This window comes from Sulfitobacter sp. D7 (assembly GCF_003611275.1).
Taxonomy (GTDB): domain Bacteria; phylum Pseudomonadota; class Alphaproteobacteria; order Rhodobacterales; family Rhodobacteraceae; genus Sulfitobacter; species Sulfitobacter profundi.
This window is the reverse complement of sequence record NZ_CP020694.1, coordinates 1,072,566-1,129,273: the sequence shown is the minus strand read 5'-3', so window position 1 is coordinate 1,129,273 and position 56,708 is coordinate 1,072,566. Positions and strand designations below refer to the sequence as shown.

General features: G+C 59.1%; 54 protein-coding genes and 2 tRNA genes (2 of these 56 cut by a window edge). 30 read left to right on the top strand and 26 right to left on the bottom strand.

From position 1 onward, the window contains the following. The 4 genes from B5M07_RS05410 to phnN all read left to right on the top strand — a co-directional run. On the top strand, positions 1–837 hold the 3' portion of the coding sequence (locus B5M07_RS05410; protein ID WP_120352157.1) for an alpha-D-ribose 1-methylphosphonate 5-phosphate C-P-lyase PhnJ. It extends 33 nt beyond the left edge of the window; only the last 837 of its 870 coding nucleotides appear in the window; its start codon lies beyond the left edge, outside the window; it ends in the stop codon at positions 835–837. Beyond that, a complete protein-coding gene (phnK, locus tag B5M07_RS05405; protein WP_007117460.1) occupies positions 834–1,604 on the top strand; it encodes a phosphonate C-P lyase system protein PhnK in 771 nt (256 codons plus the stop codon). Before B5M07_RS05410 ends, phnK begins: the two co-directional genes overlap by 4 nt. Before the next feature lie 71 nt (positions 1,605–1,675). Then, positions 1,676–2,359, top strand: a complete 684-nt coding sequence (phnL, locus tag B5M07_RS05400; protein WP_120350541.1) for a phosphonate C-P lyase system protein PhnL — start codon at positions 1,676–1,678, stop codon at positions 2,357–2,359. Then, on the top strand, positions 2,356–2,904 hold the full coding sequence (gene phnN, locus B5M07_RS05395) for a phosphonate metabolism protein/1,5-bisphosphokinase (PRPP-forming) PhnN (RefSeq protein ID WP_120350540.1): 549 nt from the start codon (positions 2,356–2,358) through the stop codon (positions 2,902–2,904). Before phnL ends, phnN begins: the two co-directional genes overlap by 4 nt. Here the strand turns inward: phnN and B5M07_RS05390 are convergent. Further along, a complete protein-coding gene (locus tag B5M07_RS05390) occupies positions 2,880–3,557 on the bottom strand; it encodes a DUF1045 domain-containing protein (RefSeq protein ID WP_120350539.1) in 678 nt (225 codons plus the stop codon). The genes phnN and B5M07_RS05390 overlap by 25 nt on opposite strands. A gap of 47 nt (positions 3,558–3,604) precedes the next feature. On the opposite strand from B5M07_RS05390, the gene B5M07_RS05385 reads away from it, so the two are divergent. The 5 genes from B5M07_RS05385 (at position 3,605) to B5M07_RS05365 (ending at position 9,490) form a co-directional block, all read left to right on the top strand. Then, on the top strand, positions 3,605–4,753 hold the full coding sequence (locus B5M07_RS05385) for an alpha-D-ribose 1-methylphosphonate 5-triphosphate diphosphatase (protein WP_120350538.1): 1,149 nt from the start codon (positions 3,605–3,607) through the stop codon (positions 4,751–4,753). A 209-nt stretch (positions 4,754–4,962) separates the two neighbouring features. Beyond that, positions 4,963–7,362 (top strand): PAS domain S-box protein, encoded by a 2,400-nt coding sequence (locus tag B5M07_RS05380; protein WP_254693961.1) that lies wholly within the window; start codon positions 4,963–4,965, stop codon positions 7,360–7,362. 61 nt (positions 7,363–7,423) lie between these two features. Next, positions 7,424–7,711, top strand: a complete 288-nt coding sequence (locus B5M07_RS05375; RefSeq protein ID WP_120350536.1) for an SH3 domain-containing protein — start codon at positions 7,424–7,426, stop codon at positions 7,709–7,711. A 240-nt stretch (positions 7,712–7,951) separates the two neighbouring features. Further along, positions 7,952–8,887, top strand: a complete 936-nt coding sequence (locus B5M07_RS05370) for a class II glutamine amidotransferase (RefSeq protein WP_120350535.1) — start codon at positions 7,952–7,954, stop codon at positions 8,885–8,887. Positions 8,888–8,923: 36 nt separating this feature from the next. Then, a complete protein-coding gene (locus tag B5M07_RS05365; protein WP_120350534.1) occupies positions 8,924–9,490 on the top strand; it encodes a poly-gamma-glutamate hydrolase family protein in 567 nt (188 codons plus the stop codon). 37 nt (positions 9,491–9,527) lie between these two features. Here B5M07_RS05365 and B5M07_RS05360 read toward each other — a convergent pair whose 3' ends face one another. The 7 genes from B5M07_RS05360 to B5M07_RS05330 all read right to left on the bottom strand — a co-directional run bounded on the left by B5M07_RS05360 (position 9,528) and on the right by B5M07_RS05330 (position 16,735). Then, positions 9,528–10,379 (bottom strand): ABC transporter permease, encoded by an 852-nt coding sequence (locus B5M07_RS05360; protein WP_120350533.1) that lies wholly within the window; start codon positions 10,377–10,379, stop codon positions 9,528–9,530. 4 nt (positions 10,380–10,383) lie between these two features. Then, on the bottom strand, positions 10,384–11,241 hold the full coding sequence (locus B5M07_RS05355; protein ID WP_067623229.1) for an ABC transporter permease: 858 nt from the start codon (positions 11,239–11,241) through the stop codon (positions 10,384–10,386). Further along, positions 11,241–12,326: an ABC transporter ATP-binding protein gene (locus B5M07_RS05350; RefSeq protein ID WP_120350532.1), complete on the bottom strand. Its 1,086-nt coding sequence runs from the start codon at positions 12,324–12,326 to the stop codon at positions 11,241–11,243. Before B5M07_RS05350 ends, B5M07_RS05355 begins: the two co-directional genes overlap by 1 nt. A 61-nt stretch (positions 12,327–12,387) precedes the next feature. Next, positions 12,388–13,449 (bottom strand): extracellular solute-binding protein, encoded by a 1,062-nt coding sequence (locus tag B5M07_RS05345; protein WP_120350531.1) that lies wholly within the window; start codon positions 13,447–13,449, stop codon positions 12,388–12,390. Positions 13,450–13,854: 405 nt separating this feature from the next. Continuing rightward, the gene (locus B5M07_RS05340; RefSeq protein ID WP_120350530.1) at positions 13,855–15,135 is read right to left on the bottom strand and encodes a TRAP transporter large permease; all 1,281 of its coding nucleotides are present in this window, start codon (positions 15,133–15,135) and stop codon (positions 13,855–13,857) included. Then, on the bottom strand, positions 15,132–15,695 hold the full coding sequence (locus B5M07_RS05335; RefSeq protein WP_120350529.1) for a TRAP transporter small permease: 564 nt from the start codon (positions 15,693–15,695) through the stop codon (positions 15,132–15,134). Before B5M07_RS05335 ends, B5M07_RS05340 begins: the two co-directional genes overlap by 4 nt. Positions 15,696–15,754: 59 nt before the next feature. Further along, positions 15,755–16,735: a TRAP transporter substrate-binding protein gene (locus B5M07_RS05330; protein ID WP_120350528.1), complete on the bottom strand. Its 981-nt coding sequence runs from the start codon at positions 16,733–16,735 to the stop codon at positions 15,755–15,757. Positions 16,736–16,978: 243 nt separating this feature from the next. On the opposite strand from B5M07_RS05330, the gene B5M07_RS05325 reads away from it, so the two are divergent. From B5M07_RS05325 to B5M07_RS05300, 6 genes are all read left to right on the top strand, one after another. Then, positions 16,979–18,154: an L-rhamnonate dehydratase gene (locus B5M07_RS05325; RefSeq protein WP_120350527.1), complete on the top strand. Its 1,176-nt coding sequence runs from the start codon at positions 16,979–16,981 to the stop codon at positions 18,152–18,154. Further along, the gene (locus B5M07_RS05320; protein ID WP_120350526.1) at positions 18,151–19,062 is read left to right on the top strand and encodes a dihydrodipicolinate synthase family protein; all 912 of its coding nucleotides are present in this window, start codon (positions 18,151–18,153) and stop codon (positions 19,060–19,062) included. Before B5M07_RS05325 ends, B5M07_RS05320 begins: the two co-directional genes overlap by 4 nt. 1 nt (position 19,063) lies before the next feature. Then, entirely contained in the window at positions 19,064–19,795 is a 732-nt protein-coding gene (locus tag B5M07_RS05315) for a GntR family transcriptional regulator (protein ID WP_120350525.1), read from the top strand. 2 nt (positions 19,796–19,797) lie between these two features. Continuing rightward, the gene (locus B5M07_RS05310) at positions 19,798–20,805 is read left to right on the top strand and encodes a 4-hydroxythreonine-4-phosphate dehydrogenase PdxA (RefSeq protein WP_120350524.1); all 1,008 of its coding nucleotides are present in this window, start codon (positions 19,798–19,800) and stop codon (positions 20,803–20,805) included. Continuing rightward, the gene (locus B5M07_RS05305) at positions 20,802–22,313 is read left to right on the top strand and encodes an aldehyde dehydrogenase (NADP(+)) (protein ID WP_120350523.1); all 1,512 of its coding nucleotides are present in this window, start codon (positions 20,802–20,804) and stop codon (positions 22,311–22,313) included. Before B5M07_RS05310 ends, B5M07_RS05305 begins: the two co-directional genes overlap by 4 nt. Before the next feature lie 868 nt (positions 22,314–23,181). Next, a complete protein-coding gene (locus tag B5M07_RS05300) occupies positions 23,182–24,081 on the top strand; it encodes a GIY-YIG nuclease family protein (protein ID WP_120350522.1) in 900 nt (299 codons plus the stop codon). A 162-nt stretch (positions 24,082–24,243) separates the two neighbouring features. Here the strand turns inward: B5M07_RS05300 and B5M07_RS05295 are convergent. The 5 genes from B5M07_RS05295 to B5M07_RS05275 form a co-directional block, all read right to left on the bottom strand. Then, a protein-coding gene (locus B5M07_RS05295) for an IS3 family transposase (protein ID WP_441351389.1) occupies positions 24,244–25,439 on the bottom strand; the annotation gives its coding sequence in 2 pieces (ribosomal slippage) (positions 24,244–25,187 and positions 25,187–25,439; 1,197 coding nt in all). Between the two features lie 741 nt (positions 25,440–26,180). Further along, a complete protein-coding gene (locus B5M07_RS05290; protein WP_162931816.1) occupies positions 26,181–26,750 on the bottom strand; it encodes a hypothetical protein in 570 nt (189 codons plus the stop codon). A gap of 68 nt (positions 26,751–26,818) precedes the next feature. Continuing rightward, a complete protein-coding gene (locus B5M07_RS05285) occupies positions 26,819–27,889 on the bottom strand; it encodes a tyrosine-type recombinase/integrase (RefSeq protein WP_162931815.1) in 1,071 nt (356 codons plus the stop codon). Further along, positions 27,882–28,046: a helix-turn-helix domain-containing protein gene (locus B5M07_RS19720; RefSeq protein ID WP_162931814.1), complete on the bottom strand. Its 165-nt coding sequence runs from the start codon at positions 28,044–28,046 to the stop codon at positions 27,882–27,884. Before B5M07_RS19720 ends, B5M07_RS05285 begins: the two co-directional genes overlap by 8 nt. Positions 28,047–28,807: 761 nt before the next feature. Beyond that, on the bottom strand, positions 28,808–32,203 hold the full coding sequence (locus B5M07_RS05275) for a hypothetical protein (RefSeq protein ID WP_120350518.1): 3,396 nt from the start codon (positions 32,201–32,203) through the stop codon (positions 28,808–28,810). A 439-nt stretch (positions 32,204–32,642) separates the two neighbouring features. Here B5M07_RS05275 and B5M07_RS05270 point away from each other — a divergent pair, with 439 nt between their 5' ends. After that, the gene (locus B5M07_RS05270; protein WP_162931813.1) at positions 32,643–34,799 is read left to right on the top strand and encodes a KAP family P-loop NTPase fold protein; all 2,157 of its coding nucleotides are present in this window, start codon (positions 32,643–32,645) and stop codon (positions 34,797–34,799) included. 118 nt (positions 34,800–34,917) lie between these two features. On the opposite strand, the gene B5M07_RS05265 is transcribed toward B5M07_RS05270, so the two are convergent. Continuing rightward, positions 34,918–34,992: transfer RNA gene (locus tag B5M07_RS05265), tRNA-Asn, on the bottom strand. A 275-nt stretch (positions 34,993–35,267) separates the two neighbouring features. Here B5M07_RS05265 and B5M07_RS05260 point away from each other — a divergent pair. Continuing rightward, a complete protein-coding gene (locus B5M07_RS05260; RefSeq protein WP_205570906.1) occupies positions 35,268–35,540 on the top strand; it encodes a hypothetical protein in 273 nt (90 codons plus the stop codon). Positions 35,541–35,638: 98 nt separating this feature from the next. On the opposite strand, the gene B5M07_RS05255 is transcribed toward B5M07_RS05260, so the two are convergent. Together B5M07_RS05255 and B5M07_RS05250 are read right to left on the bottom strand one after the other, a co-directional pair. After that, the gene (locus B5M07_RS05255; RefSeq protein ID WP_120350516.1) at positions 35,639–37,225 is read right to left on the bottom strand and encodes a gamma-glutamyltransferase family protein; all 1,587 of its coding nucleotides are present in this window, start codon (positions 37,223–37,225) and stop codon (positions 35,639–35,641) included. Positions 37,226–37,823: 598 nt separating this feature from the next. Then, positions 37,824–37,913 (bottom strand) — tRNA-Ser (locus B5M07_RS05250). Between the two features lie 434 nt (positions 37,914–38,347). On the opposite strand from B5M07_RS05250, the gene B5M07_RS05245 reads away from it, so the two are divergent. Further along, entirely contained in the window at positions 38,348–38,650 is a 303-nt protein-coding gene (locus B5M07_RS05245) for a hypothetical protein (protein ID WP_120350515.1), read from the top strand. Positions 38,651–38,734: 84 nt separating this feature from the next. On the opposite strand, the gene ychF is transcribed toward B5M07_RS05245, so the two are convergent. Both ychF and B5M07_RS05235 read right to left on the bottom strand, forming a co-directional pair. Further along, on the bottom strand, positions 38,735–39,832 hold the full coding sequence (ychF, locus tag B5M07_RS05240) for a redox-regulated ATPase YchF (RefSeq protein ID WP_067623025.1): 1,098 nt from the start codon (positions 39,830–39,832) through the stop codon (positions 38,735–38,737). 59 nt (positions 39,833–39,891) lie between these two features. Then, positions 39,892–40,083, bottom strand: coding sequence for a hypothetical protein (locus tag B5M07_RS05235; protein WP_067261693.1), 192 nt, complete (start codon positions 40,081–40,083; stop codon positions 39,892–39,894). 154 nt (positions 40,084–40,237) lie between these two features. On the opposite strand from B5M07_RS05235, the gene trpA reads away from it, so the two are divergent. From trpA to B5M07_RS05195, 8 genes are all read left to right on the top strand, one after another. Beyond that, complete coding sequence (trpA, locus tag B5M07_RS05230; protein ID WP_120350514.1) at positions 40,238–41,029, top strand: tryptophan synthase subunit alpha; 792 nt, start codon at positions 40,238–40,240, stop codon at positions 41,027–41,029. 138 nt (positions 41,030–41,167) lie between these two features. Further along, positions 41,168–42,358 (top strand): alpha-hydroxy acid oxidase, encoded by a 1,191-nt coding sequence (locus B5M07_RS05225; RefSeq protein WP_120350513.1) that lies wholly within the window; start codon positions 41,168–41,170, stop codon positions 42,356–42,358. Beyond that, on the top strand, positions 42,352–42,972 hold the full coding sequence (locus B5M07_RS05220; protein WP_120350512.1) for a hypothetical protein: 621 nt from the start codon (positions 42,352–42,354) through the stop codon (positions 42,970–42,972). The genes B5M07_RS05225 and B5M07_RS05220 overlap by 7 nt, the downstream gene beginning before the upstream one ends. A 112-nt stretch (positions 42,973–43,084) precedes the next feature. After that, positions 43,085–43,741 carry a 50S ribosomal protein L25/general stress protein Ctc gene (locus tag B5M07_RS05215; RefSeq protein ID WP_120350511.1) on the top strand — a complete coding sequence of 219 codons (657 nt, stop codon included), beginning with the start codon at positions 43,085–43,087 and terminating at the stop codon, positions 43,739–43,741. A 182-nt stretch (positions 43,742–43,923) separates the two neighbouring features. Beyond that, positions 43,924–44,637: an aminoacyl-tRNA hydrolase gene (gene pth / locus B5M07_RS05210; protein WP_120350510.1), complete on the top strand. Its 714-nt coding sequence runs from the start codon at positions 43,924–43,926 to the stop codon at positions 44,635–44,637. A 105-nt stretch (positions 44,638–44,742) separates the two neighbouring features. Then, a complete protein-coding gene (locus B5M07_RS05205) occupies positions 44,743–45,918 on the top strand; it encodes a serine hydrolase domain-containing protein (protein ID WP_120350509.1) in 1,176 nt (391 codons plus the stop codon). Positions 45,919–45,934: 16 nt separating this feature from the next. Continuing rightward, a complete protein-coding gene (locus tag B5M07_RS05200; protein WP_120350508.1) occupies positions 45,935–46,318 on the top strand; it encodes a DUF2237 family protein in 384 nt (127 codons plus the stop codon). A 2-nt stretch (positions 46,319–46,320) separates the two neighbouring features. Then, complete coding sequence (locus B5M07_RS05195; RefSeq protein WP_120350507.1) at positions 46,321–46,899, top strand: DUF4893 domain-containing protein; 579 nt, start codon at positions 46,321–46,323, stop codon at positions 46,897–46,899. Between the two features lie 15 nt (positions 46,900–46,914). Here the strand turns inward: B5M07_RS05195 and B5M07_RS05190 are convergent, their stop codons facing one another. The 6 genes from B5M07_RS05190 to B5M07_RS05165 all read right to left on the bottom strand — a co-directional run bounded on the left by B5M07_RS05190 (position 46,915) and on the right by B5M07_RS05165 (position 52,231). Continuing rightward, entirely contained in the window at positions 46,915–47,448 is a 534-nt protein-coding gene (locus B5M07_RS05190) for a helix-turn-helix transcriptional regulator (RefSeq protein WP_067625949.1), read from the bottom strand. Positions 47,449–47,651: 203 nt separating this feature from the next. Further along, positions 47,652–47,918 carry a hypothetical protein gene (locus B5M07_RS05185; RefSeq protein WP_067625952.1) on the bottom strand — a complete coding sequence of 89 codons (267 nt, stop codon included), beginning with the start codon at positions 47,916–47,918 and terminating at the stop codon, positions 47,652–47,654. A gap of 39 nt (positions 47,919–47,957) precedes the next feature. Then, positions 47,958–48,224 (bottom strand): tryptophan synthase subunit beta, encoded by a 267-nt coding sequence (locus tag B5M07_RS05180; RefSeq protein WP_120350506.1) that lies wholly within the window; start codon positions 48,222–48,224, stop codon positions 47,958–47,960. Positions 48,225–48,263: 39 nt separating this feature from the next. Then, a complete protein-coding gene (locus B5M07_RS05175) occupies positions 48,264–48,530 on the bottom strand; it encodes a tryptophan synthase subunit beta (RefSeq protein ID WP_120350505.1) in 267 nt (88 codons plus the stop codon). A 434-nt stretch (positions 48,531–48,964) separates the two neighbouring features. Continuing rightward, entirely contained in the window at positions 48,965–50,197 is a 1,233-nt protein-coding gene (gene trpB / locus B5M07_RS05170; protein WP_120350504.1) for a tryptophan synthase subunit beta, read from the bottom strand. A gap of 96 nt (positions 50,198–50,293) precedes the next feature. Next, entirely contained in the window at positions 50,294–52,231 is a 1,938-nt protein-coding gene (locus B5M07_RS05165; protein WP_120350503.1) for an AsmA family protein, read from the bottom strand. A 62-nt stretch (positions 52,232–52,293) separates the two neighbouring features. Between B5M07_RS05165 and rimO the strand changes: the two genes are divergently transcribed. Beyond that, on the top strand, positions 52,294–53,667 hold the full coding sequence (gene rimO / locus B5M07_RS05160) for a 30S ribosomal protein S12 methylthiotransferase RimO (RefSeq protein ID WP_120350502.1): 1,374 nt from the start codon (positions 52,294–52,296) through the stop codon (positions 53,665–53,667). A 16-nt stretch (positions 53,668–53,683) separates the two neighbouring features. Here the strand turns inward: rimO and B5M07_RS05155 are convergent, their stop codons facing one another. Next, positions 53,684–54,178 (bottom strand): lactoylglutathione lyase family protein, encoded by a 495-nt coding sequence (locus B5M07_RS05155; protein ID WP_067625967.1) that lies wholly within the window; start codon positions 54,176–54,178, stop codon positions 53,684–53,686. A gap of 95 nt (positions 54,179–54,273) precedes the next feature. On the opposite strand from B5M07_RS05155, the gene B5M07_RS05150 reads away from it, so the two are divergent. The 3 genes from B5M07_RS05150 (at position 54,274) to trhA (ending at position 56,378) form a co-directional block, all read left to right on the top strand. Next, positions 54,274–55,164, top strand: coding sequence for a LysR family transcriptional regulator (locus tag B5M07_RS05150; protein WP_120350501.1), 891 nt, complete (start codon positions 54,274–54,276; stop codon positions 55,162–55,164). A 140-nt stretch (positions 55,165–55,304) separates the two neighbouring features. Next, positions 55,305–55,688 carry a hypothetical protein gene (locus B5M07_RS05145; protein ID WP_120350500.1) on the top strand — a complete coding sequence of 128 codons (384 nt, stop codon included), beginning with the start codon at positions 55,305–55,307 and terminating at the stop codon, positions 55,686–55,688. 69 nt (positions 55,689–55,757) lie between these two features. Continuing rightward, positions 55,758–56,378, top strand: coding sequence for a PAQR family membrane homeostasis protein TrhA (gene trhA, locus B5M07_RS05140; protein WP_120352155.1), 621 nt, complete (start codon positions 55,758–55,760; stop codon positions 56,376–56,378). Here trhA and B5M07_RS05135 read toward each other — a convergent pair. Next, positions 56,375–56,708, bottom strand: the 3' portion of a protein-coding gene (locus B5M07_RS05135) for a YigZ family protein (protein WP_120350499.1). The gene runs 23 nt beyond the window's last position; the window shows 334 of its 357 coding nt (coding positions 24–357); the start codon falls outside the window, past its right edge; the stop codon is at positions 56,375–56,377. The two genes, trhA and B5M07_RS05135, sit on opposite strands and share 4 nt — an antisense overlap.

The window sequence follows — 56,708 nt, the reverse complement described above, 5'->3', positions numbered from 1 at the left end:
CAGACCAAACGGATGATCCGCCGCGCGATCCTGAAAGGGCTGGCGATCCCGGGCTATCAGGTGCCCTTTGCCAGCCGCGAAATGCCGATGCCCTACGGCTGGGGCACGGGCGGGGTGCAGGTGTCTGCCGCCGTGCTGACGCCCGAGGATACTTTCAAGGTGATCGACCAAGGCGCGGATGACACGACCAACGCCGTCTCGATCCGCCGCTTTTTCCAGAAGACCGCCGGGGTCGCGGTGACCGAAGCCACGACCGAGGCCAGCGTCATCCAGACCCGCCACCGCATTCCCGAAGCCGCGCTGCGCGAAGATCAGGTGCTGGTCTATCAGGTGCCGATCCCCGAACCGCTGCGCTTTCTTGAACCTTCGGAAGTCGAGACCCGCAAAATGCACGCGCTGGAGGAATACGGGCTGATGCATGTAAAACTTTACGAAGACATCGCCCAACACGGCGCGATTGCCACGGCCTATGCCTATCCGGTCAAGGTCGAGGGGCGCTATGTGATGGACCCCTCGCCGATCCCGAAATTCGACAATCCGAAACTGGAAATGGCCGCGATCCAACTCTTCGGCGCAGGGCGCGAGCAGCGGATCTATGCGCTGCCGCCCTATACGCAGGTCGTGTCGCTAGATTTTGAGGACTACCCCTTTGAGGCCAGCAAGGCAGACCACCCCTGCGGGCTTTGCGGGGCCGAGGACAGCTATCTGGATGAGTTGATCGTCGATGACGCAGGCGGGCGCTTGTTCATGTGCTCCGACACCGATTATTGCGCGGCCCGTCAGGCCGCCGGACATCGCGGCGCGGAAGCGGCCCCTGTGTTGGAGAGCGTGGCATGACCCCTTTATTGCAAGTTGAAAACATCGCGAAATTCTATGGTGCGCGGATCGGCTGCACCGATGTCAGCTTTGACCTCTACCCCGGTGAGGTGATGGGCATCGTCGGCGAAAGCGGCTCGGGCAAATCCACGCTGCTGAACACACTGGCGGGGCATCTGACACCGGATCGCGGGGCGGTGCGTTTCGACACCCGCGCCGATGGCCTGCGCGACACGGTGACGATGAGCGAGCCGGAGCGCCGCATGTTGTCGCGCACCGATTGGGCCTTTGTCCACCAGCACGCCCGCGACGGGCTGCGCATGAATGTGAGCGCGGGCGGCAATGTGGGCGAGCGGCTGATGGCCGTGGGCGCACGGCATTACGGCGACATCCGCGCCAGCGCCACCGATTGGCTGGGCCGAGTGGAGATCAACGAAGATCGGATCGATGACCGGCCTTCGGCCTTCTCGGGCGGGATGCAGCAGCGTTTGCAGATTGCCCGCAACCTCGTGACCGGGCCGCGGCTGGTCTTCATGGACGAACCCACCGGCGGGCTGGATGTGAGCGTGCAAGCACGGCTGCTCGACCTCCTGCGCGGCTTGGTGCGCGAGATGGGGCTGAGCGCAATCATCGTGACCCATGATCTGGCGGTGGTGCGGCTGCTGGCGGACCGGCTGATGGTGATGAAGGACGGCCATGTGGTGGAAACCGGGCTAACCGATCAGGTGTTGGACGACCCGCAGCATGGCTATACGCAGCTTTTGGTCTCTAGCGTGCTACAGGTTTGACGGTGCAGGGAAATGTTTCGCACGCGAAACAAAGGACAAACGTTAACAATAGGTTAAACAAGGCTGAACCCATGATACGCGTGGAAAATGTAAGTAAATCCTTCACCCTGCACAATCAGGGTGCGGCGGTGATCCCGGTGATGCGCGGCGGTGAATTGACCGTGGCACGCGGCGAATGCGTGGCGCTGACCGGGGCCTCGGGGGCCGGGAAATCAACGCTGATGCGGATGATCTATGGCAACTATCTGACCGCCTCGGGCCGGATCATGGTGGGCGATCTGGATGTCGCCTGCGCCGCCCCGCGTGAGATTCTGGACCTGCGCCGCAACGTGCTGGGCTATGTCAGCCAGTTTTTGCGCGTCGTGCCGCGGGTGGCGACGCTTGATGTGGTGGCCGAACCGCTTCGCGCGGTGGGCAGCAACGAAGCCGAGGCACGGGCGCGGGCCGGAGAACTGCTGGCGCAGCTCAACATCCCGCAGCGGCTTTGGCAGCTCAGCCCCACGACCTTTTCAGGCGGCGAGCAGCAGCGGGTGAACATCGCGCGCGGCTTTGCGCACCCCTACCCCGTCTTGCTGCTGGATGAGCCGACGGCGAGCCTTGATGCCATCAACCGCGCCACGGTGCTGGCGCTGATCGAAGAAGCCAAGGCCCGCGGCACGGCGATCTTGGGCATCTTCCATGATGAGGCCGCCCGCGACCAGATCTGTGACCGCGAAGTGGACGTGACCCGTTTCACCCCCGGACTGGCCGCATGAGCGGGCGTTTTATCGCGGTGGTCGGCCCGTCGGGTGTGGGCAAGGACAGCGTGATGGCGGCGCTGGCGGAAGCGCAGCCCGATTTGTTCCTCGCCCGCCGCGCCATCACCCGCCCAAGTGCTGCGGGGGGCGAAGACTTTGACGGGATCGATGAGGCCGCGTTCCTGCGGTTGGAGGCAGATGGCGCCTTTGCCTTGAGTTGGGCCGCGCATGGGTTGCGCTATGGCATCCCCATCGCGGTGGAGACGGCCCTAGCCGAGGGGCGCGACGTGCTGGCGAACCTCTCTCGCAGCATGCTGACCGAGGCAAAGCTGCGGTTTGCGCGGTTCGAAGTGCTGTCGCTGACCGCTTCGCCCGACGTATTGGCAGACCGGCTGCGGGGCCGTGGGCGCGAAACCGAGGCGGAAATCTCCGCCCGGTTGGCCCGGGCCGACCGCGCCCTGCCCGACCATATCGCAGCGATAGAGATCGACAACTCCGGCCCGCTCAAGCAGACCGTGGCTCAGGCGTTGGCGGCGCTCTATCCCGAGAGGGCGGCGCGGTGAACCTCGTGGAACATACCGTCTTCGGCCTGCCCCACCAGCGTCAGACTGCCCAGCGTGAAGGGCTGCGGCAGGTGCGGCGCGATATAGGGGGCCAGCGCCGCGGTGACCTGTGGCAGATCGCTTTTCGGGAGCTTGCCGGTCAGTGTGAGGTGAAAGCGAAACGCCTCCATCACGTAAGGATAGCCCCATTTCGTCAGGTTCGCCTCTTGCGCCGGGGTCAGGTTGGCTTGGCGGCGGCGGGCCAAATCCGCCCCTGCCGGGGGTGCGCGAAAGGCATCGAGCCCGCGCACCACCTCGGCGGCCATGGCATTGAGCGCGGCGGCGTCCCCTTCAGGCGTCAGCGCCAGAAAGCGGCCCAGCGGGGTCAGGGTCAGACCGTCCAGCGTGACGGGGGCAAGCTGCGCACAAACTGTCTCGAACGCGGATTGCAGGCCGTCAGCCGATGTGCCTTCGGCCAAAACAAAGGGCGGTTTGATCGTCGCATGCAGCCCGTATTTGCGCGGTGTTTCGGTCACGGCGGCCACGTCCAGCGCGGCCACTTCAGGATGCGCCACGGCCTGCCCGCGCGCCACATCCCAGCCCAGCCAAGCGGCTCCGGCTTCGGCCAAACTGCCCTGCGGCGTGTAATAGATCGCGTAGCGGTGGAACTTCATTCATCTTCTCCCTGCATCCATGGATGCGCAACAAGCGTGACGTTCACATGACAAAAGAAACCATTCTCGCCAATGCCAAAATCATTCTGCCCGATGCGGTAATCCCCGGCAGCGTGGTGCTGCGCGACGGGGTGATCGCCGATATCGCCGAAGGCACCGCCGTGCCACAGGGGGCGGTCGATTGCGCAGGCCGCTACCTCGCCCCCGGTCTGGTGGAACTGCACACCGACAACCTTGAGCGCCATATGAAACCGCGCCCCAAGGTCGACTGGCCGCACCGCGCGGCGATCATCGCCCATGACCGCGAGTTGGCGGGCACCGGGATCACCACGGTTTTCGACGCGATCCGGGTGGGGTCGATCCTGTCGGACGCGGGACGCAAGCGCTATGGCAAATATGCCCGCGACATGGCCGATGAAATCCTGATGATGCGCGACAGCGGGGCGCTGGCGATCAGCCACCATATTCACCTGCGGGCCGAGATCTGTTCGGAAACGCTGGAGGAAGAACTGGCCGAGTTTGGCCCCGACGACAAAGTCGGCATTGTCAGCCTGATGGACCACACCCCCGGCCAGCGGCAATTCCGCGATGTGCAAAAATTCGAGGATTACGTCTGCGGCAAAAACGGTCTGCCGCGTGAGGATTTCGGCGATTACGTCACCTTCCTACATGGGCTGCAAGAACGGCTGGGCGCGAAACATGAGGCGGCAGCCGTGGCAGCCGCCGCGCATTATGGCGCCGCACTGGCGAGCCACGATGACACCACAGCCGAGCAGGTCGCGACCAGCCACGCCCACGGCGTGCGCTTGGCCGAATTCCCCACCACCCGCGCGGCGGCAGAGGCCTGTCACGCCCAAGACATCGCAACGATCATGGGCGCGCCGAACCTCGTGCGCGGCGGGTCGCATTCGGGCAATGTGGCGGCAAAGGAATTGGCGGAACTGGATCTGCTCGATATTCTGTCGTCTGACTATGTCCCCGCGGCCCTGCTGTTGGGGGCGGTGCAACTGGGCAATCTTTGGGGCGATATGGCGCGGGGGCTGGCGACCGTCACCCGCACGCCCGCGCATCACGTAGGCCTGACCGACCGGGGCGAGATCGCCTTGGGTGCGCGGGCCGATCTGATCCTGTTCGAGGTGATGAAAGATGCGCCGATCCTGCGGTCGGTCTATGCCATGGGCCACCGCGTCGCGTAGCCTCTCATCCTCTCCGGCATCCGCCAATCTTGGCGGGTGCTGGCCCGCGTTTTTCTGCGCAAAAACCCGCCCCTTGAAAGAATGTGCTTCTTGCGCTCGTCTTGCCGCTTCATAAGACTAGGTTACATATACCCTGCAACTTGCAGGTTGAATTTAGCCGGGTCCAACGACCGACAAGCTTGAGGAAAATGGTGCAAGAAGCATTGAGATTGGCGAGCGATCGCCTTGGGCAGATCGTCGAAGACGCGGCAAGCGAAGTTTACCTGTTTTCAGTCGAAGACTTTACCTTCACCCTCGCCAATCGCGGCGCGCGGGAGAACCTTGGCTATTCGATGGAAGAGCTGCGCGGCATGGCGGCGTGGGACATCAAGCCCGAACTGACGCGCGAGGCGTTTCTGGACCTCGTCGAGCCGCTGATCAACGGCAAGACGACAACGATTGAATATGAGACGGTCCACCAGCGCAAGGACGGCTCGCGGTATTGCGTTCTGACCCATTTGCAGCTGATCTCAACCGAAGGCGAAAAGGTCCTTTATGCGGCCATTCAGGACATCACCAAACAGAAAGAGACCAACGCGGCGCTGACCAAAGTCTCGGCCCGGCTGGACGCGATCCTGAGCAACACCACGATGGCCATCTTCATGATGGACGACAAACAGCAATGCGTCTTTATGAACCGCGCAGCCGAAGAGTTGACCGGCTATAAATTCGAGGAAACCGTCAACAGACCGCTGCATGACGTGATCCACCACACCCACCCCGACGGGCGGCATTTCCCGATCGAAGACTGCGCCATCGACCGCGCTTTTCCGGAAAACCACCAGACGCAGGGTGAGGAAACCTTTGTCCATAAGGACGGCAGCTTCTATCCCGTAGGGTTCACCGCCTCGCCAATGAAAGACGAGACGGGAAAGACCGTGGGCACAGTGATTGAGGTCCGCGATCTGCGCGAAGAACTGCGCGCGCGCAATGCGGAGCTTGAGTTCAGCAACGCGCTGAAAACCAAGGTCGAAGAGGCCATGGCCGAACGGGACCGGCTTGAGGCGCAGTTGGTACAGGCGCAAAAGATGGAAGCCGTGGGCCAACTCACTGGCGGCATCGCGCATGATTTCAACAACCTGCTTCAGGTGGTGGGCAGCAACCTTCAGCTTTTGTCAAAGGAACTGGCCGAGGTCGACGCCAAGCGGCGGTTTGTCGACAACGCCATGGCGGGGGTGTCGCGCGGCGCAAAGCTGACCGCGCAACTGCTCGCCTTTGGGCGGCAGCAACCCTTGGAGCCGAAGCCGCAAAACCTTGGCCGATTGGTGCGGGGCATGGACGACATGTTGCGCCGCACCCTTGGCGAAGGGATCGAGGTCGAGACGGTGATCTCGGGCGGGCTGTGGAACTGTCTTGTCGATCCGGCGCAGTTGGAAAACGTGATCCTGAACCTTGCGATCAATGCGCGCGACGCGATGGCCCACCATGGCAAGCTGACAATCGAAGTGGGCAACGCCGCCCTTGACGACGCCTATGCCCAAAGTCACCCGAATGTGGCCCCCGGCCAATATGTCATGCTGGCGATCACCGATACCGGCGCAGGCATCGCACCGGAGATCATGGAAAAGGTCTTTGATCCCTTCTTCACCACCAAAGACACGGGCGAAGGCACGGGGCTTGGCCTCAGCATGGTTTACGGCTTCATCAAACAGTCCGGCGGGCATATCAAACTCTACAGCGAAGAGAACCAAGGCACGACCGTGCGGGTCTATCTGCCGCGCACGCAGCGCCAGGAAGAAAGCGCCCCGTTGCCTGCCACCACCGAAACGCCCACGGGCAGCGGTGAGGTGATCCTCGTGGTCGAAGACGACGCCGCCGTGCGCGAGACCGCCGTCGATCAGCTGCGCGATCTTGGCTATGGCGTGCTCACCGCCGAGAATGCCGATAGCGCGTTGGCAATCGTCAAAAGCGGGGTGAAGATCAACCTGCTGTTCACCGATGTGGTCATGCCCGGCAAAATCCGCAGCCCCGAGCTTGCCCGCGAGACCAAGGCGCATCTGCCGAATGTCGGCGTGCTCTTTACTTCGGGCTATACCCAGAACGCGATTGTCCACGCCGGGCGGCTCGACGAAGGGGTCGATCTGCTGAGCAAACCCTACACCCGCGAGCGGCTGGCCCTGAAAATTCATGAGATTCTCTCTCGCCAATTCGGCAGCGATGCCGCCCAAGGGGCGCAGGAAGACGCGCACAGCGCCCCCGATGACGCACCTAAAATTTTGCTGGTCGAAGACGATGCGCTGATCAGCATGGCGACCGCGGATATGCTTGCCGATCTGGGCTATGCCGTGACCGAAGCCGACAGCGTCGCCGCCGCCGAACGCAGCCTTGAGGCCGAGCGGTTCGACATCATGTTCACCGATCTCGGCCTGCCCGACGGCTCTGGCATGGATCTGGTGCAGCACGTCACGCAACTATGCCCCGAGATCGCGGTTATCATCGCCTCTGGGGCCGATCCGCGAGAATATGCCGAAGGCGAGACCGAGCCCTCGCGCTATGTCAGCTTGATGAAACCCTATGACGAGCATTCTTTGAAACGCGCCTTGGAGCAGTGCAAAGAGCCTACGGGATAAGGCGGCTAGGATCAGCCCCGTTTTCGATCTATGACGTGAGAAAACAAAAGAGAGGCAGATCATGCGCAGGATCACATTCGCAGCCGTTTCCACCCTTATTTTCGCCGCAGGTTGTGCGGGCATCGCCGCCGATCAGGTGATGGTCCACCGCACCGGACCGGATGAGCTTTTGAAGCTGCGGTCAGGGCCCGGGCTAGATTTTGGGGTCATCATGGGGCTGCCCGATGGCACCATCTTGAACCGCCGCGACTGCGTGACCGAGATTGGCCAGCTTTGGTGTCGGGTGTCCTTGGCCGATGCGCCAGAGGTGCAGGGCTATGTCTCGGCGGACTATATCTCTGACGTTTGATCATAGGTCAGACTGCGGGTGGCGCGCATCTGATGCCGCCCGCGGCGCTCTTTGGTCAAGCCACCGCGCCCCAGCCCAGTTGGCGGCGCCTGTCGTCGACAGGGTGGGGCATTCGCCCCCTGCAAGCCCCCTGTCGCCCCCCCTGTTCGGCCCCCCTGTCGATTTCCGCGTGCACCGCTCTATCTCAGCCCTTCACACCCTTCGTGAAACCGCTGAAATATCTCAAGAGTAAGGAAAACCATGTGCCGCTTCCTCGCCTATATCGGACCTGAACTGCCAATCGAGTCGCTGCTCCTTGCGCCTGAGAACAGCCTGCTGAATCAGAGCCTTGATCCGGAACTTCACCCCAGCCTGCAACTGGCCGGTTGGGGCTTTGCCGCTTGGAGCGCGCATCTGCTGAAACCCGACGCGCCGCTGCTTTATCACCGGCCCAAAGCGGCCTTTCACGACGACAATGCCAAGACCCTGATCCCCAGCCTGCAGGCCCATACGATGCTGTCGCATATCCGCGCGGCCTCTTATGACGCCAGCGTCGTGCAGGCCGATGAAAACTGCCACCCGTTTTCCTTTGACCATACCCCGTGGATCATCGCGCAGAACGGTGCCCTGCCCCATTGGCGGCAGTTGCAACGTGAGCTCCTGCCCCATTGCAAAGATCAATACCTCACCCAGATGCGCGGCACGACGGATACGGAATTTCTCTATGTGCTGCTGCTGTCCTTGCTGGAAGGCGACAGCGATGACGATGTGCAGCGCGGGTTTGAAAAACTACTGAAGGTGATTTGCAAAGCCGCGCGCGACCTCGATCTTGCGGCGCTGACCAAACTCAAGATCGCGCTTGTCAGTTCGGATCGGATCATCGGCGTGAACTTTGGCTGCGGCCATGAGGGCGAAACCGATGTGACGGGCGATTGGGAAAAGCTGCGAGAGGAGGACCTACCCCTTTCGATGCTGCTTGAGCCGATCTACCTCCTTACCGGCGCGAATTTTGAGGACCATGCGAATTCTTACGACATCGACCCCTGCCCCGAGGGGGGGGCCACCTCGGCCATACTCGCGTCAGAGCCGCTGACCGAAGACGGGGACGAGTGGCTGAAAATCGAATTCGGTGAGATTGTCCTTCTGGAGCGGAAAGACGGGCGGATCAGCAAGACGGTGCGCAAGCTCGACGTTTAAGCGCCGCCCCTGCCCCCAACTGATAGGAGCCAGTCCATGACAGATCGTTTCGACAATTTCGCCGACCTCTCTGCCGAGATGACAGCGGATCTCGACTATCGCATCCGCGCCGAGGATCGCGGCAGCGCGGTGATCATTCTGGCGCCCCACGGCGGCACGATTGAGCCTGAGACCAGCCTGATCGCCGAGGCCATCGCGGGAAGCGACTATTCCTACTATCTGTTCGAGGCGCTGAAGGCCGGGGCGCATGGGGATTTCCACATCACCTCGCACCGCTTTGACGAGCCGCAGGCGTTGGAGCTTGTGGCGGAGGCGACGGTGGCCGTGGCGATCCATGGGCGCAAGGATGATGGCACCGAAACGGTCTGGCTTGGTGGGCGTGCCGAGGCGCTACGCGATGCCATCGGCGCGGCCCTGCGCGACGCGGGCTTTGACGCGGCGCCCAACACCACCCTGCCCGGCGTACATGAGACGAACATCTGCAACCGCACCCGCTCTGGCGAGGGGGTGCAGCTTGAACTGCCTCGGTCGCTGCGGCGCATCCTCGCCGAGGATGCGGATATGTTAGAGAGGTTTTGTCTTGCGGTGCGCGGGGCGCTTTAGCCTAAAGCGGCAGGCCCAGCACGGGCCTGCCGAGGTCTTAGCTTCGTTTTTGAAACAAGATCACCATCAGCGCCAGAAGCGACGAGCCCAGCATCAACAACAGCGACACGGCGTTCAGCAACGGGGTTGAGCCTTCTTTCAACCGATCGAACATGGCGATAGTCAGCGGCGCGTCAGAGCCTACCAGCATCAGCGTGGTGTTGAAGTTCTCAAAGCTCATGAGAAACGCCACCACGACCGCCCCAATCATCGCAGGTGCGAGGAACGGCAGCGTGATTGTGCGCACCGCCGTCAAACGATCCGCACCAAGGTTCAGTGCTGCCTCTTCCAAGGTGCGGTCGAACTTCTGCAAGCGGGCCGAGATGACGAGCGTGGCGATGGTAGTGATAAAGCTGAACTGCCCCAAGATCACCAACAATAGACCGGGGCGCAGCGCCTGAATGTCGATCTGCGCCATGTCCCAGACGCCATTGGCCAGCGTGGATGAGAACACCAGCACCGAGATGCCCAGCACGATGCCGGGGATCACCAGCGGCAGCAGCATCAACACATAGAGAAACCCCTTGCCGCGAAACTCATAGCGGTTGAACAAAAAGGCGTTCGTCGTGCCCACGCAGACCGACATGATCGCCACGCAAAGCGCCACGAAAGCAGAGGTGCCCACCGACCGCAGAATGCCGCGTTCATGAAAGACGCCGATCTGCGGGCGCTCCTCGCCAAAGAACCAATTCCACGTAAACCCCTCCCACGGGAGGGAGGGGAACTGGCTGTCGTTGAAGGCAAAGACCGCGACCACGGTGAGTGGCAGGGCCAGGTACAAAAAAAACAGCGCCACATAGCCGCCATAGAGGATGCGAAAGCTGCGCGATTGCGGGATTGTCGGGATCATTGGATCACCCCATCGTTTCCTTGAGGGTCCGGCCCGTAAGCCAGAGCATCCCCCAGACGATCACCGAAGACAGCACCAGAAGCATAAAGCCAAAGGCGGCGCCAAGCTCCCAATTGGAGCGCACGATGAACTGGTTATAGATCATTTCGGTGAACCACAGGCTGTCTTTGCCGCCCAGCATTGTCGGCGTCAGGTAGTTCCCCAGACTCAGCATGAAGACCACGATACAGCCCGAGACAATGCCGGGCATGGCGTGGGGGATGATGATCTCCCGCAAGACCGAAAGCCCGCTTCCGCCCAGATCATATCCCGCCTCAATCACACTGTCGTCGAGGCTTTCCAGCGTGGTGACAAGCGGCACCACCATAAAGAGCATCGAGGTATAGACCAGCCCCACCATCATCGTGGCATCGGTATAAAGCATCTCAACCGGGCGATCCGCCAGACCCACCCATTGCAGCAGGTTCGAGACGAGACCGGTCTCGCGCAGCAGGATCATCCAGCCGAAAGTACGCACCAATTCAGAGACATAGAACGGGATCAGACAGAGCAGGAACAACACCTGTTGCAAGCGCCCCTTCGCCATCTTGGCGATGTAATAAGACACCGGAAAAGCGATCAGCAGCGTCAGCGCGGTTGCCAGCACCGACATCACCGCCGTGCGCCAAAAGGTCCGCAGATACAGCGGTTCGGTCAGCGCTTTTTCGTATTGCGCTAAGCTGGTTTCATAGACGCCAAAGCTGATCCGCTCGCGCAGCGAAATCAGCAGCATGTCGATATGCGGGATGATGATCAGCAGACCCAGCCAGAGCACCAAAGGCGTCAGCAGCAGGTAGAATGTAATGCGGGATTGGCTGCGCATCAGGCGGCCCCAAAGCAGGTCGCCTGCCCCGCACCCCAGCCGATATGCACCGCATCGCCGCGTTTCAGGTTTGAGAATTCCCCCGATTGCGGCAGGGTCACGTCGAGCGTTTCGCCAACATCGTCCTGCACCAACACGCGCGAAGCCGCGCCGTTGAACAGTAGGCCGGTCACCGTGCCCGTCAGTTGATTGTCAAAGCCTGCAAGCGCATCGGCGCTGGCGGCAAGACGAATGGATTCAGGCCGCACGAAAATCTCGGCGCGTGCGCCTTGGGCAAGGCCCGCGCCCGTCGCCCGCATCGCCAGTCCGCTGTCGGTGCGCAGTTGTAGCGCGTCGCCCTCAACCCGCTCGATCTTGCCCTTCCAGCGGTTTGATTCACCGATGAAGCCTGCCACGAAGGGTGTTTCGGGGCGGTAGTAGAGGTCTTGCCCCTTGCCGACCTGCTCAAACTGCCCGTTGCTCATGACGGCGATCTGGTCAGACATCACCAAGGCTTCGGACTGATCGTGAGTGATATAGACGAATGTCGTATCAAAGGCGGCTTGCAGCGATTTCAGCTCAACCTTCATATGCTCGCGCAGTTTCAGGTCCAGCGCACCAAGCGGCTCATCCAGCAGCAGCACGTCAGGCTCCAACACCATGCAGCGCGCGATGGCGACCCGTTGTTTCTGACCGCCCGAAAGCTCATCCACCTTGCGCGCGCCGATCCCCGGCAGGCCAATCCGGTCGAGCGCCTCATCGACTTTGCGCGCGATCTCTCCCTTGGCCATGCCGCGGCGGCGCAGGCCATAGCCGATATTCTCGGCAATCGTCATCATCGGGAAAAGCGCCAGATGTTGGAACACCATGTTCACGGGCCGCTTGTTCGGTGGCGTGTCGAGCACTGAGCCGCCCTTGATCCAAATGTCGCCCGAGGTCGGGTCAAGAAACCCCGCGATCATCCGCATGATCGTCGTCTTGCCGCAGCCCGAAGGCCCGAGGATGGAGAAGAAACTGCCCGGCGGCACCGTGAAGGAGACGTTGTTAACAGCGGTGGTATCGCCGAACCGCTTCACGAGGTCGACGCATTCCAGATCAGGGGTCATGTGAATTCCGTATAAAGAAGCGACACCCTCGGGATGAGGGTGCCGCTCGTAGGGTCAAATATCAGTTGGCAGCTTGGACACGGTCCAGCACTTCGCCTTCGATCGCTTCCAGACCGGCAGGCACCGGCGGATACCATTTGATGTTGTCGATGGCTTCCTGCGGGAAGCTGGCCTGATACTTGGCTTTCAGGCTGTCTTCGGCAAACTCATCCGCGCCGGCAGAGGCCGTGAAGTTGCCCGCCGCTGCGGTGATCATCGCCGCGACTTCGGGCTGCATGACAAAGTTGATCCACTCATAGGCCACATCATCGGCCTGCCCTTTGGCGGGCAGAACGAAGGTGTCGATCCAGCCCAGAGCGCCCGAGGCCGGGGCCACGAAGGTCAGGTCAGCGTTGTCGTCGTTCAGCTTCCAACCGCCGGTGTCCCATGCCATCGACGCGGTCACTTCGCCCGAGCGCAGCAGGTTCATCAGCTCATCACCGCCACCCCAGTAGGTTTTGACGTTCTCTTTGCATTCGATCAGCTTGGCTTCGACCTTGCCCATGATCTCGGCGTATTTGGCTTCGTCGCCATAGGCGGCAAAGGGGTCTTCGCCCATCGCGAAGGCGAAACCGATCAGGGTCGGACGCTTGAGGCGGTAAGAAACCTTACCCGCCACTTCCGGCGCGCAGAGGTCGGTGTAATCCTTGACCGTCTCGCCCGCTTCGGCGGTGTTCATCACCAGACCGGAGGTGCCCCAGACATGCGGCACGCCGTAGACGTCGCCGTTCACGGTGGTGTTCGCCATGGTCGAATCGAGCATGGAGGTGATGAAAAGCTCTTTGTTCAGCTTGGAGACGTCGATCGGTTTGTAGATGCCAAATTCCATCTGCGGGCCCATGATGCGGTCTTGCGAAGGCTGGGCGAGGTCGAAACCACCGCCGCCCGTGGCGCGCAGCTTGGCGATCATCTCTTCATTGTTGGATTTCGTGACTTCGACGGTATGGCCGGTCTCTTCTTCGAATTTCGCGACCACGTCCTCAGGTGCGTAACCGCCCCATGTCAAAAGACGCAGCGTGTCGGCTTGAGCCACGGAGGCGAGACCCGCCAGCATGGTGCCGGCCAGCAGAATGGTTCGTGTCATGGGAAATCCTCTTTCTAGTGTACTAATTGTCGGCAGAATGCGCGCGTTAGACCATTTGGTCAATTTATACTTCGACGCATTGCGGCCCCTTGTGGCCCGACAATGCAAAACATTTGTGACAGAGGGGGAAAATGCCGTTTGTTTTAGCAGGGTTGCTGCGGGCCTAGGCGCGCCGTGAGGCCGCAGCTACGGCGGCCTTGTTCATCCGGACGCCACAGCGGCGGTACTGCAAACCAGCCTTGCTGGGGGGCGAAGTCGGGGGCTGCCCTTCGGCCAAACCCTTTCCCATACGTGGGCAATCACCGCAGGGATAATGGCCGCGCCGGGAGGCGAAACCGTCGTAGTCTCAGCAAAACGCATGCGTTCTCGGGCAGGATCACCCACCCGAGAATGCATTGATCTTGCTCAATCAAGGTAGTGCGTCAGCGCGAGGGAGACTTCGGGCACATAGGTCACCAAGAGCAGGACAAACGCCAGCACGGCGATGAACGGCAAGTTGGTGCGCGAGGTTTCCCAGATGCCCGCGCGGGCGATGGAGCAGGATGTGATAAGCACCGATGCCACAGGCGGGGTCTGCTGACCGATGGCAAGGTTCAGCGTTACCATGATACCGAAGTGGATCGGATCAATCCCCACCGCATTGACCAGCGGCATCACCACCGGCACGACCAAGATGATCGCGGCGGCCCCATGCAGGAACATCCCCAAGACCAGCAAGAGCAGGTTCAACAGCGCCAGAACGATCAGCGGGTTCGTGGTGACTTCGGTGATTTGGGCCGCCAAGGTTTGCGGCACCTGCGCTTGGGTCAGGAACAACCCCAAGGCGGCGGAGGTGGACACCAGCAGCATCACCACGCCAGTCTGGCTGACGCCTTCGAGCATGGTCTTGCGGAGCCGGGACACATCCAGATCACGGTAGATGAACAGCCCGATCACCAAGGCCGCCATAACCGCAAGCCCCGCGCCTTCGGTGGCGGTGACCAAACCAGAAAAGATACCGCCAAGGATGATGACCGGCATGGTCAAGGCCCAGAACGCCTCTTTGAAGGTCCGGCCCACATGGCCCAGATCAAAGCTCTCGGCACGCGGCAGGTCATAGCGAACGGCCAGCAGATAGGTCACCGTCATCAACAGAAAGGCCCCCAAAAGGCCGGGCACGACCCCCGCGACAAAAAGCTTGATCACCGAGGTTTCGGCAATGGCCCCGTAGAGGATCATCGGGATCGAGGGCGGGATGATGATGGCAAGCGATGCCGAAGAGGATGTGATCGCCGCCGCCAATGTCCGTGAATAGCCGCGCCGCTTCATCTCGGGGATCAGGACGGTGCCGGTTGCGGCCACATCGGCCACAGCCGAGCCAGAGATCTCGGCAAAGACCATCGAGACGCCGATGTTTACCATGCCAAGCCCGCCGCGGATAAAACCGATCAGCGCGGTGACAAAGTTGATCAGCCGCAGAGAGATACCGGAGGTGTTCATCAGATTGCCCGCCAGAATGAACAACGGAATGGCAATCAGCGGAAAGGAGGTCGAGCCGGAATAGAGCTTGATCACCATGTCATAGAAGGCGTCTGGCCCGGAAGTCAGCAGAAAGCCCGCCATGGAGGTCACCCCGATCGCGACGGCGATGGGCACGTTGATCAAGATCAGGGTGATCAGGGCAATGGTGGTGTAAAGGAGGATCATTTGGCGGTGTCCTTTAGGTCGAGCGTGGCGGTTTCGGCCTCGGCCTCGGCGATGGCTTTGTCGATTTCTGCATGTTCGGGATCAATCCCTTGCGCGGCCAAGCGCAGGGCGCGCGGCAGGGTCAACAGGGTGCCGATGATCATCAAGACCGAAGCGATCGGGATCACCGATTGCACGATGTCCAAAGTCATCCAGCGCAAGGACAGCAGTGAATCCCATTTCGCCACCGCCAGGACGGCATTGCCGTAATAAGCTGTGACGGAGAAATAAATGATGACGAGCAGCTCGGAAAATAAAGTCAGCACGATGGCCGCAGATTTCGGCAAGGCGATGACGATGCCCGAAAAGCCCATGTGCTGGCGCATGAACACCGCATAGGCGGCGCCGAAATAGGTGAGCCAAGCCAGCAGGACGCTGGCAATCTCATCGTACCATGCGGGCGATGCACCGAGGTAACGCATGGTGGTCGAATAAACGACCGCTCCCGCCAGTGTCACCAACAGCGCGAGGCAAACCGTTTCGATTGCCCAAAGAAGTAAACGCTCGATCTTAGCGACCATGCCTGTCTCCTGTTCTGAGTGGCCCCGGCCAGCCCATGCCAACCGGGGCGAAGCTGCGTTTACTTGGCCAGTTCTTGCGCGCGCGAGACGAGCGCGTCGCCCCCCGGCACTTGGCTGGAGAAGGCAGCGTAGATCGGCGCGGAGGCTTCGATAAAGGCGGCCTTGTCGGCCTCATTGACCTCTACCCCCGCTGCACGGACCTTCTCGACCAATTCACCGTCGGCGGTTTCGCCTTGGTCCAGCGACCAGTCCTGAACGGATGCGGCAACTTCGGTCGCGGCGGTTTTGACCTCATCGGGAAGTTTCGACCAGGTTTCGGCCCCGGTGGTCAGATAGGTAGGTGAATAGACGTGGCCAGTCAGGCTCAGGTAGCCCTGCACCTCTTGGAAATTCGCGCCGACGATATTGGTCAGCGGGTTTTCCTGCCCGTCCATTGTGCCGGTCTGAAGGGCGACGAACACTTCAGAGAAAGACATCGGCGTCGGGTTTGCGCCCCATTCTTTGAACATCGAAACCCGCCATTCAGAAGACGGCGTGCGGATTTTGAGCCCATCCAAATCGCTGGGGGTGTTGATCGGGCGGGCATTGTTGGTGATCTGGCGGAAACCGTTTTCCCAAGTGGAGAGCACTTCAAGCCCCACTTTGCGCGCCAGTGGGGCCAAATCGGGCTGCACGATCTCGGCGTCGATTGCTTTTAGGTGCGCGCGATCCTGTACCAAAAACGGCATGTCAAATAGCGCAAATTCGGGCGCAACGTTGGTCATGATGGAAGAGATCAGCGTGAAATCCACGGTGCCCAGACGCAGCTTCTGCATCAGTTCCTTTTCGTTGCCGAGCTGTGCATCGGCATAGAATTCCACCGTGTGGGCGTCGCCCAGTTGCTCTTGCAGTTGTTCGGCAAAGCGTGCGGCGCTTTTGCCCTGCAGGCTGTTCGACGCCGCACCCACGGCCACCACATAGGTGTCCGCGGCCACGGGTGTCACAAGTGCAAAGGTCGCAGCGGCCAGACTGGCGCTCAGGCTCTTTGTAAGGGTTTTCATCGTATCTCCTCCGTTGGTTAAGAAAGTTCTGCCGCATCCATTGCACCTTTGCCTATCGGGAAATGAGCCACGAACGCACGGCAGCTTGTGCAGTCGTTCATTTTTCATTTCTCCCCTCCGTAATTTGGCGCTTTAGCATTTTGGCATTCCAAAACTCCAATATGATGCTAAGAGTGATGTCAACATGATTCGTCTTCGGAAGTGTCCGGCAGAACGAGAAACAGCGAAAAAAGAGAGGCCCTGATGACTAAGATCAAATCCGTCCGCACCCGTGTCTGGAACTGGAAAGGGCCGACCGTGCCCCCCTCGGGGAATTTCTGCACCAATGCGTCGGATGCCCTTTGGATTAAGGGCGATGCCATGGCGAGCTTTCGTTTTCACCAGTGGCTGACCTGCGAGATTGAGACCGAAGACGGCACGATCGGCATCGGCAATGCGGCCTTGGCTCCGACGCTGGTGAAACAGGCGATCGACGAATGGTTCGCCCCGCTGGTCGTCGGCGAAGACCCCTTCGACTACGCCTATCTGTGGGAGAAAATGTACCGCCGCAGCCACGCTTGGGGCCGCAAGGGGGTCGGGATGACCGCGATCTCGGCCGTCGACATCGCGATCTGGGATCTGATGGGCAAACTGGTCGACAAACCCGTGTTCAAACTCTTGGGCGGGCGCACCAAAGAGAAAATCCCGGTCTACTATTCCAAGCTTTACGCGGGGTCTGTCGAAAGCATGCAAGCCGAAGCGGAAGAGGCGATGCAGCACGGCTACACCGGCTTTAAAACGCGGTTTGGCTTTGGCCCGAAGGACGGCATGGCAGGCATGCGCGAGAACCTCAAACGGGTCGAAGCGCTCCGCGAGGTGATCGGCTACGACAAAGACCTGATGCTCGAATGCTACATGGGTTGGAACCTCGACTATGCCAAGCGGATGCTGCCCAAACTGGCGAAATACGAGCCGCGCTGGCTCGAAGAACCGGTGATCGCCGACGATGTGGCAGGCTATGCCGAGTTGAACGCCATGGGGATCGTCCCAATCTCAGGCGGCGAACATGAATACAGCGTGATCGGTTGCGCCGAACTGATCAACCGCCGCGCAGTCAGCGTGCTGCAATATGATACCAACCGCGTTGGCGGCATCACGGCGGCGCAAAAGATCAACGCCATCGCCGAGGCGGCGCAGATCCCGGTCATCCCACATGCCGGGCAGATGCATAACTATCACCTGACCATGGCCAATATTAACTGTCCGATGTCCGAATACTTCCCGGTCTTCGATGTCGAGGTCGGCAATGAGCTGTTCTACTACATCTTCGAAGGCGACCCCGAGGCGCAGGACGGGTTCTTGCAGCTCGACGACGACAAACCCGGCCTCGGCATCACCATTTCCGACAAACATCTTTCCAATTTCGAGATCACAGAATGACTAAATACTCCGGCATCTGGCCCGTCGCCCCTACCCCGTTCAACGATGACGGCACGGTCGACTATGAGGGCATGAAACGTGTGATCGACTGTATGGTCGATCAGGGCAGCGATGGCATCTGCATCCTCGCCAACTTCTCTGAACAGTTCCTGATCACGGATGAGGAACGCCGCCTTTTGACCGAGGTCTCGCTCAAGCATATGGCGGGGCGACTGCCCGTCATCGTCACCATCAGCCACTACGCAACCCAAATCGCGGTGGCCCGCGCGCAGCACGCCAAAGACCATGGTGCCGCGATGGTCATGATGATGCCCCCGTACCATGGCGCATTGCTGAAGGGCTCCGCAGAGCAAAGCTTTGAGCAGTTTGCCCAAGTGGGCGACGTCGGCATCCCGATCATGGTGCAAGACGCGCCGCTTTCGGGGGTCGATCTGCCGGTGCCCCTGCTGGTGCGCATGGCGCGCGAGATTGAAGAGGTGCGTCTGTTCAAGATCGAATGCCCGCAGGCCGCAACCAAGCTGCGTGACTTGATCGCGGCAGGTGGCGACGCCATCGAAGGCCCCTTCGACGGCGAAGAGGCGATCACGCTGCTCGCCGATCTCGAAGCCGGGGCCACCGGCGCCATGACCAGCGCCATGATCCCCGACCAGATCAAACCGGTGATCGACCATTTCGCGGCTGGCGATCTTCGGGCCGCGACCGATGCCTATGCCCGCGTCTTGCCCGCAGTGAACCATGAAAACCGGCAATGCGGCTTTCGGTCTGCCAAGGCGGCCATGGTCGAAGGCGGCGTGATCCGGTCGGAATTCTGTCGCCACCCGATTGCCCCATTGCATCCCCAGACACGAGAGTCCCTACTCCGCTTAATCCGGCCGCTTGAGCCGGTGGTGCTGAGCTGGGGAAAATGACATGAGCAAGAAGACCGACATCACGGACCTCGACACGGGCGAGCTTGCCCTCGCGCGGCCCCGCGCCACATTGGTAGAGGTCGCCGCCGACAAGCTGCGCGAGTTGATTTTGCTAGAGAAACTGCCCGCCGGGGCGCATATCTCGGAGCGTGATCTGGCCGCTGCCTTGGGCATCAGCCGCACCCCCCTGACCCGTGCTTTGACCATTCTCGAACAGGACGGGTTGATCGAATATTCGGTCACCCGTCGCCCGCAAGTGGCCAACCCCCGGCTGGATGAGATCGAACAGAACCTGATCGTCATGGGCGCACTCGAAGCCTTGGCAGGGGAGTTGGCCTGCGCCTGCATCACCGATGCCGAGATCGCTCAAGTGGCCGAGTATCAACGCCAGATTGAGGCCGGAGACAGCACCCTTTCCCCGTTGGAATCCTTTCGCCTCGATATGCAGATGCACGAAGCCATTGTGCAGGCAAGCCGCAACGCCCCGCTGATCGATACGCATCTCAAGTTCAATGCGCGGCTGTGGCGGGCGCGGTTTCAATCCTCGCAACGTCGCTCGGGCCGCGGCCAAACCTTGGCCGAACACCGCGCCATCGTCGACGCCCTGTCGCGGCGCGACGCCAAAGCCACATCCGAGGCGCTGCGCCATCACCTCGCCTCGGCCGTTACCAATACCAAAAACGCTTTGCAAGAAGACGGCAAAGCCAAGGACCACAATACAGAAACGGAGTGAACATGACCCCAAGAATTGGTGTTATCCCCGGTGACCCCAGCGGCATCGGGCCGGAACTTGTCGCCCGGCTGCTGGCCGATGACTGCTGCGATCAGGCGCAGATCCTGCTGATCGGCGACCGTCACGTCTTTGAGATGGGGCAGCGCCAAGCCGGGTGCGACCACACAATGACGGCGGTGGACGCGACGGCACAGGATTGGACGGCGCATGCGCCAATCGCCCTGCATGAGATGGAGACCATCGCGGCCGAGGATGTCGTCATTGGCCAAAGCACCGAAGCCTCGGGCCGGTCCACGCTACGGGTCCTCGACCGAGCGCTCACCTTTGTTCAGGAGGGGGTGATCGACGCAATTGTCTTCGCCCCGTTCAACAAGGCCTCGATGCATATGGCCGGGATCGGGCATTCCGATGAGTTGCATTACATCGCCGAAAAACTCGGCGTGACCAACTATATTTCCGAACTCAACACGCTCGACGATATGTGGACCAGCCGGGTCACCAGCCATATCGCCCTGCGGGACGTGGCCGACGCGATCACCCCCGACCGCATCCAAGAAGCCACCCGCCTGATCGACCGCACCCTGCGGCAAGCCGGTCACGCGCGGCCCCGCATCGCCGTTGCAGCGCTCAACCCCCATGCCGGGGACGGCGGCAACTTTGGCCGTGAGGAAATCGACGTGATCGAACCGGCAGTGCGTCACATGGCAGGCGGTCAAATGGCTGTCACGGGTCCGCTGCCCTCAGACACCGTCTTTCTCAAAGTCACGAAAGGCGAGATCGACGCCGTGGTCACGATGTATCACGACCAAGGCCAGATCGCCCTTAAATTGCTGGGGTTTGACCGCGGCGTGACCGTTCAAGGCGGGCTGCCGGTGCCCGTCACCACCCCGGCGCATGGCACGGCATTTGACATCGCAGGCCAAGGCACAGCCGACCTCGGCGCCACCCGCGCCGCTTTCGAGATTGCCTGCAAGATGGTCAGAAATTCGCAAAAGGAGACAGCAGCATGAGCTTCACCCCGCATGGTAAACATTTGATCGCCGGCACATGGGTCGGCGCAGAGCAGACCTTTGCTTCCGAACCCGCCAGCGGTCCGGCGCATGATTTCAGCGTCGGGACAACGGCGCTCGTCGATCAGGCCTGCGAAGCGGCCGAGGCTGCCTTCTGGTCCTACGGCTATAGCACCCGCGAGGCGCGGGCCGCATTCCTCAACACCATCGCCGACGAAATCGAAGCCCGCGCCGAGGCGATCACCGATATCGGCACGCGCGAAACCGGCCTGCCCGAAGCGCGGCTGAACGGTGAACGCGGGCGCACCACGGGGCAGCTGAGGCTTTTTGCCGATCATATTCTAAAGGGCGACTACCTTGATACGCGGGTCGATCCAGCCCTGCCCGACCGGCAGCCCCTGCCCCGCCCGGAGCTGCGCATGGTCCAGCGCCCGATTGGCCCTGTTGCCGTCTTCGGCGCGTCGAACTTCCCGTTGGCCTTTTCCACCGCCGGGGGCGACACCGCCGCGGCGCTGGCCGCAGGATGTCCGGTCGTCGTAAAAGGGCACTCCGCCCACCCCGGCACGGGCGAGATCGTGGCCGAGGCCGTGCATGCCGCGATTGAAAAATGCGACATGCCAAAAGGTGTCTTTTCCTTGATCCAAGGCGGCAACCGCACGGTCGGCCAAGCACTGGTGCAGCATCCGCTTATCAAAGCCGTGGGCTTCACCGGCTCGCTTGGCGGGGGCCGCGCATTGTTCGACCTTTGCGCCGCCCGGCCCGAGCCGATCCCGTTTTTCGGCGAACTCGGCTCGGTCAATCCGATGTTCGTGCTGCCCGAGGCGTGTAAAGCGCGCGGCCAAGCCCTTGGCGAAGGCTGGGCCGGGTCGCTGACGATGGGCGCGGGCCAGTTCTGCACCAACCCCGGCATCGCAGTTGTGCCGAAAGGCGCGGAAGGCGATAGTTTTGTCGAAGCCGCGACCGCAGCCCTGCAAGACGCACCCGCTCAGGTGATGCTGACAGACGGGATCGCGCAGGCGTACCGAGACGGCAAGGCCCGGTTTGATCGGCGCAATGCCGTGCAGCCGCGCCTGTCCACCGAAAGCGAAGGCCGCAACGCCCTGCCCAACCTCTATGAAACGGATAGCGCGGCCTATTTGCAGGATCACGAGCTTGGGGAAGAGGTCTTTGGGCCGCTTGGCCTCGTCGTTCGGACCAGCTCAATCGAAGAGATGGAAAGCCTTGCGAAAGGGCTGGAAGGCCAGCTTACGATCACGCTGCAAATGGACGACGCGGATACTGAGACTGCACGGCGTCTGATGCCAATCATCGAACGCAAAGCCGGGCGCCTGCTGGTCAACGGCTTCCCCACCGGCGTCGAAGTGGCCGACAGCATGGTTCACGGCGGGCCCTACCCGGCCTCGACCAACTTCGGAGCAACCTCGGTCGGCACCCTGTCGATCCGGCGTTTCCTGCGCCCAGTGTGCTATCAGAACATGCCAGCAGGCCTTTTGCCCGAAGGTTTCTGATCAAGAGGCTCGCCCAGTTCGGGCGGGCCACACCGCTTATGAACTCTTGAGGCGTGCGGCATTGGCTGCTGGTTCGGTGGCATTGGCGCCATGGGCGGTTCCTGAGCCAAGCGGGTTCACACCGCTTGGCCGATCTGATCGCTGGGTTGACCGACACCCCTTTATGATCCCTTGCAGAAATCCGGGGAAGGACAGCTTGCGGTCGGGCAACCCGACGCAAGGCGTTGCTGGAATGATCGACGGGCGGGAGCACTCCAAAGGGTCGATCGCAAGTAAATTCGGGCCGCCCCAAATGTTGCCCCAAGCCCAAAACGACGAAAGCCCCCGAAAGGGGGCTTAGCTCGTAAATCTTTAATGAGTAGAAAAATTGGCTCCGGCGGTAGGGGGCTCACCGCATAGACCAATGCCATTGATTTTACTGACTAATATGTGCTTGACTGTACAGTGATCCTTACCAGACTCCGGGATGTGCACGGAAACGTGCCGTACTTCGCGCCTTACTTCAAGCACCTCATTTAACAAAAGAAGATTTGCCACCAAGGTGATCCGACACTTTCCAACTGCCGTGATGGTTCGTTCCCTTCGATAGCCCTGAAAGCTCTGCCTTTACCACGGCTCACTCTCTACTTCGGACATCTTCTTAGATTTTAGTCCATCGCGCACCAGGATTGCCGCCTGCGTTCCCGGACACCATGGTCGGCCATCCGGCTGCTACTGCGCTCGGGTGAACTGCTGCAATGCGCAAAGGTTTTACGACGGTTGTGCCAATTCTGATGGACTGGGAAATACCAATTACTTGGAGGCTGTCCTGGCACTTATTCTTTTGTAGGATTACGGTCCCCTTCAATAGATCCGAGAGGCTGAATGCATGAATCGCCGGTATTATTGGACCAAGACTTGGGGTGCACCCGACATCCCAGAATACGACGCCCTGGCCCTCAGCCACGAAGGCACGCGTAAACGCATACTGAGCTACATTCAGCCTGGAGACATCGTTGTCTATCTGACGAGTGATGCGAAAGAATCCGATCCTATGTTACGCGGGCGACTTGCTGGTGCCGTCGAGATTGCCGATCCTGTCCAGGAGGTCGATGTCGAGTTTTTGCGTCCAGACGTGAAGCGACCGTTAGAGCATTATAGGCAGGGAGGCGGGCGGTTTCGCTGGCCCTTTGGCATCGCAGTTTCGCGGACTTGGACTTTTATTGAGCAGGAAAGCAACAATACTTTGATTCCAGACCACGCGGACAAGCGCATGCAGGGCGCGGCAAGCATCCATGAAATGCGACCCGAAGAGATCAGCCGCCTTATGTCGCTCAATGTTCGTGAACAGGTAAAGGATGAAGCAACTGCAAAAATGCCGTTCCAAGGCTCACTTCATCGCCCCTGGCGCCAAAAGGATGGGATGCGCGAACCGGCGAACGTCAATCCCGGCACGCACCTCTACATCGCGCAGATCTACGACGCCCATGGTTTGACATATAAAATCGGCTCCGGGAAGGTCACCGACAGGATTGACGACCTAAACCGGTACCGTCGCCTAACCCAAGGAGAGGCCAAATGGTCCGAGCGGTCATCAACTCAGTTCGCTACAGTTGCAGGAGCTCGGGCAGCCGAAGATTTTATTCTACTCGAAGCAAGAAAAGCTGGGTATGGCTCTTACGATCACTCGGAGTTCCTGGTCGGGATTTCGAGCCGCGATCTGAATGCACTTTACTCGAAGGCAATCGAGATCGGTCTGGCCGCGGATGCTGAAGAAATGCCATGTTGATTGTCACCGAGAACTGTCCCGGCAATTGAAGAAATTGTCATGGAGAATCGACCCATGTGCAACCTTGCCCTGCTGGGAGCTATGGGAGTGTTAGGCAAGGGATTGCTGATGATTAATCGAAAGTGAGCTACTCCCCATTTGTTGGACAGGATCTGGCGTAGTTTAAGCTACTCTTTGCACTTGCTGATCGTGGTTGGTTGTTTCAATTCTCTGCCAATAGACCACAGCAGGTGGTTTGCCGCCAAGGGCAGAATGCGGGCGCTTGTGGTTGTAGAACTCGATCCATTTTCTGACGCCATCTCGGGCCTCTGACCCGGTTTCCCAGGCATGCAGGTAGACGCATTCATACTTCAGTGACCGCCACAGCCGTTCGACAAAGATATTGATCCCTTGCCCGGCAGGGTATCGCGCAGCGATGTCCCGAGAGGGGAGGAAGCGGCCCTTGCCGTCCATTGAGATGCGCACGTTTGCGCTCCGCAACCTGTTCGTCCAAGCGAAAGACGTGAACTGGCTGCCCTGGTCCGTGTTCATTATGTCTGGCGGGCCGAACTTGTGGATCGCCTCATTCAGCGCATCAACGCAGAAGCCAGCCTCCAACGTGTTCGAGATGCGCCACGCCAGAACCTTGCGCGTGTGCCAATCCATGATGGCCACCAGATAAAGGAAGCCGCGCCGCATCGGTAGATATGTGATGTCGGCGCACCAAACTTGATTTGGCCGATCCACGCGTAGCCCCCGCAGCAGGTAGGGGTAAATCTTGTGACCCTTCGCCGCCTTGCTCGTGTTGGGTTTCTGGTAGATCGGCATGAGACCCATCAACCGCATAAGGCGTCGGATGCGCTTTTCGTTCACCAGATGCTGTTCATTGCGCAGGTGCCACGTCATTTGGCGCACACCGTAAAACGGGGTTTCCAAGAACTGCTTATCGATGACGCGCATCAGATCGAGGTTCATCTCGCTCTCACCCTTGGGTTCATAGTAAAATGACGACCGCGAGATCGACAGCAGGGAACATTGCTTGCCGACGGACAGACCCGGAATGTTCGGCTCAATCATCTTGCACCTCACTTGCCGGTCCAGGGTTTGAGCTTTCTGGCCAAAAAATCGTTGGCGACGGCCAACTCCCCAATCTTGGCATGCAGGCCTTTGACCTGCTCTTCATCGACTTCCGGTGCCTTCCGGCTACCTCGCTCGAACACACCAGATGCGCCCTCAAGCAATGCACGTTTCCATTGATGGATCATCGTCGGGTGAACTCCAAACCGACTGGCCAGCTCGCTGACAGTCTCTTCGCCTTTCAGCGCTTCCAACGCCACCTTGGCTTTGAATTCTGGGTGATGTTGCTTCCGTTTCGACATTCCTGATCTCCTTCGTGTTGAAGATCAGCAAACTACAAATCGCAGCTTACGTCAGTGTCCGATGTTCGGGGGGTAGCTCAGGCCTTGGGAAAGCGGCGTCGAAAGAAGAAGCCTGAGGGACGTTTTTCAAGATAGGGGATGTGTGCGACTCTGGTCATAGCCGGAAGCTCCGAAACGGTTTCAGGGCATCCAAGAATCGAGGGTGTGGACCAGTTTGGGCACGCATCTGTGCACCAGTTTGTGCACGTGCACAGGTGGCTCCGACTCTGGTCGGGGCCTTGCCAATAAAATCAACAACTTAGGGGAAATTGGCTCCGGCGGTAGGGATCGAACCTACGACCAATTGATTAACAGTTATGTTTGACTTGAAAAAATAACGGGAATTCGGGGAATCTGGTGTCATTTCACTCAGTAAAATCCAACAGAAGTTCGTTACGCTCATCAAAGTAGGGCCGTTGAACCTATGAGCATAGGATACCTAAAACAGCTGCCGATCAGCCTCTCTTTGGTAGTAAGACGGCTGCCCCCAAATTCCTGAACCACATCCGGACAACACACGCCAGATTAACTAAATGGTGCATTCAAACAATCCGGCATAACCGAAATTGCACCCTTCCCCATCATCCTATCTAACAGATTGCAGATATTTCCAATCTATGTCTGCCGAAATAATGATCGACGCTTACTGGGTGCGTCGATCATGTGCATAGTAAATCGCTCGGTCCTTGACCAGGATCTAAACTACCGCAGAAGGCTGGAATACAGACGCTCCCCAAGCGCCTCATCAATCAGCTTCTGACGAACCTCAAGAAAGCGTTCTATCTTGGAGACAATCGCCTGGAGCTCAGTTCCCCGGCCTGAGTAATCTGGAACTGTGGCAACGGCCCAAATGTCCCCCTCGCTATCATAACCGGCATGAATGAACTCGGCTTTCGAACCGATCACCTCGGCGGGAAGGAGTTGGCCGATTTTTTCTCGCACCGTCTCCAGAGGGTGCAAGACACGTTCATCAGTGACCTCGCCGCTCTCGAGCCGCATTACAGCAGCCTGAATATACTTATACTCACCGTGTAGCAGCTTCCGTATCGCAGATGCGCGAAGAGCCTCTGCAACTTCACGACCGTGCCGGACAGTTAGAACCGACAGTGCCTGAGTTCGGAAGCTTGAGGTCTTTTTCGTCGACATTTTGTTTTCCTTTTTTCTTTGATTGCGCGATTTTTCCGCGTCAAGAAAACTTCTCAGTATTTTCCGACCCTTCTCGGGTTCGAGACTGTCTTTGTGACGATAGCGGCGGAATGGTTGAGGTTTCACATTTGCGACCTCAACCAGATCCTCGCTTCTCGTATTCTCATCAGTATTGAGGCGAAGCGTGCGGCGCCCTACTTCGCCAAAAAGTCGATTGCCGCAGCTTCATCCCTCAGGTGATCAGGTGCAAACCGAGCATAAACAGTTTCTGTGACGGTCGTAGAGGAATGGCCCAAGAACTGTGAAATCTTGCTCATAGGGCTTCCGTTTGCCGCCATATGAACCGCGGCTGTATGTCTCAACACGTGGGGGTGTATCCCGACAATACCAGCCCGGTTCCCTGCATTTCGGAGCGAGGTGGTTATTTTTTTAATCGGCCCGCCATGACACTCGACTACGAAATCACTGTCGCACTGCTGTTTCCAGTCCAAAAGGAGCTTATGAAGCCCGTCATTCATCGGCACCATAGCTCGAGACTTGCGATAGTCTTCCCAATCGTGGGACTCATCCGTGAAATCGAGGTCGGCGTCTGAAGGGGCGACCCGCAGGTCGATTACCCGTGCATCAAAATCTACGCGGTCCCAAGTAAGTTCTAAGATCGCAGAGACACGACCAGCAGTTCCTAGCAATAGAGCAACTGCAATATGGAGGTGGGGAACCTTGCAAGTTTCCTTTAACAGCCGGCGTATTTCATCCTCTGTAAGCCAGCGGTCGCGACGTTTTTTTCTTTTTGGCTTTCTCAAGTTGACTGGTTTATCGATTAGGTTCTTCTTGAATGGATGATTCAACGTCGACTGAAGAAGATTGACCTCATTGTGCAAAGTGGTTTTTGCGATATGCTTCTTATGTTTCGCAAAGAACTGTTTCTTGCGGTGGGCCAAGTATTTGCTGACCTTTTCATCATCGATAGCTAATGGATGATAGTCACCTAAAATTGGCCCTATTGTTTTCCATGCATTGATTAGATCACCCTCAGTCTTGCGCCCCTGAAGATAACTTTGGTAGCGCATCCAAATATCTTCCAGGGTTATTTTGTAACCGCTAAGCGCCAATTCTGCGTTGAAACGGCGCTCACCTTCAATTAAGGCGGCAGCTCGGTTCGTCGCCTTCAGGCGAAAGCGTCGTCGACTGTCGGGATCTCCCGCCTTTTCATACCAGTAAACAACGTATTTTCCATTCAGTCGGCCTATTTCGAAGTTACGCATTTTCATATTCCTTTACATCGGCAGCACTGATCCGAATTAACTTTTGCCCGATCCGGAAACTTGGCAGCTCACCGCTATTGATCAGATTTCGAACCGTGTTCGGAGAGCACTTCCAGCGTTCAGCAAGCTGTGCGGGGGAGTAATATTTCTTATTCATCTCAGGCCTCTGATTGGCGTGGCAAACCATCAGTTCGGAGACACTTGCGTGTATCTGTCGGAGGCCTGAATGGGCCGCAGGAGGGCGATTTTGTCTCATATTCATAAACTTGCGTATCCAGAATCCGAAACAGTCGACCGACGCGGAAACACTTTAGGCGACCGCAGTAGATTTCGGCTCGAACCGAACGTGCAGAGCAGTTCCAGCGTGCAGAAAGCTCCAATGGAGTGTATACTTCTTTCATTTACAGTCCTTTGACGCACAGCACCGCTGCGCCTCGGGATCAGCCTTTATGACTGTCAAGAATGCTGGATATTTTCGTCCAGACACCGACAAGATTAGCTTCTGTCGCAAAGGCGAAATGAATTTCGCAAATTAATTTATAAACCATTGAAAAATAACGAAACTTAATACAGATGAATCAGTAGATGTTTGCTAAAGCCGCTTTAATGAACTAAATTCCAGAACGGCCAGACAAGCCATTTCTGGCCCGAAAATAGCGAAATTCGGATTTGGATCCCAGCCAGGCTATTTGGAAAAGTGCAAATGAGAAACGACATCTGTGCTTCATTGGGTTCGGAAAGCTGCTTATGCGTTTCAGGGATGTCTTCTTCTGAATGTCAAAATTTCTGCACGGTTGTTGACAATCCGACCCGCGCAAAATCGAGTCTTTTCATCCGCCGTGAATGACCGAGAGTTCTGCCACACCTGTATCGGATCAGGCACAATGATCTCGTTTACCCTCAGACGATATGTTTTGTTTAGCGGTCGTCCCCATAGCCGATGCGGTAAGATGGGATATCGTCGGCCAGTTCAACTCGCCTCTCGAAGGACACCCTCATAGTGCCTAACCAGCGTTCTTGATCGTCGGCCTCAAACTGGGGTGATACTGGCAGGCCTTCACCGTAGTCATGAAACTGCAATGTTTGGAGAAGCCGGGATGGGATGAGTATGGCTACACCACTCTCTATTCTTGCCCTGTAGACCGGCGTGTCGTTCATGGTAAATTCGTATGCAGCTACCTGATTAGCCTCGTTCGTAATGACCAAGTCCTCAGGCTTGGAGCTGCTACCGCTCTCATGCGACCACTGCCAGTCATAGAGCCATTCTGGGGCGCTCGCGTTATCGATCACGAGCAGGGGGTCATGACCAATGGTTCGAATTCGCTCGCTGCCTTCGCGAACCGCATGCCAGAACTCGAGGGGGGTCTGGCTGTCTATTCTGATAGGATGCAATTGTTGAAGGACATCTGACCAGACCACGTCTGCAACGCGGTCTGACATAACGTCACGCCACCATTCTGCCTCGTTGAGGACTGGCTCCCCCATCAAGGGTCTTGTGAATTCTCCTCTATTGAGCCCGCTGACCCTCATATTAAACTCAGTTAACCGATCTGAGGTCAAAACAATCTCGTCAAAAAGATGGCGTGGAAATTCGGTTTTAGAGAACGCCTTAGACGCAGCTGCCGAGCCCACAGCCGCAATCCGATCGGTGTCAATTGGAGCTTCAATAATCGCCTGGTCGCGATACCGAGTCAAAACAACGAGCGACTGCTCAATAAGCTGATGAGCATTGGTCCGCCGCTCTTCAAAGGAGAGGTCTTCCGCCGGACCAATCAGAGCAGCAAGCAAGATTGAATGACGCTCCTCGTCGAGTTCTTCAATAGCTGACTCCAGAGCTCGCAGAAGAGCTTCTCTGCGTCTGAGTGCCTTATCTTCACCACGGGTCAGGAGCCGGCGCAGTGCCTCATTGGCTGATTGCTGTCGAGGCATAAGTGCTAACAGCGCAATAACTTGCGCCGATGGAAGTGTAGAAAAGGATAGACCGCCGACGGATGTATACATGCGCATAGAAATCCGAGGTGCCTCTCCTAATCTGCTGAGTCCCTCCAGTAAATGGTCAATTCGACCTGCATAGCTACCTTCTGAAAACTGCGTGCCGGAGCCCACTACTCTGAGAGCCGAAACTAAAAAGTCGACGCCGGAGTTAGCTGGGAAGTCACGGGTGTCTCTGTCACCACGGTCATAGTGCTCGCCATGCAGTAGCATACGCGCCGCCTGGATTGCGGTATCACCTGAGAGTTGGTTCATCGCCCAGTGAATAAAAAGGCTGGCAAGCACGAGCGTATGATCCCGCCAGACGTTGTTAAGTATCTCGTCAAATAAACGCTCTGGTGTTATCACGTCACCGCTTGGCGTGAGCTGCAAGTCTTCGACGTCAGCCCACGAAAAGTTCAGCTCTTGAAGAGTGATGGCTTCTGAATGGACACGCCAAGGTCTTCTGGTGCGGATCGACCTAACCTCAGCTTGCTTCTTCCAATGCAACATCAGATCATTTGTCCAGCTCGTTGCAAGTGTATCGCCGGCCCAAACAGCCCGTGCCGTCATACGCATAGTTGCAAATAGATGAATCCAAAGGTTTTCTGAGGTGAGTCTCAGTCTCTCCCAACGTTGAGCACAATCTTCAGTGCGATCTGTTTCTTTGGAAACGGCTTTCAGTAAGGCTTCCCATCCGGCAACCTGCTCACGCCACGCGTGAGCATATACCTCACCTTGATGTGAGAGCGAGAACGGCTCTCGATCACCAATACCAGTTGGGGACTCAGCGCGATATTCTCCCGTGGCCCAATCGATCAATCGGCCAGACAAATCCTCACCCAACTGAATAATCGGTTGGAGCGCAGTAGATGTGATCCCGTCTGTTCGCACAAAAATTTTGTAAGGGATGAAGGCCATTGGCCTCATGAACTCCGGCTCGTCGGGAAGCCGCTCCACAACTCGACGAGTAACATCCCTGTAGGCTTCTGCCCACTGTTCGCTCAGCCGACGACTGAAGATCCCAGCGCCAGTGCGCAAATATGCGTAATTGAAGTCCTCATCACTTTTTTGGGCGAGCCGATACAGGAAAACGTGGAAATCCACGACATCGCTCAGCTGGTCGGCGAATTCGCTTGCTCGACGCTGGTCAATAAGCTCGATTAGATCGGCAATCATTTCGCCAAAAATTTGGTTTGTTGCGCTGATTCTTCCGAGGTCGACGAGAGTAGAGCGGAACCGAAAAGAATTCTTCACTGCTGTTCGCGCAACAAAACTCAGGGGAACCGTAGATCGCGCGAGAACCTGATCTCCATTGTAATCATTGCCAGGCTGAAGAGGTATCACAAGGTCATGGGCTTCCTCGCCGCCAGCCTGCTGTGCATGCGAAAGCCAGTCATCAACGACAGGCCTGAGGACCCCAAAACGCACATCGACCAGTTTCATTTTCCGCGGCAAAAAACGCTCCACTCTCGGCTCGCCCTTCTCCCAAAGTCCGAAATATCTGACGGTGGCCCGAGGGCCTGGGGCGAACGGATCGAGATCGTCCCCCGCTGGGAGGTGGTTAAGCTTCGTTACGCCACTCCACTGGTCGGCAGTGATAGCTATCGTTAGTTCGCGAGGCCAAATCTCATTCGCTACATAGGCCCGCATAATGGGCGCGCGCTTTGACGGGTGAAGAAAGCTAATTGTGCGTAGAACGAAGTAGCATAGGGCCAGTGCGTTTACAGAAAACCACAAGACATTGAGAGCTGTAACAGCACCACTCACATGAACAAAGCTATCCCCCAAAGGAAGTTGAAGAGCGATTGAGACACAAAGTAAAAGTGAGCTTACGCCTACAAATAGTGCGGCCGATGAATCGATGTAGACCGTAAGGCGTGACGCAAACGACGCACGGCCTTGATTGAGCAGCCCCACAAAAGCAATCACCAGAGGAAAGACAACACCAACCAAGGCAGCCTGAACGGCAAAAATTCCCAAATTGACAGTCCAGAAATCGCGGACGCTTTCGCCAACATTTTCAGCGGAGACGGCACCCGCGTGCATTCGATGATATTGCAAAAGGAATGCAGCGAGGTATGCGCAGAGGAGCCCTGTCATGGCTGGCTTTGGGTTGCCGATCGCCCATCGAACGGCACGCACCAATATTGGATACCGATGCACGCGAAATTCCGCATTCCCTTTCAGCTGCGCCGAAACAGTGCGACGCACAATTTTGCCCAGCCTGGGCCCAAAAAAACCCAACACAACGCTCACAAGCAGAGCGACCTGCCTAAAAAAATATCTCAACTTTTTCCGCACCACTTCCGCGTGTGTATGTCCATCTTCAAGAACTCCCATATTTTTTCTGGGAAAACAAAGGGTAAGTCACCTACATATTTCCGGAATCGCACTGATCCTACTGGTTTAGCGCATGGTTTCCATTCAGCGCCTCCAGATCCACCGACCATCGCCAAACGGTTGGAACCCCTACAGGTCTGCCGCCAGCGGGGCGCCGGAAAGTCCTGGGTATTTGCTGAACTTCCTTCGATGCAATACTTCTTCTGCCCCTTGGCAGCGCACATCGCGGTCCACACCCTACGAATGACAACACGCTGAACGCAGGAGCACCTCCTTTTCCCAGGCATCAGAGCTTTCGTCGCACCCCCAACCGCAGCAATAGCCTTCGATGGCTTCTCAGGTCAAAAAATGTGAAGTATATCGGGAATATAGTTCGAGCCTTGACGGCTCAGATCCGTATTAGAAGAGCAAGTATACGGCACATTTATCGAGGTGGATCTTGATTGTAGATATGCCCTTGGAGAACTCTGACCGGGACAAGCTCGGCTTCGGAGAAATCGCCCATCACCTGGCAGATTCATTCCTACTAAACGACCTCAGCAGCGGGTTCGTCGTCGGTGTTGAAGGCGCATGGGGCTCAGGTAAATCGTCCCTCATCAACATGGCTCTGGAAGAGCTTCATCGAAAGAGAAACGGACCCAAGATCGTCAAGTTTGCCCCATGGTTGATTGGAAATCGGGAGGAATTACTGACTCAACTTTTTTCCGACTTGGAGCCTGTCATTCTTGGATCTCTTCCAAGCGACGAACAGGATAAAACCAAAGAAATTCTGAAACGATATGTCAGAGCATCTTCTGGTTTGGCTGCGATCGCTGACCTCGCTGATCTTGGCGGGATACCCTTAGCCAAGAAAATCGGCAACCTGGTGCGAAATAGCGGAAGCAAAGCCGCTGAGCTATTGGAACCGTCCCTCGGAGAACTTAACGCAAAGTTGCGAAAGAAGCTCGAAGAGCTGCAACATCCAATCATTGTGTTCATAGATGACTTAGACAGGTTAGAGCCTGCTGAAGCCGCAGAAGTCCTGCGATTGGTAAAAGCGGTGGCCGACTTCCCTAACGTCGCTTACATCCTTGCCTATGACCCTGAGGTGCTGGCAAAAAGTATCGAGCGGGCCATCGCGATCTCAGACGGAAAAGCGTATCTTGAAAAGGTGGTTCAAGCTTCGTTCAAAGTGCCCAAGGCTATGAACTATGATCTCCGAAACTGGCTAAGAACCGAACTGTTCCAGCTTTTGGATGCCGAGAATTTAGGTTCAGATACGGCGGACCGGTTGGAACGGGCTCTGAATCAGTGGTGCGGAGAATTTGTCGAAACGCCTCGTGACGTTATCAGGCTCATGAACTCCCTAAAGTTAAATTTCTTACCTGTTAAAGGTCGAGTAGATCCTGGCGATATGGTCTTCTTGCAAATGGTGCGCATAAAAAACAGCGCCCTCTTCAACTGGATCGAAGACTACGTATCGAACTTGTCTGCAATTGGTGACTGGGGTTACATCTCACCCGGTGCCCACGAGCGCTTAGGAGCGTCCCTTTTGGCCGCAATCAGCGCAGACGGCTCAGAGCGAAACCAGTTCTTATATGCATTGCAGGAGCACCTTCCCGGTCTTGATTTAGCCTCACTGCATCGAGACGGTGAAGAGTTCAGAGTGTTTGATCTTTCGGATAGCGATGAGCTGCGTTCATTTTCAGCCTCAAAGCGCCTTGCCAGCCCAAATCACTACAGCCTCTACTTCTCGTTTTCCGGCCCATCGGGGAGCATCAGCGACCTTGAATTGGACCAATTTTTAGGCGCGTGTGCTGAGAAGCCAGAAATTGCCTTGTCGCGCTTCCGCCAACTGGTAGTTAGCAAACGCCCCCAAGGGGGTAGGTTTGCAGAGGTTCTCTTAGACCGGATTCTGGGCGTCAGCGGACGCATCGGACCCTCCGAAATCCAAGGACTTTTTTCCGTGCTTGGAGAGGCCATTGACGATCTCGTTCCTGTTGCGAAAACATATTCTGGTTACTCACAGTTCCTAAAGGGAAATCGTCACGAGGTATTCGGACTAATCGGAATTATAGGAGATCCGAGTCTGCGAAAGCACACGCTCCGAACATTGTTCAGCGAAGCAAAATCGTTGGCGTGGCTTACTGGGATCGTCAGAGAAGCAGTTTTTGAACATGGAGTTTCTGGACATCGAGCAGAGCCAGAAAATGCTCGGCTCCTTAGCAACGAAGAGTTCGAGTTAGTTAGAGGCATTTTTCTCAGGCGGCTGACTGAGGTCCCACCCTCAGAATTGATGGAAACTCCCCAGTTCTTGTCGTTGATGTTTGCGTGGCATCAAGCAGGTGACCCGGAAGGAGCGCTAAGCTGGATAGCTAACCAAACAGCAACCGATCGCGGCCTTCTGGAGGTCTTGCAAAAAATGATGAGTTGGAGCGAATCTTCGGCACACGGTGTCCAGTGTAAGCTTAGACCAGATACTCTTGATATCTTTTTCGGGGGTCGTTCCGCGGTTCAAGATCGGCTGGAGAAGATAGCTGCCGATGATAATGTCGACGCAGCTGATCGATCATGCGCTGCCAGAATGCTCACGAAATTTGATGATGATACACGATGAAGGATAGTTCGCACTGTGGCAGGTTCACAGAACCTGCAAGCAGAGAATAGGTTTAGTGCCCATCTAAGAAGCAACCAATAAAAAACCTTCCAAATCAATGACTTGGAAGGCTTTTTAATGGCTCCGGCGGTAGGGATCGAACCTACGACCAATTGATTAACAGTCAACTGCTCTACCGCTGAGCTACGCCGGAATGCCTATGTCTGTCTTTCGGGCAACGCCCTCGGACAGCGGCTCTTTAACGCGGGCAGTCCGGGGTGCGCAAGTGCAATTGGGCCTTTGTGACGATTTTTTTTCGATTATTTACCTCCGCTTGAAATTTGCCTCCGTCGCCCGCGAATTCGGGCGCGCCCAAATCACAGATACGTGGCATATCCCCCTCCCCCGCGCTTGAGGCTAAGCGGGTCGCGTGGACTGGGATTGATACTGGCCCGGTGAGCACAACAAGAAGCCCTGAAAGGGAAAATCTTGACCTTCCTCTCCCCATACCGGCCGCAGATACTATCGCTTTTCCGCATCATGTCGGGCCTGTTGATCCTGCAACATAGCACAAGCGAAATTCTCGGCTTCCCGACCAGCCAGATGAGCGGCGTGTCGATCGCCTCATTGGGTGGCATCGCGGGCGTGACTGAACTGATCTTTAGCGTCTCGCGGCTGCCGGCCTTCATCCTCAGCGGTCTGATGGCCGCGCTTTACAGCCTTGGCTTCCTCTACCTTGCGGCTGCCGGTCAGGGGCTGTAGTCGGTTGATGCGAAACGCGCTCAGGGCTGAGCGCTTAAAATAAAATGGCATGGCCCGATACCGAGCCATGCCAATCCTACGGGGGGATGCACTATGGCTCAGAAACCCGCCGCCTGCCCGTCTTTGCGCGGATCGGACCCGGCGGAATAGCCGCCTTCGGGCAAGCGCTGCACCAATTGCGCCCCGCCGAAACCGAAAGCATTGTCAGGCGCTTCGACATGGACGACATGGCCCAGATCGCGCAGCCCTTGCAAAAGATCGGGCGCCATTGCCGGTTCGCAGGCCACCTCCAACCCCGATAGGATCCGCCAGCGCGGCGCATCGGCGGCGACCTGAACGTCCTGCCCCCAAAGCTGCGTGCGCAGCAGCAGTTGCATATGGCCCTGCGCCTGAATCGGGCCGCCCATCATGCCATAGGCCATAAAAGGCTGGCCGTCCTTCATCGCGAAACCGGGGATGATCGTATGGAACGGCCGCTTGCCCCCCGCCACGATATTCTGGTGCCCCGCCTCGGTGGTGAAACCAAAGCCACGGTTCTGCATTGAGACCCCCGTCCCCGGCACCACCACGCCCGAGCCGAAGCCCGCGTAGTTCGACTGGATGAAGCTGACCATCATGCCCGAGGCATCCGCCGTGCTCATCAAAACCGTGCCGCCCTGTTTCGGCGCACCCGCGCCGAAATCTTGCGCCTTGTCGGCTGAGATCAGCGCCGCGCGAGATTTGAGGTACGCCGGATCAAGCAGCGCCTTTTCGTCGACCTGCGTCATGGCGGTCCGATCCGCCACATAGGCATGCAGATCGCTATACGCCAGTTTGCAGGCTTCGATCTGCAAATGCACCGCCATCAGGTCGTCGGCCCCGTGGGTGCGAATGTCGCTATGCTCCAGTATGCCAAGCGCCATGAGCGCGGCGATCCCCTGCCCGTTTGGCGGAATCTCATGCAGCTCCACACCGTCGAAGCTTTGGCTGATCGTGCCGCACCATTCGGGCTTGTTGGTCGCCAGATCGTCCATGGTCATCGCGCCGCCATTGGCTTTGGCATGGGCCACAATCTCTTGCGCGATCTCACCTTCATAAAAGGCGCGGCCATTGGTTTCGGCGATCAGACGCAGGGTGCGTGCGGCGCCGGGGTTGCGGAACCGCTCGCCCGCGCGCGGGGCGCGGCCCTCGGGCAGAAATGTCTCGGCAAAGCCCGGCTGCTTGCCCAAAACCTCGGCCCCGCGCGCCCAAAGCGTCGCGATGGTGGGCGAAACGAGGAAGCCCTCTTCGGCATAGCGGATCGCCGGGGCCAGCACGGTCGCCAGATCAAGCTTGCCGAACTTCTCCATCAATTCAACCCAAGCACTGACCGCGCCCGGCACGGTCACGCTGTCCCAACCATGTTCGACCATGCCATCCGGAAACCGCTCGGGCGACCATGCCGCAGGCGCCCGACCCGAGGCGTTGAGCCCGTGCAGTTTCTCGCCATCCCACAGGATACAGAAGGCGTCAGACCCCAGCCCATTGCCCGTCGGCTCCACCACTGTCAGCGCCGCGGCGGTGGCGATCGCCGCATCCACCGCATTGCCCCCCTGCTGCATCATCAAAAGCCCGGCCTGCGTGGCCAGTGGCTGAGAGGTCGCGACGACATTGTCAGCAACCACGGGGGATCGGTGGGACGGGTAGATGGGATCGTGACGAAGCATAGCTGTCCTTTGCTTGGGTAAGGCCAGCGGCGCGGTCAAACCGGCCGCCTGTGGCGTTGCCGGCAAAGTGAACGTGAATGCATCTGCATGCAACTGCCCAGCAGAATAATTCCGAGGTCAGAGAGTGGGCCGATTGCTGTCGCGCCAACCGCGGTTGCCTTGCGACCTGCGCGCCTTGAGCCGCAGTATTTTGCGATGGTGACGGAAACTTCGTTCGCAATGAGAGGGGGTGAAAACCACGACCCAGAGGGCCCAAAGACGGCTCGCCTCTCGATATTGCCATGCCCTTGCACAAAGCGACTGGTCGGCATCGGAAAAGATGCAATTGTGCAGAATGCGAGACCAGTCTCTAACGTTAACCAACATCTGGAACCTCCCTTTCGCATGGCGACAGGGCATCGCGCCACTGTAACCGCCTAGGATTTGGTCCCCCCGGATGGTGAGAATGCTCGCCTAAAAATCTGCCGAGAATAAGGCGGAGGGCTGCCAAAACCGTGCCGCGCAAATGTAACGAATTCGCAAAGCGAGGGTGCGCTGGGTGAAATCGGGGGGGGGATGAAGGCCCACGCGAGGCGCAGTGCCACAGGTTTGGTCGGGGTGGCGGAGACGAAGGGATTCGAACCCTCGAGACCCTTCCGGGCCTACTCCCTTAGCAGGGGAGCGCCTTCGACCACTCGGCCACGTCTCCGTCGACCCGTTTAGAGAGGTCGCGCCCGGGTGACAAGGCGAAATTCACAGGTATTTCTGCATTTTTCTAGGTTGGTTTCTTTTCATCTGGCTGGCGTGCGAGGCCGAGCCGCCGTGAAGCGCGCTTGGTCGTGCTGCTTTGCAGAAAGATGGCTGTTGCGCTGCTTTGTATGAGGCCGTTTCCCGGGCATGGGGAGCGGCTGTAGCAACTAACACAGGAGCGTGAATGACTTGTGAAACGCCGCGGTAAACACGATAACCAATTGATATATAACATATATCTCCGCGAAAACCGATCCCTGCGCCGCTCAAATGCCCCAGATCGCACCCAATCTCGCTGCAGGGGCGAAACTTTCATGACCGGACACCCGTTACTTCACCACAAACGATGACATCGCAATGACGCGATTTAAGAGAAAACCAAAGGAACACATTATGAAACTTATTATGACCACCGCCGCCGCCGCTTTGATTTCCACCGCTGCCGTTGCCGACAACTCCACCCGCTACAACGACATTTTTCTCGACACCTCGGTGACTGCTGAGACAGCCGATGTCTATGGCAACAATGACCGCATGCGGAACCTGAACGCTTCGACCAGAGCGAATGACATCATGCTGAACACCGCCGACGCCGATAAGAACCGCGACACCGTGATGAGCACGCGCAACGCCCTGCGCAGCCCCGGTGAAGGCTATGTCTACGGTGGCTTTGGCCCGGGCAACGACAGCAAATAAGCTGTCACCTCCCGCAAAAAAAGCCCGGCAGCGCAAGCTGTCGGGCTTTTTTGTTGGCAGGGTCAAAGACCCCTGCGAAATCGATCAGGTGTTGAACAGGAAGTGCAGCACGTCACCGTCTTTGACGATATAGCTTTTGCCTTCGGCGCGCATCTTGCCCGCCTCTTTCGCGGGGCCTTCCCCGCCGAGGCCTACGAAATCATCATAGGCGATGGTTTCGGCGCGAATGAAACCTTTCTCGAAATCGCCATGAATAACGCCCGCTGCTTTGGGCGCCGAGGTGCCGGTTTTGATTGTCCAAGCCCGTGCTTCCTTGGGACCAACGGTGAAATAGGTCTCAAGATGCAAAAGCTCATAGCCCGCGCGGATCAGACGGTCGAGGCCAGCTTCTTTCAAGCCCATTTCTTCGAGGAACATCTCGGCCTCTTCGGCCTCAAGCTGGCTGATTTCCTCTTCGATCTGGGCAGAGATCACCACATGCGAATTGCCCTGCGCTGCGGCCATCTCGGCCACTTTGGCGGAATGGGCGTTGCCCTCGGCGGCCTCGGATTCGCCCACGTTACAGACGTAGAGCACCGGCTTTGTGGTCAGCAATTGCAGCATACGCCACGCTTTGGCGTCGTCTTCGTCGACCTCGACCACACGCGCGGGGTTGCCAGCTTCCAATGCTTCAAGCGCCATGCGCATTAGACGCTCCTGCTGCACCGCTTCCTTGTCCCCGCCGCGCACTTTGCGCACGATGTTTTGCAAGCGTTTCTCGATGCTTTCAATGTCGGCCAGCATCAGTTCGGTGTCGATGGTTTCGGCATCTGCCACCGGGTCCACGCGGCCTTCGACATGGGTCACATCGCCGTCTTCAAAGCAGCGCAGCACATGGGCGATGGCGTCAACTTCGCGGATATTGGCGAGGAACTGGTTGCCCAAGCCTTCGCCTTTCGACGCGCCCTTCACCAGACCAGCGATATCAACAAAGGTCATGCGTGTTGGGATGATGCTTTTCGACTTGGCGATTTCGGCCAGCGTGTCGAGCCGCGCATCGGGCACGGCCACTTCGCCGACATTGGGCTCGATCGTGCAGAACGGAAAATTCGCCGCCTGTGCCGCTGCGGTGCGGGTCAGCGCGTTGAAAAGGGTCGATTTGCCGACGTTCGGCAGACCGACGATGCCCATTTTGAAACCCATGACGATACCCCTATAAAAGCTGCGCGTGTGTTAGGGGTAGCGGGCGCAAAGCGCAAGGCTCAGCGCGCGCGGCGGTCTTGATGCGCCTGATAGATCAAGATCCAAGCCAGCAGGATAAACATCGGATGTGTCAGCCCACCTGAAAAGATGATCGCGGGCAGCCAGATCAGGAAGACCACGATGGACAGGATCGGCCGACCGATCAACAGGATCGACAGCGGCGGCAGGAAAAGGGCGAGTACATAGTTCATGCGCCATGAGATAGGCGGCTTTGGGAAAAATGGAAGGGCGCGGCCTGCCACGCGCCCCTGATAGGGGAATTTTGCCGCCCCCTGCCCCGCGGTGGATTGATTTTCACCGCGACATTCGGCATTGCCGAGGAAAGCACCAAATGAGGCAAGCCACATGACCCGTATCGACGCCAAATTCGAAGACCTCCGCGCCCGCGGCAAAAAGGCGTTTGTGTCCTATGTGATGGCCGGCGATCCTGATTTCGACCGCTCCCTTGAGATCGTGCGCGGCCTGCCTGCCGCCGGGGTGGATATCATCGAACTTGGCCTGCCTTTCACCGATCCAATGGCCGACGGCCCCACGATCCAGCTTGCCGGTCAACGCGCCCTCGAAGCGGGTATGACGCTGAACCGCACACTGGAAATGGTCCGCGCTTTCCGCGAGAATGACGACACGACCCCGATCGTGCTGATGGGCTATTACAACCCGATCTATTCCATGGGTGTTGAGAAATTCCTAACCGAAGCCAAAAACGCCGGGATCGACGGGTTGATCGTGGTCGACCTGCCGCCCGAAGAAGACATCGAACTGTGCTTGCCTGCGCAGGATGCCGGTCTGAACTTCATCCGCCTTGCCACGCCGACCACGGATGACAAACGCCTGCCGCGCGTGGTGCAAAACACCTCTGGCTTTGTCTACTACGTCTCAATCACCGGCATCACCGGCTCGGCCGAGGCGAATGCCGCGGATGTTTCGCCCGAGGTTAAGCGCATCCAAAAGGCCAGCGGCCTGCCCGTGATCGTGGGCTTTGGCGTGAACACCCCTGAAAAAGCCCGCGCCATCGCCGAAGTGGCAGACGGCGTGGTGATCGGTTCGGCCATCGTGAACCGTATCGCCAATGGCGACAGCCCCGAGGATGTTTTGGCCTTCGTCAAAACCCTCGCCGACGGCGCGCATTCGGCGTAACCCCTTCGCCTCAAGCAATGACCAAAAGCCCGCGCTGCCCCACTGGCCGCGCGGGCTTTTTCATTGCTGCGGCCTTCCCAATTGCCAAGCCCCGCGCCAGTTGCTACCAAAAGTTAACCCATTCAGCACAGGTGGCCCATGCCCGTCATCACCAGCATCGACGATCTCAAACGCATCTACAAACGCCGTGTCCCGCAGATGTTTTACGACTATGCGGAATCGGGCAGCTGGACAGAACAGACATTTCGCGAAAATTGCAGCGACTTTGACCAAATTCGCCTCCGCCAACGGGTCGCGGTGGATATGTCGGGCCGCAGCACCGCAACCCAGATGATCGGCGAAGATGTGGCCATGCCGGTGGCACTTGCTCCGGTTGGGCTGACCGGCATGCAATGCGCAGACGGAGAGATCAAAGCCGCCCGCGCGGCAGAGGCCTTTGGCGTGCCCTTCACCCTGTCGACCATGTCGATCAACTCAATCGAAGATGTGGCCGAGGCGACGACAAAACCCTTTTGGTTTCAACTCTATACCATGCGCGATCAGGACTATGTCAGCCGCCTGATCCAGCGGGCGAAGGATGCCAAATGCTCCGCGCTGGTGATTACACTCGACCTGCAAATCCTTGGTCAGCGGCATAAAGACCTGAAAAACGGTCTTTCCGCCCCGCCCAAACTGACGGTGAAAACCCTTGCCAACCTTGCCACCAAATGGGGCTGGGGCCGCGAGATGCTGGGCGCCAAGCGGCGGCATTTCGGCAATATCGTCGGCCATGTGCATGGGGTGACCGACAACGCCGACCTTGGCGCATGGACGGCAGAACAGTTCGACCCCTCGCTTGATTGGGACAAGATCGCCAAGATCAAAGAGCAATGGGGCGGCAAGGTGATCCTCAAGGGCATCTTGGATGCCGAAGACGCGCGGATGGCGCTCAAAGTAGGGGCAGATGCGATCATCGTCTCCAACCACGGCGGGCGACAGTTGGATGGGGCGCTGAGTTCGATCCGCATGCTGCCCGAAATCCTCGACGCTGTGGGCGACCAGATCGAAGTCCACCTCGATGGCGGCATCCGGTCGGGTCAGGACGTGCTCAAAGCCATGGCGATGGGCGCCAAAGGCACCTACATCGGCCGCGCCTTTATCTATGGGCTGGGCGCGATGGGCCAACCGGGCGTGACCCGGGCGCTTGAGGTGATCCACCGCGAGCTGGACCTAACCATGGCGCTTTGCGGGGAAACCCAAATCGCCAACCTCGGGCGGCACAATCTGCTGATCCCGCGTAATTTCGGCGGCGACTGGCAGGAATGGCCGCGCGATCCGGGCAAATGCTGATCTTTCTCAACCGCAACCTCACCTTTCTCGCCACGCCGAAAACCGGGACCACCGCCGTTGAAATGGCGCTGAAACCCGAGGCCGAGATCGTCTTTTCGCGCAGCCGCAAGCATCTGACCGCGCTGCGCTATCGGCGCCGCGTGCTGCCCTTTTTGCAAGAGACCTTTTCAGCCTCGCCCGAACCCTTGGCCGTGATGCGCGATCCCGTAGAGCAGATCCGAAGCTGGTACCGCTACCGCAGCCAGCCCCGGCTGGATGGCAAGAAGCTCAGCACCAAGGGGCTGACCTTCGAGGCGTACGCGTTGGAAGTGATCTCTGACGCGCCACCGCCGCGCGCGCAGATCGGCAGCCAGTTTGACTTTCTGACCTCGAACCAAGATGATCTTTTGGTGCAGCACCTCTTTGCCTATGAACGCCAGCCGGCCTTTCGCGATTTTCTGGCCGACAGGCTGGGGCGCGAGGTCAAGCTGAAGCCCAAGAACGTCTCCCCCGATCTGCCCGCACCCCTGTCAGGCGAGGTCGAATCCCGGCTCCGCACCGCGCGCGCCAAGGAGTTCGCTCTCTATGACCGCCTCATGGCAGAGGGTGGCTACCTGCAGACCCCGCAGGAATAGCGCCCCCGCTGCCCTTTTGCCCTTTCCAGCCGGGCCAAACCGGTCTATACGCGCGGCTTCACGCGGGAATACAGCCTTGGAGGATTCCCGCCCTAATCAATTGGAGACTAAAATGGCCGGAGAGATTCCTGATCTTGAAGCCCAGGTACGTACGGGGACAGGCAAGGGCGCCGCTCGTCAAGCACGTCGTGACGGCATGGTTCCTGGTATCGTATTTGGTGGTGACAACGACCCGCTGCCGATCAATATCCCATTCAACAAGCTGCTGACCCGCCTGCGTCAAGGCCGCTTCAAAGCGACCTTGTTCAACCTCAAGGTTGAAGGCCACGACGACGTTCGTGTGATCTGCCGCGACGTTCAGCGCCATGTTGTCAAAGACCTGCCCACGCACATCGACCTGATGCGCCTGAAGCGGACCACCAAGATCAACCTGTTCATCAACGTCGAAGTCAAAGGCGAAGAAGAATGCCCCGGCCTGACAAAGGGTGGCGTGCTCACTCTGGTGCGTCCGGAAGTTGAACTGGTTGTGACGGCTGCGGACATCCCTGAGTACGTGACCGTGGACATCACCGGCCTCGAAATCGGCGACAGCGCGACCATCAGCCGTGTCGACCTGCCCGAAGGTGCCAAGCCCACAATCGACCGCGACTTCGTTGTGGCCACGATTTCGGCTCCTGCTGGCCTTGCCGCGTCGGATGACGACGAAGACGAGACTGCAGCGGACGAAGTACCGACAACCGAAATGGGTCCGCCCGACGGTGAAGAATAAGCATCAGCCGCAAGGCAATGCTGGAACGGGGTCGCATCACGCGGCCCCGTTTTGCGTTTAGGGGGTGATTTTTTTCAAAAGAAATCACCGCGGAATTTTCGAAAAAGCCCGGCACACAGCAGGCCATTCCATCCCCCTGCCCCGCTTGTTAAACTGCCGCGAAACCACAGGAGACCCCGCCCATGAAACTGATCGTCGGCCTCGGCAATCCGGGTGCGAAATACGCCCGCAACCGCCACAATATCGGCTTCATGGCGCTGGACCGCATCGCGGATGACCACGGCTTTGGCGCGTGGAAAGGCAAGTTTCAGGGCAGTGTCAGCGAGGGGCGCTTTGGCTCTGACCGGGCGGTGCTGCTTAAGCCTGAAACCTTCATGAACAATTCTGGCCAATCGGTGCAGGCGGCGATGAAGTTTCACAAGATCGACCCCGTGGATGTGATCGTCTTTCATGATGAACTCGACCTCGCCCCGGGCCGCGTAAAATGCAAGACCGGCGGCGGCCATGCGGGCCACAACGGCCTGCGCTCGATCCACGCGCATATCGGGGCAGAATATGACCGCGTGCGCATGGGCATCGGCCACCCCGGCCACAAGGACGCGGTCGCGGGCTATGTACTGCGCGACTTCCCCAAGGCGGACGAAGGCTGGCTGGACGATGTGCTGCGCGGCGTCTCGGACGGGGCCGCCGATCTGGCGCGAGGCGACACCGGGCGCTTTATGAATGCCGTGGCGCTGCGCGTGGCCCCACCACGGTCGGGCACCGGCAGCAAGGGGCCAAAGAAACCCGCCGAAGCACAGCCAAAGCCCGCCCCCAGCAAGCCCGTCCCCAGCAAGCCCGAGCCGGAGGCAGAGGCCCAATCGCCGCTGCAAAAGCTGATGCACCGCTTTCGCTGAGCGCCCCAGTCTGACGTTCAGCCTGACGCCCAGCCTGACTGACGCAATGTCGGGCTGGCCCCCGCCCCTGCGCCGTGGTTCACTGAAACTGAACAGGGGGACATCATGCGTACATTCGGAAAATGGCTTGGCCGGGTCTTGCTCGCGCTTTTGGTGGCGGCAGTGGTCATCGGACTTTGGAAGCGCGAAGAGATTGAGCGGCTTCTGGCGGTGAACTCTCTCTTCTCCGAAGAGAAGATCGTGCATAACTTCAGCCATATGGATGGCGCGTTTCTTTCTGCCCCGATTTCGCGCGGGGACGGGCTGACCAGCGAACTTGCCTACGGCCCTGAGACCGAACTGCCCGATGCCGTCGACGACTGGATCGCGGCGCGCGATGTGACCGCGCTGGTGGTGCTGAAAGACGGTGCCATCGTCTATGAGAACTATTTCAAAGGCACCGGCCCCGAAGACCGCCGGATCAGCTGGTCGGTGGCGAAAAGCTATCTCTCGGCTCTGGTGGGCATCCTGCTGGAGGAAGGGCAGATCGCATCCCTCGACGATCCGGTCACGAAATACGCGCCCAATCTCAGAGGCAGCGCCTATGACGGGGCAAGCTTACGCAACGTGCTGCATATGGCCAGCGGCGTCACCTTCGACGAGGACTATCTCGACTACGATTCAGACATCAACCGCATGGGCCGGGTCGTGGCCTTGGGCGGCAGGCTGGATGACTTCACTGCCGAACTGACCGAGACTTTCACCCAGCCGGGCAGCCAGTGGCAGTATGTCTCGATCGACACCCATGTCATCGGCATGGTGGTGCGCGGGGCCACCGGACGCAGCGTGCCGGAGTTGCTGAGCGAAAAGGTCATCGCGCCCTTGGGTCTGGAACATGCGCCCTATTACATCGTTGATGGTTCAGGCACTGCCTTCGTGCTGGGCGGGCTGAACATGACCACACGCGACTATGCCCGCTTTGGCCAGATGTTTGCCCAAGGTGGCCAATGGAACGGCAAGCAGGTCGTGCCCGAAGAATGGGTGCAAGCCTCAACCAACCCCACCGCCCCCACTGCGGAGGGGCAGATCGGTTACGGCTACCAATGGTGGATCCCCGTGGGCGCAGCAGAGGGGGAATATATGGCGCGCGGCATCTATGGGCAGTACATCTATGTCGACACCGCCCGCGATGTCGTCATCGCCACCAACGCCGCCGACCGTAAATTCCGTGAGGCCGGGGTGGCGGAGCAGAATATTGAGATTTTCCGCGAGATCGCGACCTCCGTCTCTGGCGGGACCTAAGGCAGAAAGGGAAGATATGACACCCGACAGCAGCATCAACGTCCTGAACCAGCCCCTCGTGATCTGCGGGACCGACCCGGTGACGGGCTTCTTTCGCGACGGGCATTGCAACACCTGCGCGCAGGATCAGGGCAGTCATACGGTCTGCGCGGTGATGACGGCAGAGTTTCTGGCCTATTCGAAATATGTCGGCAATGATCTAAGCACCCCGCGCCCCGAATTCGGCTTTGTCGGGCTCAAGCCGGGCGATCCTTGGTGCCTTTGTGCCGCGCGTTTCTTGCAGGCCGCGGATGAGGGCTGCGCGCCGCGGGTGCACTTGGCCGCCACGCATCTGCGCGCGCTCGATATTGTGCCGCTGGACGTGCTGCGCGACCATGCCATCGACGAAAGCGAGGGATAATCATGCGCCTGCGCCTCCTGCCCCTTCTGCTGCTGTTGCCTGTCTCCGCATGGGCGGAAACCACGCTCCGCCCCGCCGATAGCGCCCGGCTGGACAACTTTGACGCTGCCTTTGGCGATGCCATGATGCAGGGCTTGGCGGGGGGCGAAGCGGGGGACGTGGCGGCCCTGACACGCGCGCTCTCCGGGCAACCACAGGTCGCCTTTTCCGCCGATTTGCAGGGGGAATGGTCCTGCCGCACGATCAAGCTTGGCGGGATCAGCCCGCTGGTGGCCTATTCCCCGTTCAAATGCCGCTTCACCGCCAGTGATCGCGGGTTCACCTTTGAAAAGCTTACCGGCTCGCAACTGACGCGGGGGGAGATCACCCTGCGCGCGGGCCGTGCGATCTATGCTGGGGTGGGCTATGTCCGGGGCGAAACACCTCCCGATTATGCCGACCTGCCCGAAGATTTCACCTCTGGCGGCAAGGTGCAAAGCGACGTGGCGGTCTTTCAGCGGGTCAGCCCCACGCGGGCGCGGCTGTTGTTTCCGTCACCGGCTATTGAGAGCGATTTCGATATTCTGGAACTAACGCGCTAAGGCGCCACGCCGCCCTTAGGCCGCGTGGCAAAGCTGCAGTTTCGACTTCGGACGCGGCATCAGCGCATCGTCCATCAGGTCTTCGATAAAGGTGCTTAGAAGCTGGGTCCGTCCGGTTACGCCCGCTTTGCGGTAAATCGCGTTGGTCTGCGCTTTCACGGTGCCTTCGGAAGTGCCGCGCATCTCAGCAATGTCTCGTGTATTCAAACCCTTTGTCAGGAAAATAGCCACGTCCCGCTCTGCCGGGGTGAGGTGCCATTCGCGAAAGTGTTCTTCGAGCACATCAGCGAATTCCACCGTACAATGACGCAGCGCCGTCTCTGCCCGCTCGGCGCGCTGGAGGCTCATTCGCAGGGCCATCCAGCCCAGAACGACCCCAAGGATCAGACCCAAAACCTGGATCCCTTTGTTCGGCCCGATGTCAGCCAGAGGGGTGCCAAAAAGCGTTACGCCCCGACCCTCCAGTGCAAAAACGAGCACGAAATAGACAGTGGCGTTAAACTGTAGAGCGGCGATAACCCACAGTGCGATCTTTTTCTTATTATTCATGGTGAAGCCTTGCCTTGGTATCCGCCGTATTTAACCGCGGCACACCGAAGTGCAAGGGATGGCGGCCATGCGCCGTGATCAACCCTTAGTGATTTGGCACCCGCCCCGAAGGGCGAGTGCATTGTCTTGAGGCCAGTATAAGGGAGGCTTCGCTGGCCGGAAGATTGTTTTAGCGCAATGCCTTAGATGGCATCAGCCCGGATTTAGCGCGGGAAGCTGTTCACTTTCGCGGCGTCTTGCGCGGCGGGAAAGACGGTGACGGTGACGTCGGATGTGTCTTCGGCGCGGAAGGTGCCGCTGTTGAAGATGTCCAGTTTCACGTTGTCGACCGCGTCATTGCGGCTGGAGTAGGAAACGCCTGCATCCGCTTTGTCGTTATAGCCGATTTGCTGGCCTTCCATGCCTTGGGCGAAAGCAGCGGAACCTGCTGTTGCGAGGATCAGGGCGGTTGTTGCGAGTGTCTTTTTCATGTCGTGTCCTTTCGGGGGAAAGTTGGGGTCGCGCCGTGATCAGCGCGGGAAACGGTTGACCGAAGCGTCGCTCTGCGCGGTCGGGAAGACGGTGATGGTCACGTCGGACAGGTCTTCGGCGCGCAGGATACCGGCTTTGAAGTTTTCCAGTTTGGTCTCATCCACAGCTTCGCTGCGGCTGGAGTAGGAAACGCCATTGTCGGTCTTGTCGTTGTAGCCGATGCGCTGGCCTTCCATGCCTTGAGCGAAAGCAGCGGTGCTTGCTGTGGCGAGGATCAGGGCGGTTGTTGCGAGTGTCTTTTTCATGTCGTGTCCTTTCGGGGGAAAGTTGGGGTCGCGCGGTGATTAGCGCGGGAAGCGGTTGACCGAAGCGTCGCTCTGCGCGGTCGGGAAGACGGTGATGGTCACATCGGACAGGTCTTCGGCGCGCAGGATACCGTCTTTGAAGTTTTCCAGTTTGGCCTCATCCACAGCTTCGCTGCGGCTGGAGTAGGAAACGCCATTGTCGGTCTCGTCGTTGTAGCCGATGCGCTGGCCTTCCATGCCCTGTGCGAAGGCGGCTGTGCCTGCTGTGGCAAGGATCAGTGAGGCGGTTGCGAATGCGTTTTTCATATCGTGTTCCTTTTCAGTCCCGGGGTGGGTTGCGAGCCGATCATCAGTGACGCGGCGTCGTTGGGATGACATGGAAAAGGGCATTCGAGGGGGTATTGGCTATCTGCCCCGGGTTTAAATCGGCCGATCTAAACCCCTGTAAGAGCGTCATAAACTTTGGTTTACGGAGCCATGGCAGAGCGAAAAACGAGGGAAAGATGCCTTAGCGTCAAGCCTGCAAGGGCGAAACAGAGTTTCGCGGGCAGGCGCGCGGGCTGTAGGCGAAGGCTAGCGGGTCTTTTCTCAATGTGAAAGTTTTTTCGCTCTTTTTTGGCAAAGAACTTCGCCCCCGGCGCAAAGTTTATGCGAAAATCGCGCGATTGGCTTCGGCCCAAAAAAACGGGCCCGCGTTTTCACACGGGCCCGTCAAATTCTAATCAGATTCGGAAGCGGATTTAGGCGAATTCACCCATGTCGAAGTCCAATGCCCGGGCGACGGTGAAGATATCTTTGTCGCCACGGCCACACATGTTCATCACCAGCAGGTGATCTTTCGGCAGTTCCGGCGCGATCTTCATCACATGCGCCAGCGCATGGCTGGGCTCCAGCGCCGGGATGATCCCTTCAAGCGCACAGGACAGCTGGAACGCTTCCAGCGCCTCACGGTCGGTGATCGAGACGTATTTCGCGCGGCCAATGTCGTGCAGCCACGAATGCTCTGGCCCGATGCCCGGATAGTCCAGCCCCGCTGAGATCGAGAAGCCTTCGAGGATCTGCCCATCGTCGTCTTGCAACAGATAGGTGCGGTTGCCATGCAGCACGCCGGGGCGGCCCCCGGTAAGGGAGGCGCAATGCTCCATCTTTTCGTTCACGCCTTTGCCGCCAGCCTCGACACCGATGATGTTCACCGACTTGTCGTCAAGGAAGGGATAGAACAGGCCCATGGCGTTCGACCCACCACCGATGGCGGCAATCAGCGTGTCGGGCAGACGGCCCTCGGCCTCCTGCATTTGTTCGCGCACTTCTTTGCCGATGATGCTTTGGAAATCGCGGACCATCGCCGGATAGGGGTGCGGCCCGGCCACGGTGCCGATGCAATAGAAGGTGTCGCGCACATTGGTCACCCAGTCGCGCAGCGCGTCGTTCATCGCATCCTTCAGCGTGCCACGGCCCGAAGTCACCGGCACCACTTCGGCGCCCAGCAGGCGCATGCGGAAAACGTTGGGCGCCTGACGCTCAACATCATGCGCGCCCATATAGACCACGCATTTCAGCCCGAACTTGGCGCAGACCGTCGCTGTCGCCACACCGTGCTGGCCCGCCCCGGTTTCCGCGATGATGCGTTTCTTGCCCATGCGGCGCGCCAGAATAATCTGGCCCAGCACGTTGTTGATCTTATGCGCGCCGGTGTGGTTCAGCTCGTCGCGTTTCATATAGACCTTGGCGCCGCCCAGATGCTCGGTCAGCCGTTCGGCGTGATAAAGCGGGCTGGGGCGACCGACGTAGTGGGTCCACAGATCATGCATCTCGGCCCAGAAACTGTCGTCGGTCTTGGCCTTCTCATATTGCTCTTCTAGCTCAAGAATGAGCGGCATCAGCGTTTCCGAGACAAAGCGCCCGCCGAAATCGCCGAAACGGCCCTGTTCGTCGGGGCCGGTCATGAAGCTGTTGAAAAGATCGTTGGCCATTGCGCCTCTCCTAGAATGTCGCGCCAGCCTTACCGCAGCCCGCCCCCATGCGCCACCATGAGTTTCGCGCGAAGGGCGGGCGGGCAAGGCTTCGCGCTAGTCGAAGAGTTTGAACAACTCGCGTTTCAACGCATTCTCCAACTCATCCTTCACGATATCCTCGGTTGAGCGGCTGTCATCCGGCGAGATACTCAACTCTTCTTGGATTTTCTCGCGCACCACATCCTCGGCCCGCTGCTTTTCCTCGGCGAAATTCAAGTCGATCGCGGCGCGCAGATCGGCCTTGATCTCAGGGTCCGCCCATGGCCCGGTGATCCGCACCGGCACCGCCAGCCCGCCGCGCGCGGCATTGACGCGCAGCGCTTTGGGGGTGACGGTATAGTCGAGCGTCCGTGCGCCCAGATTGACCTGCCCTGCCCCGGTCGCGTTGAAGTTCGGCAGCAGCATCAGCAGATCGTCATTGCGCAAGATACCCTGAGCGATATCGAACGTCGCATCCACGGAATCAAATACCGTACTGCCGCCCTTGGCATCGACCGAGCCCAGTAGCGCGTCTAGATCGATCCCGGCAATCGTGCCGCGCCCCATGGTCAGCACCCCCGCCCCACTGAGCGAGCGCATGATTGCATCTACGGACTGCCCGGAGCCGAGGAACGACACCTCCGCAGTTCCGTCCCCGGTAAAGCGCGTCACCCCGGCGGTATCCTCCAACAGGTCGCGCATCTGTACGCCCTGCGCCCTCAGCTTGCCCCCCACGGATAGGCCGCTGCGGTTGTTCATCACGAATTCACCGGCAACCTTGCCGCCATAGGCGCTCATATCCTGCAGATCGAACACCATCCGCGCGCGGTCGTTGCGCAGCACGGCCCGTGTGGGCCCAAGAGCGAGTTGCCCCAGATCAATGCTCTCAGCGCTCAGCGCGATGTCGCCGTCGAAAGCCGCAAGCCAATCCGCGTTGATTTCCTGCCGAGACCACCCCTCCAGACCCGCCGTTGTCGGGCTGCCGCTGCCGCCCGTCTCTGCCGTTTCGTCCGACAGGGCCGAGAGGTCCAGCGCCCCGGTGCGCAGGTTCGCGGTGATCCTCGGCGTGCCGTTCAGCGCCAGATCGGCTTGCCCGGTCAGGCTATTGCCGCCCAAATCCACCGCGATGTTGCGCAGCGCCAAACGCCGATCTGCCGTCAGCGTCAGCCCACTGCGCAGATCGACCGACTGGCCCAACCCCCGTGGCAGCGTGACACCGCCCGCCCCGAAAGACGCCAGAAACCGCGCCGTATCGGGGCTATCGACCCGCAGATCCCCCGCCAGTGCACCATTGAGCGATCCGCGCCCATCGAAAGAGACTTCGCCCCCGCGCGTCGCAACATCCGCGCGCAGTGGCTGCACGCCGCCCTCCAGAAAATCCGCAAAGCCTTCGATCCGCGCGGCAAGCTGAACCGCCTCCCCCGCCGGGGCCATGCTGGCGGTGATATCCGCGGCCCCGCCCCGCTCGGGCCAATCGAGCGCCAGATCGACACCTTCATAGCGCAGCACATCGGCCCCTTCGGCGTCATAGATCAGCGTGGCATCGGTCACCGTCAGCTTCTGAATGCTCAGGGGGCGGCGGCTGGCGGTCGGTTCGCTCTGCGTCTCAATCCGCGCACCGCTGCTGCTGTCGGTGAACTGCCAACTCGCCCGCCCGTCGCGGCGCTGCTCCAGCCGGATCACCGGGCTTTGCGCCGCGATATTGGTGATGCGTATCTCACCGCGCAAAAGCGCGCCCGCATCCACCCCAATCGCTGCATTCGCCGCCGTCAGCATCGCGCCCTTATCGGTCCAATCGGCATTGCCGACCTCAAGCCCGCCCGCAGTCACCCCCAGCACCGGCCAGAGCGTCACGCCCACATCGCCGGTGATTGACACCGCGCGCCCGGTCATTCGGCTGAGTTGGTCACTTGCGATCCGCGCGATCCGGTCACCCGGCAGCAAAAACAGCCCCCCCAGCACAATCACACCGATCAGCAACAGCGCGCCGATGCCGCGTATAATCCATCTCATGGCTCTCTCCTCCTGCCCGGCGGCTCTTTCCCCGCTCACTCGCATGCCTTATAGCGCAATGCATGAGCACAAACCCACCCAATCTGCGCCCCGACCTCGCCCCACAAGCGAAGATCAGCAACCCCGCCCGCCCCGGCCAGCCGACAATCGGCATGGTCAGCCTTGGCTGCCCCAAGGCGCTGGTGGATTCTGAACGCATCCTGACGCGGCTGCGCGCCGAGGGCTATGGCGTGTCGCCTGACTACGCAGGTGCCGACGCGGTGATCGTGAACACCTGCGGTTTCCTCGACAGTGCCAAGGCCGAGAGCCTTGACGCCATTGGCGAAGCGCTGACCGAGAACGGCAAGGTGATCGTCACCGGCTGTTTGGGGGCCGAGCCTGACTATATCCGCGAACACCACCCCAAGATCCTCGCCGTGACCGGCCCGCATCAATATGAACAGGTGCTCGACGCGGTGCATGGGGCAGTGCCGCCCAGCCCTGACCCGTTTATCGATCTGCTGCCCGCGCAACAGGTCTCGCTGACCCCGCGGCATTACAGCTACCTCAAGATTTCCGAGGGCTGTAACCACAAGTGCAAGTTCTGCATCATCCCCGACATGCGCGGCCGCCTGCAAAGCCGCCCCGCCCACGCGGTGATGCGCGAAGCCGAACGGCTGGTCGACAATGGCGTGAAGGAACTGCTGGTCATCAGCCAAGATACCTCTGCCTACGGGGTCGACATCAAACACGCCGAAGACCGTGGGCACCGTGCGCATATCACCGATCTCGCGCGTGATCTTGGCTCGCTTGGCGCTTGGGTACGCCTGCACTACGTCTACCCCTACCCCCATGTGCGCAAACTGATCCCGCTCATGGCCGAAGGGCTGGTGCTGCCCTACCTCGATATTCCCTTTCAACATGCCCACCCGGATGTGCTGAAACGCATGGCCCGGCCCGCGGCGGCCTCCAAGACGCTGGATGAGATCGCCGCGTGGCGCGATACCTGCCCCGACATCACCCTGCGCTCGACCTTCATCGTCGGCTATCCGGGTGAGACTGAGGCCGAGTTCCAAACCCTGCTCGATTGGCTGGACGAGGCGCAACTCGACCGGGTCGGGTGCTTCCAATATGAAAACGTCGAAGGCGCGCGGTCGAACGCCCTGCCTGACCATGTCGCGCCAGAGGTCAAACAAGACCGCTGGGATCGCTTCATGGAAAAGGCGCAGGCCATTTCCGAGGCCAAGCTCGCCGCCAAGGTCGGCAAGCGCATCGACGTGATCGTTGACGAGATCGACGAAGACGCTGCCACCTGCCGCACCAAGGCCGACGCGCCTGAGATCGACGGCAACCTTTTCATCGACGAGGATTTCCAGAAACTCAAAGTCGGCGATATCGTTACCGTTGAAGTCGAAGAAGCAGGCGAATACGACCTTTGGGGCCGTCAGATCACCTGACGCCCCCGGTGACCGATCAGGCGTAGGCGCCTGCCGAATAGGTCAGTTCATAGCTGTGGCTGTAAAGCTCGAACACGATGCCAAAGGGGTCTTCGACATAGACCATGCGGTAGGGTTTCTCGCCCGGGAAATACTCCCGCACCGGCATCCGCTGCTTGCCGCCCGCCGCGACGATCCGCTCCAACAACCCTTCAACATCCGGGTCTTGGATGGCAAAATGGAACGTGCCGTGGCGCTTGTGCTCTAGCTTCTCCTCGGGGGCGTAATTGCCGGGGAATTCAAAGATTTCGATGCCGATGCCATCCGCTGTCGCAAGATGGGCAATGCGCAGCGAACCCCAGCCGGGGCCGAAGACATCGGTGCACATGACGCCGATGGCCGTGTCTTCTTCTACCGCTTCGGTGGGCTGCATCACGACGTAAAAGCCCAACACTTCGGAATAGAATTTAACCGCAGCGTCGAGGTCCGGCACGGATAGGCCGATGTGGGAAAAGGTACGGGGGGTGGTCATGGGGTATCTCCTGTTTGCGTTGAGCTTGAGATAGACAGGCACGCCCCACATATGAAATTATCAAACCTCATCTAAATCATAACGAAACGTTTGATATGCTGAATGCCACTTGGCTTGAGACCTTCACCACCCTTTGCGAGGCGGGCCATTTCACCCGCACGGCAGAGCGGCTCAACATGACGCAGCCCGGCGTGTCGCAGCATCTGCGCAAGCTTGAGGATCAACTGGGCCAGCCGCTGATCGCCCGCGATGGGAAAAGTTTCACCCTGACCCCGGCGGGCGAAGCGCTGTTCGAGACCGGCCTTGCCCGCCGCCGCGAAGAGCAGCGACTGCGCGAACGGATCGCCACCGATCTGCCCGACTGCGGCGTGGTGCATATCGCCTGCTCCGGCAGTTTCGCCATATTGCTCCAGCCCCTGCTGCTAGAGTGGATGGCCAACGCGCCGGACCTCTCCCTGCACCTCGAAGCCGCACCCCAAGCCACGATCCGCGCCGGGTTGCTGGATGGGCGGTTCGATCTGGGCGTGCTCGCCGATGATCCCGCCCATGCCAGACTGGAAGCCCAGCATCTGGGACGCGAGGAACTTTGCCTTGTTCTACCGGTTAATGCATTGGAACAGATAGAAAGTTTCGCCGATCTTGAAGCGCACGGCTTCATCGCGCATCCCGATGGCTTTGCCTATGCCGACGATCTGTTGCAGTTGAATTTTCCGGGCAGCTATCCGGGGGCCGACCGGATCCGCCTGCGTGGCTATGTGAACCAAATCGGCCAGATTCCGGCGGCGGTGGCGCGGGGGGTGGGCTACACGCTTTTGCCCCGCAGCGGGGTCGAGACTTTTGCCGCGAAGGACCAGCTTCGGCTGCTGCCTCTGCCCAAACGGCGCTGGCATGAACTTTGGCTCGCCTCGCGGCGTGGGCGGCCCCTGCCCGCCCGAATGCGCAGAGCGGCAGAGCTTATCGCTGAGGCCGCTGCGAGATTGCACTAGGTCGCACAATTCGCCGATATTGTGGAACCAAACCACCTCCCTACTAGATATACCTACAAGAAAGGGCGCGACTACGGAGAGACTTGAATCTGTTCCCTTTCTGTTCTATATGTAGAACGCAGTAGCAGAGGAATGACCACATGTCTTTTCAACCTCAGTTTCCCGGCATCTTCGATCCTGACCAACAGGGTCGCCCGCCGCGCGGCAGTGACAGTGCACAGCCCAAACAGGCCGACCGCCGCATGCCCGCGACCGAAAAACAGATGCAATACGCCCGGACCCTTGCCAAGAGAACGGGCGATGACCTTCCCGACGGGATCGAAGCAGACCGCGCAGCGGTTTCGGAATGGATCGACGCCCATAGGCCGCAGGCGCTGGAGGGGCCGTTTGCCGCCTACCCCTCGGCCAAACAGGTCGCCTTTGCCGAACGCATCGCGCGCTTGAAACGCCGCGATGTGCCGCAGGAGTGTTTTCGCGACAAAACCCTGATGTCGCGCTGGATCGACGGCAACAAACCGCGCTGATCCGTCGGGCCGCCCGATTGACGCTGCGTCACCTATGGCATGGCAGAACGACGCTGCTACCTTTTCGGCATGGCTTATCCGACCTCCATTTCTGAGACCTTGGCTGATGGCACAGTGCATCTGCTCAGCCTCGGATTTGCTATCCCTGCCAGCATCTTTCTGATGATGCACGCCGCAGGTCAGGAGGGCACGCTGACCGCCACCGTGATCTATGCGGCGTGTATCCTTGCCTCCTTCACCGCCTCCGCCGTCTACCACCTGCTGCCCTTCGACCGCAGTCGCGCTTTTCTGGGCCGTGTCGACCACGCGGCGATCTATTTCAAGATCGCGGGCACTTACACGCCGCTTGTCATGGTGATCGGCTCGGGATTTGCCTACGGCATTTTGGGCGTGGTCTGGGCGCTCGCGGTGATCGGCGCGGTGGCAAAGCTCTGGTTCTGGCGCACCGATGCGCGGGGGTCACTGGCGCTCTACCTCGGGATGGGGTGGCTCTCGGTCCTGTTGATCTACCCGATGTGGCACAATTTGCCCGGTGCCGCCTTGGCGCTGGTGGCCGCGGGCGGGCTAACCTATTCGGCGGGCACATTGATCTATGCCCACCCCGGCATGCGCTATCAAAATGCGATCTGGCATGTCTTTGTGTTGATCGCCACGGCCTGTTTCTTTGCCGCGATTGCACTGAGCCTTTAGGCCGCCACCGCATCCAGATAGGCCCGCACGCAGGTCTGGACATGGCGAAAGCGATCTCCGCCCAGATGTTTGCCGCCGTACCAACGGGTGACGACGATAAGGTGATCTTCCAGCCCTTCCCGCTCCAGCATGCGCAGGATCACCATCCCGGCACCGGATTCGCCATCATCTCCTTTCAGCGGGCCGCCGTCTGAGAACAGCACCGCCCATGTGTTATGCGTGGCCTTGGCGTAGGATTTCTCGCGCTTGAGGTCTTTTAACGCGGCGTCGACCTCGGCACGATTGCGCGCGGAACAGCCCGACACCGCGTATTTCGATCCGCGGTCGTTC

Excerpts from the sequence above, each read along its gene's own strand:
- B5M07_RS05355 (WP_067623229.1), bottom strand. The coding sequence starts at position 11,241 with ATGCGCAGCCAATCCCGCATTACATTCTACCTGCTGCTGACGCCTTTG.
- B5M07_RS05375 (WP_120350536.1), top strand. The coding sequence starts at position 7,424 with ATGCGCAGGATCACATTCGCAGCCGTTTCCACCCTTATTTTCGCCGCA.
- B5M07_RS05225 (WP_120350513.1), top strand. The coding sequence starts at position 41,168 with ATGCCCGTCATCACCAGCATCGACGATCTCAAACGCATCTACAAACGC.
- B5M07_RS05205 (WP_120350509.1), top strand. The coding sequence starts at position 44,743 with ATGCGTACATTCGGAAAATGGCTTGGCCGGGTCTTGCTCGCGCTTTTG.
- B5M07_RS05330 (WP_120350528.1), bottom strand. The coding sequence starts at position 16,735 with ATGAAAACCCTTACAAAGAGCCTGAGCGCCAGTCTGGCCGCTGCGACC.
- trpB (WP_120350504.1), bottom strand. The coding sequence starts at position 50,197 with ATGGCCAACGATCTTTTCAACAGCTTCATGACCGGCCCCGACGAACAG.
- B5M07_RS05220 (WP_120350512.1), top strand. The coding sequence starts at position 42,352 with ATGCTGATCTTTCTCAACCGCAACCTCACCTTTCTCGCCACGCCGAAA.
- B5M07_RS05155 (WP_067625967.1), bottom strand. The coding sequence starts at position 54,178 with ATGACCACCCCCCGTACCTTTTCCCACATCGGCCTATCCGTGCCGGAC.
- B5M07_RS05255 (WP_120350516.1), bottom strand. The coding sequence starts at position 37,225 with ATGCTTCGTCACGATCCCATCTACCCGTCCCACCGATCCCCCGTGGTT.
- B5M07_RS05275 (WP_120350518.1), bottom strand. The coding sequence starts at position 32,203 with ATGGGAGTTCTTGAAGATGGACATACACACGCGGAAGTGGTGCGGAAA.
- trpA (WP_120350514.1), top strand. The coding sequence starts at position 40,238 with ATGACCCGTATCGACGCCAAATTCGAAGACCTCCGCGCCCGCGGCAAA.
- B5M07_RS05150 (WP_120350501.1), top strand. The coding sequence starts at position 54,274 with ATGCTGAATGCCACTTGGCTTGAGACCTTCACCACCCTTTGCGAGGCG.
- B5M07_RS05200 (WP_120350508.1), top strand. The coding sequence starts at position 45,935 with ATGACACCCGACAGCAGCATCAACGTCCTGAACCAGCCCCTCGTGATC.
- B5M07_RS05370 (WP_120350535.1), top strand. The coding sequence starts at position 7,952 with ATGTGCCGCTTCCTCGCCTATATCGGACCTGAACTGCCAATCGAGTCG.
- phnL (WP_120350541.1), top strand. The coding sequence starts at position 1,676 with ATGATACGCGTGGAAAATGTAAGTAAATCCTTCACCCTGCACAATCAG.
- B5M07_RS05335 (WP_120350529.1), bottom strand. The coding sequence starts at position 15,695 with ATGGTCGCTAAGATCGAGCGTTTACTTCTTTGGGCAATCGAAACGGTT.
- B5M07_RS05365 (WP_120350534.1), top strand. The coding sequence starts at position 8,924 with ATGACAGATCGTTTCGACAATTTCGCCGACCTCTCTGCCGAGATGACA.
- B5M07_RS05305 (WP_120350523.1), top strand. The coding sequence starts at position 20,802 with ATGAGCTTCACCCCGCATGGTAAACATTTGATCGCCGGCACATGGGTC.
- B5M07_RS05185 (WP_067625952.1), bottom strand. The coding sequence starts at position 47,918 with ATGAAAAAGACACTCGCAACAACCGCCCTGATCCTCGCAACAGCAGGT.
- B5M07_RS05300 (WP_120350522.1), top strand. The coding sequence starts at position 23,182 with ATGAATCGCCGGTATTATTGGACCAAGACTTGGGGTGCACCCGACATC.
- phnK (WP_007117460.1), top strand. The coding sequence starts at position 834 with ATGACCCCTTTATTGCAAGTTGAAAACATCGCGAAATTCTATGGTGCG.
- B5M07_RS05175 (WP_120350505.1), bottom strand. The coding sequence starts at position 48,530 with ATGAAAAACGCATTCGCAACCGCCTCACTGATCCTTGCCACAGCAGGC.
- B5M07_RS05345 (WP_120350531.1), bottom strand. The coding sequence starts at position 13,449 with ATGACACGAACCATTCTGCTGGCCGGCACCATGCTGGCGGGTCTCGCC.
- B5M07_RS05310 (WP_120350524.1), top strand. The coding sequence starts at position 19,798 with ATGACCCCAAGAATTGGTGTTATCCCCGGTGACCCCAGCGGCATCGGG.
- pth (WP_120350510.1), top strand. The coding sequence starts at position 43,924 with ATGAAACTGATCGTCGGCCTCGGCAATCCGGGTGCGAAATACGCCCGC.
- B5M07_RS05325 (WP_120350527.1), top strand. The coding sequence starts at position 16,979 with ATGACTAAGATCAAATCCGTCCGCACCCGTGTCTGGAACTGGAAAGGG.
- trhA (WP_120352155.1), top strand. The coding sequence starts at position 55,758 with ATGGCTTATCCGACCTCCATTTCTGAGACCTTGGCTGATGGCACAGTG.
- ychF (WP_067623025.1), bottom strand. The coding sequence starts at position 39,832 with ATGGGTTTCAAAATGGGCATCGTCGGTCTGCCGAACGTCGGCAAATCG.
- B5M07_RS05165 (WP_120350503.1), bottom strand. The coding sequence starts at position 52,231 with ATGAGATGGATTATACGCGGCATCGGCGCGCTGTTGCTGATCGGTGTG.
- B5M07_RS05360 (WP_120350533.1), bottom strand. The coding sequence starts at position 10,379 with ATGATCCCGACAATCCCGCAATCGCGCAGCTTTCGCATCCTCTATGGC.
- B5M07_RS05385 (WP_120350538.1), top strand. The coding sequence starts at position 3,605 with ATGACAAAAGAAACCATTCTCGCCAATGCCAAAATCATTCTGCCCGAT.
- phnN (WP_120350540.1), top strand. The coding sequence starts at position 2,356 with ATGAGCGGGCGTTTTATCGCGGTGGTCGGCCCGTCGGGTGTGGGCAAG.
- B5M07_RS05320 (WP_120350526.1), top strand. The coding sequence starts at position 18,151 with ATGACTAAATACTCCGGCATCTGGCCCGTCGCCCCTACCCCGTTCAAC.
- B5M07_RS05245 (WP_120350515.1), top strand. The coding sequence starts at position 38,348 with ATGAAACTTATTATGACCACCGCCGCCGCCGCTTTGATTTCCACCGCT.
- B5M07_RS05190 (WP_067625949.1), bottom strand. The coding sequence starts at position 47,448 with ATGAATAATAAGAAAAAGATCGCACTGTGGGTTATCGCCGCTCTACAG.
- B5M07_RS05215 (WP_120350511.1), top strand. The coding sequence starts at position 43,085 with ATGGCCGGAGAGATTCCTGATCTTGAAGCCCAGGTACGTACGGGGACA.
- B5M07_RS05340 (WP_120350530.1), bottom strand. The coding sequence starts at position 15,135 with ATGATCCTCCTTTACACCACCATTGCCCTGATCACCCTGATCTTGATC.
- B5M07_RS05180 (WP_120350506.1), bottom strand. The coding sequence starts at position 48,224 with ATGAAAAAGACACTCGCAACAACCGCCCTGATCCTCGCCACAGCAAGC.
- B5M07_RS05235 (WP_067261693.1), bottom strand. The coding sequence starts at position 40,083 with ATGAACTATGTACTCGCCCTTTTCCTGCCGCCGCTGTCGATCCTGTTG.
- rimO (WP_120350502.1), top strand. The coding sequence starts at position 52,294 with ATGAGCACAAACCCACCCAATCTGCGCCCCGACCTCGCCCCACAAGCG.
- B5M07_RS05350 (WP_120350532.1), bottom strand. The coding sequence starts at position 12,326 with ATGACCCCTGATCTGGAATGCGTCGACCTCGTGAAGCGGTTCGGCGAT.
- B5M07_RS05315 (WP_120350525.1), top strand. The coding sequence starts at position 19,064 with ATGAGCAAGAAGACCGACATCACGGACCTCGACACGGGCGAGCTTGCC.
- B5M07_RS19720 (WP_162931814.1), bottom strand. The coding sequence starts at position 28,046 with ATGAATAAGAAATATTACTCCCCCGCACAGCTTGCTGAACGCTGGAAG.
- B5M07_RS05285 (WP_162931815.1), bottom strand. The coding sequence starts at position 27,889 with ATGCGTAACTTCGAAATAGGCCGACTGAATGGAAAATACGTTGTTTAC.
- B5M07_RS05145 (WP_120350500.1), top strand. The coding sequence starts at position 55,305 with ATGTCTTTTCAACCTCAGTTTCCCGGCATCTTCGATCCTGACCAACAG.
- B5M07_RS05390 (WP_120350539.1), bottom strand. The coding sequence starts at position 3,557 with ATGAAGTTCCACCGCTACGCGATCTATTACACGCCGCAGGGCAGTTTG.
- B5M07_RS05195 (WP_120350507.1), top strand. The coding sequence starts at position 46,321 with ATGCGCCTGCGCCTCCTGCCCCTTCTGCTGCTGTTGCCTGTCTCCGCA.